The organism is Sporosarcina trichiuri (assembly GCF_030406775.1).
Lineage (GTDB): Bacteria > Bacillota > Bacilli > Bacillales_A > Planococcaceae > Sporosarcina > Sporosarcina trichiuri.
The window spans coordinates 2,618,187-2,673,449 of sequence record NZ_CP129119.1 but is presented as its reverse complement, the minus strand read 5'-3'; the positions used below and the strand labels follow the sequence as shown (position 1 = coordinate 2,673,449).

Here is a 55,263-nt window from a genome sequence, read left to right as displayed (position 1 = left end):
GTAAGGCGTTCGGCTCTTCAGTTCACTTCCATCGACTGATGCCGGACAATCCCGTCGACAATCGCATCCGCCACCTTTTTACGGTACGCCGGATCCGCGAGAAGCTTGTGCTCTTCCGGATTGGAGATGAAGCCCGTTTCCACGATGACCGAAGGGGTCTGGATATTCTTCAGTAAATAGATACCTTTGATTTTCATGGCTTCACGATCCGTGTTCTTCAGGCCATCCCGGAATGCGCCCTGGATCGACTTGGCAAGCGCCTCTCCGCCTTCATGGCCTTCCGGATGGTAGAACACCTGCGCGCCCCGCCACTGGGTCTGCGGGATGGCATTGACGTGGATGCTGACGAACACATCCGGCTCTTCCGTCTCCGCCAGTTTGACACGCATCTTCAAATCTTCGAACTTCCGGTCACGCAGAGAACTGAATTTCCGGTCCGGCGCATGCTCACCGATCGCGTCGCCCGCTTTCGTACGCGTCATGACGACTGTTGCGCCTTTCTGCTTCAGCCGTTTCTCGACCTCTTTCGAAATGGTCAGGGTAATATCGCTTTCGATCAGTTCGTCTGTCGAGGCGCCGCCATCCTCCCCGCCATGACCCGCATCCAGCAGCACCTTCACCCCTGCAAGTTCCGCAGGCATGAAGAACGCCCGGTCTGATGCTCTGACGCCCATCCATACCACACCCAGTGAACAGAACAACAATAAGCCGATAATGAGAATACGTTTCATAGGACACCGCCTTTTTCATCCACTATACGCAGGGGACGTCCGCGGTATGACCAAGCAAAAAGACGTCTCCCTGTTACGGGAAACGTCTTCTCCTGACTTATTCGATCGGCCCCTGCCAGCTCAGCATGCCGCCTGTCATGTTGGTGACATCGTAGCCCTGTTCTTCCAGAAACTCAGCTGCCCGGCCGCTGCGTCCGCCTGACCGGCAGATGATCGTATACGGCTTCGACTTATCGAGCTCCTCCATCCGGGCAGGGATCTCCCCGAGCGGGATATGGACAGCACCGGTGATTTTGCCGGTTGCGATTTCGTCAGCTTCCCGCACGTCGATCATGTTGACCTGCTGTCCTTCTTCCAATTTCGTTTCAAGCTCGCCAGCTGTGATTTCCTTCATGTACATACGCCTCCTGTACGTCAATATCCGTATTCTATCCGGAAACGGCGGATCCGTCCATGCATCAGCCCAGTTCCTCTGATTTGTGGATGACCTGATAGTTGAGCGGCAGTTCGATGCCGGCTTCGTCGAATGCGATCTTCATGGCTTTCAGCAGGTCGCGCTCACACTCCCACTGCAGACCGTTTTCGACCTGCCCGATGACACGCAGGACGACGTCGGTCCCCTGTATCGTCTGGACACCGATTGCGTTCGGGCCGTCTTTGAAGCGTTCGTCCTTCTGGAATTCATCACAGAGCTGTTCCAGGACGCCAATCGCCCGATCCACATCGTTGTAGTAACTGATCCCGATATCGACGAGCGCCCGCATGTGACCGCGCGAATGATTGGCGACGTTCTCGATGATCCGGTTCGGCAGGTAGTTCAGTGTCCCGTCGAAGGAACGGACTTTCGTCGTGCGAAGTCCGATCTCCTCGACAACGCCGTCGATCCCCGCCACTGTGACGTATTCATCCACCTCCATCTGCTGTTCCAGCAGGATGAAGAACCCGGTGACAACGTCGCTGACAAGCCCCTGCGCCCCGAACCCGATAGCCAGGCCGACGACACCGGCGCCGGCGATCAGCGGTCCGATATTAACACCGAGTATGGACAGCAGCGTGCCGATGAAGATGAAGATCGCCACGTAGGAGAAGATGTTGACGAGCAGCTTATCGAGTGTTTTCACGCGACCCGGTTTCGTTTTCCGGGACAGCGACATTTTCTGTATGGTCGCGCTGAGGATTTTCTTGCCGAGCGGCACGGCGATGGCGAAGACGACGATCAGGATGCCGACCTTGCCTGCTGTTTGCAGCAGCTTTTCCATATTAATGGGGATTTCATATCCGAATAGTTCCATTTGTTTCAGGTACCTCCCATGCTGGTGAGTGCATTTTATCAGCATAACGCACGGAGGCATGCCGTTTCAAGTGATAGGCCGCAGCGGTGCTTCCCGTCAAGCCGCCTTTATTCCATGTCCGTCGCAGACGGGCTAATCTGTTTCAGATCGCGGCCGGTTGGGCTCTGGAACAGCTCCAGGCCGAAATCGCCGATGACTGCAAAGAGATGATCGAAAATATCTGCCTGGATCGTCTCATAGACGGCAAACTCCGTCGTCTTGGCGAATGCATAAATTTCGATCGGCAGCCCGTCTTTGCCCGATGCGAGCTGACGCGCGATGAGGGGTGCCTCCTGGTCAATGTCCGGATGGTTGCGCAAGTACTGGATGATGTAGACACGGAACACGCCGATATTGGTCAGGGCACGTCCGTTGATGCTCGTGCCGTCCTGGATGCCGTGTGCGTCGTTGTACGCGGTGATTTCCTTCTCCCGGCTCTCGATATAGTCGGTCAGGATATCAATCTTCCGGAACCGATCGATCATAGCAGGCGTACAGAACCGGATGCTCGTCATGTCGATCGACAACGAACGCATCAAACGGCGGCCGCCGGACTCCAGCATTCCGCGCCAGTTCTTGAAGGAGCTGGAGATCAGCGCGTAACTTGGGATCATCGTCACCGTGCGGTCGAAATTCTGCACCATGACGGTGTTCAGCGAAATATCGATCACTTCCCCGTTCGCCTCGTAATTCGGCATCTCGATCCAGTCTCCTACACGCACCATGTCGTTTGCGGACAGCTGGATACCGGCAACAAGGCCGAGCAGCGAGTCCCGGAACACGAGCAGGAACACGGCGGACAGCCCGGCGATCCCGCTCAGCAGGATTGCCGGACTCTCCCCCATCCACCGGGCGATGACCGTGATGATGCCGACGATGATGACGACAAGTTTTGCGACTTGGATATAGCCTTTGATCGGCTTCGTCTTGGAGATGTCATACGTCTGGTATATATCATTCAGGACGCTGAGCAGGCGGCTGATCGCCACGAGTGTCACTGCGACGAGATACGTCAGCGCTGCCGTCTCGATCGCCTTCCGGTACGTCGGGAAGGCTGCGGCTGACCAATAGATGATCATCGCCGGCACCAGATGCGACAGCACGCGGAACACTTTGCGCCGAAGCAGGTATTCATCCCACCGGTAACGGTGCTTGCGCAAAATATGGGTCACCAGGCGGACCAGTATTTTCTGTGTGATGAAATTTGCAATCAGGCAGACGAGTGCAATGCTGCCGATCAGGATGACGAACGCCAGGAGCTCTGCCCAGGCTGCGTCGACCCCGTAGGCGAGCAGGCGGCTGCGGATAATGGTCATGGTGGTTCCTCCTGTTGCAGTAATTGTTCAGTCAGGGGTTGTCTTCCCTGTTTGGTGACGCCCTATGTCTGGAAAGCGGTCTCTCCTGTAAGGGACGTTCGGGAGGCGGTACGGTTTCCTGCCCGTGGTAGTGCGCAGGCAGGACTATTGCGCGTCGCTGTCGAACTCAGGGAGCAGGAACCTCTTCCCCTGGTTCCGTCCCCGGCGGCTCTGCCGCGGAAGTTCCCCCTCAACATTCTCTTCTCTCTCGTCCGTATTGCATCATAGGCTGTTCCGCCAGCTCTTTAGCGCGGATGATGCCAGCCGGCTATACTATCTGATGGAAAAGGAGTCTATCAAAGTTGATAAAACCAATTGAACGCAGCGGCGCCGCGACAGAATTGCGGTTGCTGGAACAGCTGCGGATCCGCGGGGTGCTCCCGGAGGACGGACTGCGGCGTGCAGCCCGCCTGTCGAAAGGGAACGCCGGCGAAGAGATGTTCGGGCGGCTGACCGCAAAGCTTCGCGGCGATGTCATCGTGCAGCATGATCTGTATCTGGAGCATGCCCAGTCCGCATTCCAGATCGATTCATTATTGATTTTAGAAAAAGGGATCCTGCTGTTCGAAGTGAAGAACTATGAAGGCGACTACGTGTATGAGGACGGAGCATTCCGGCTGCTCACCACCGGTCAGGAAATCCTCAATCCGCTGCACCAGCTGAGCCGCAGCAGGACTTTGCTGCAAGGCCTGATGAAAACCTGGAAGGCCGGGTTGCCCGTGACAGGATATATTGTCTTCGTTCATCCGCATTTCGCACTGTACCACGCGCCCACGGACTCTCCGATCGTACTGCCCGGCCAGCTGGAACGGTTCCTCGCCCGGCTTGACCTGGCGCCTTCCGTCCTCGGCCGAGCGCACCAGGAGCTGGCCGGACGGCTGCGGGCGCTCAGCCGGACCGACCGGCCGATGCCCCGGCTGCCCGCCTATACGCGGGACAAATGCCGGAAAGGAATTGCGTGTCCGCGCTGCTCCGCTTTCATGATCAGGGTCGGCCAGCGCACGCTGAGCTGCCCGGGTTGTACCTGGGGAGAGCCCGCCGAACACGGCATCCTGCGGAGTGTCCGCGAGCTGGCCCTGCTGTTCCCGGAAGACCGGATCACCACGGCGCGCGTGCATGAATGGTGTGCGGTGTTTGAATCGCCAAGCATCATCCGGCAAACATTGAAACGAAATTTCACTCCTTGCGGCGGCCGCAAGCACCGGTATTACGAAGTCAGAGACGACTCATAAGGACGTTCCTATTAGGCATGCGACCAGTTTTATTAACTGGTCGCATGCTATTTATATGTCATGATATCTCATGTGAAAGTAAACATACAACTACCTGTCTTCTTTTTGTATGAAGCTACCAGTAATCTACCCCTTCGTGCAATTAAGCGCACTCTTTCTGCATGAAGCCTTCGATGACCAGTGCCTTCGTGCAATTAAGCACTCTCTTTCTGCATGAAGCCTCCGGCGACCAGCGCCTTCGTGCAATTAAGCACTCTCTTTCTGCACGAAGCCTCCGGCAACCAGCGCCTTCGTGCAATTAAGCACCCTCTTTCTGCACGAATCAACCAGCGACCAACGCCTTCATGCAATTAAGCGCCCTCTCCCTGCACACTTTATCGATACAAAAAAACCCCCTCCCCGGCTCTGCCGGGGAGGGGGCTGCATATGCATATGATTAACGCTTCGAGAATTGTGGTGCGCGACGTGCGCCTTTGAGACCGTATTTCTTACGTTCCTTCATACGTGGGTCACGTGTGAGGAGACCGGCTGATTTCAAGGCCGGACGGAAGTCAGGGTCTACTGTGAGCAATGCACGGGCAACGCCGTGACGGATTGCGCCGGCTTGTCCTGTGTATCCGCCGCCACTTACGTTAACGTGGATGTCGTAGCTTCCCAATGTGTTTGTCGCAACAAGCGGCTGCTTGATGACATTGCGAAGTGTTTCGAATGGTACGTAGTCTTCTGCGTCACGCTTGTTGATGATGATCTTGCCTTCACCAGGTACCAAACGTACACGTGCTGTTGAACTTTTACGTCGGCCAGTGCCGATATATTGTACTTGTGCCAAAAGTGTTTCCTCCTCTTTAATTACCCGCGAAGCTCGTATGCTTCAGGTTTTTGTGCTGCATGAGTATGCTCCGCGCCTGCGAATACATGAAGTTTCTTCGCTGTCTGACGGCCAAGCGGTCCTTTTGGAAGCATGCCTTTGATAGCCAGTTCGAGCATCTTAGTCGGATAGTTCGTGCGCATTTCAAGTGCTGTACGCGACTTGATGCTGCCTGTGTATCCTGAGTGACGGTAGTATTTCTTGTCTTTCAGTTTGTTTCCTGTCAGCTGGATCTTTTCAGCGTTGATGATGATCACGTGATCACCAGTGTCCACGTGTGGTGTGAAAGTCGGTTTATGTTTACCGCGAAGCAGTGAAGCGACTTCTGAAGCAAGACGGCCAAGCGTCTGTCCTTCAGCATCGACAACGAGCCATTTACGCTCTACTTCGTGGCCTTTAGCCATGAATGTTGTACGCATAGTTTCAGTTCCTCCTAAATTAGGTTTCAGTCTGTTCCGTTTTCTCTATCCCTTGAACACAAATAAAGTTTCGGGGCTTTTTTGTGGGGTTATTGAAATACCATTGATTATCTTACCGGTTATCCCCAGCGAAGTCAAGAGAATTTGCATAAAACACCTGGAAAAGTTGCTTATTCCCCGTACGTTACGTTCATCAGATACAAACCGTGTGCCGGTGCAGTTTTGCCCGCCTGTTTCCGGTCGCGCGCCTCGAGGATCTCAGTGACGTGATGGGGCTCGTCCCAGCCGATCCCGACTGCATATAGCACGCCCGCAATCGTCCGGACCATGTTGTACAGGAACCCGTCTCCCTCAACCGTCATGAGCAGTTGGTCGCCCTGCTCCTCGATCTCAAGTTTCCGGATGGTCCTCACTTTCGAAGACGTCGCGGTCTTGGATGAACAGAAGCTCGTGAAATCATGCGTGCCAAGAAGACGGGCAGCCCCTTCGCGCATCCGCGCCGCGTCGGGATTCCACTTGCCGAGATGGACGGCATAGTTCCGCTCGAACGGACTCTGGATCGCCGTCCGCGTCCAGCGGTACTGATACGTCTTGCCTGTTGCGGAATAGCGCGCGTGGAACTCTTCTGGCACCACGGCGGCATCAATGACACGGATGTCTTTCGGCAGCAGTACGTTCAATGCCATCACCCACCGGTCATCCTCGAGGGACAGCGGTGTATCGAAGTGGATCACCTGCCCCCATGCATGGACGCCGGCATCCGTCCGGCCGCTTGCGACACTGTACACCGAATCGTCCTTATGCAGTTTGCGCAGGGCCTTATCGATATCCGACTGGACGGTCCGCTTGCCCGGCTGCGACTGATACCCCGAGAACAGGGTGCCGTCGTACGCGACAGTCGCCTTGATACGATTCATATGTTCCTCCTCCTCATGCTCTGAAATACACCAATACGGCGCATAGCAGGGCAAAAACGATCATGACGGCCGTATCGCCTGCCTGCCAGTGCAGTTTGCGGAACCGGGTGCGTCCTTCGCCACCACGGTACCCTCTTACTTCCATCGCCACCGCCAGGTCCTCCGCCCGCTTGAATGCACTGACGAACAGGGGCACGAGGAGCGGGATGACAGCTTTGATGCGCTGCTGGATGGTTCCCGAACTGATATCCGAGCCCCGGGCGAGCTGCGCTTTCAGGATCTTGTCTGTTTCGTCCATCAAGGTCGGGATGAACCGGAGGGCGATCGACATCATCATGGCGAGCTCATGGACAGGCAGTTTTACGGCTTTCAGCGGATTCAGCAGTGTCTCCACCCCATCCGTGATGGAGATCGGTGACGTCGTCAGTGTCAGCACGGTCGTCATCAGGACGAGAATCAGGAACCTCAGCGATATGTAGATCCCCTGCCGCAGCCCCTCTTCGTAGATCTTGATGAATTTCCACTCGACCAGGACAGCCCCTTCCCTTGTCAGAAACAGGTGCATGAACAGAGTGAACACCACAAGGAACAGAATCGGCTTCAGCCCGCCGAGCAGGAAGGGCAGGCGGATCTTTGAGACTGCAATCACCAGCATCGTGAAGACCAGCAGGATGGCATACGTCACTGTGTTGTTCGCCAGGAACACCGCTACGATGAACAGGAAGACGAAGACCAGCTTGGAACGGGGATCCAGCCGATGGGTGAAGGAGTTGCCCGGCAGATATCGGCCGAAGATCATTTTCTGCATCATCGGGAATCACCTGATTTCCGCGCCCGCTGTGCGATCAGTTCGGCCAGTCTCTCTTCCGTCAGCGCCTTCGCGGGCAGCGGTTCGCCGATCAGCCGTTCGAAATCCTGCTGGAATCGGACGGTCCGGGGCAATTCCAGCCGGAAGGTCTCCAGCCGCTGCCTATTTGTCAGGACATCCGCGGGCGTCCCGGTCAGCACAGCATGTCCTTCATGCATGACAATGACATGCTCTGCATAGCGTGCGGCATCTTCCATGCTGTGGGTGACGAGGATGGTCGTCAGCCCCTCCTCCCGGTGGAATCTCTCGAACAGCGCCATGATTTCGCGGCGCCCTTGCGGATCGAGACCCGCTGTCGGCTCGTCCAGGATGAGCACGGACGGCTTGAACGCCAGCACGCCCGCAATCGCCACCCGTCTCATCTGGCCGCCCGACAATTCGAACGGGGATTTGTCAGCCACATCTGCAGGCAGACCGAGCAGTTCGATCAGCTCCAAAGCCCGCGTCCGTGCTTCTTCCTCCGGCATGCCGAAGTTGAGCGGACCGAACATGATATCTTTCAGGACCGTTTCCTCGAACAGCTGATGTTCGGGAAATTGGAACACGATGCCGACGTTCCGGCGCACGTCACGCAGCGTCTTCCCTTTCGTCTCGGCTGTGATGAGCGTATCCCCGACACGGACAGTCCCTTCCGTCGGTTTCAGCAGCCCGTTCAAGTGCAGCAGCAGTGTCGACTTGCCCGATCCTGTATGGCCGATCACCGCAGTATAGGAACCGGATGGAATCGACAGATCGATTCCGTGCAATGCCTTCTTCTCGAATGGCGTGCCGGGGGAATAGGCGAAATTCACTTGCTGAAATGAGATGTCCATAACTCGTTCACCAACTCTTCTTCTGACATATAGTCGCCGGCAAGCGGGAGTCCGGCCTTCCGAAGCAGCACGGACATGCGCAGTGCAAACGGCAGATCGAGCCCGTGGGCCTGCAGCTTGGCTCCTTCTTCAAAAACTTCTTCAGGCGTACCCGTGTCGACGAGACGGCCGCCGTTCATGACGAGCACACGGTCCGCGAGCAGCACTTCCTCCAGGTCATGTGTGATGGAGATGACCGTGAGTCCCGACGTTTTACGGAGTTCCGTGATAAGATCGATCACTTCCTGACGTCCCTGCGGATCCAGCATGGACGTCGCCTCATCGAGGATCAGGATATCGGGCTCCATGGCGAGGGCACCGGCAATCGCCACCCGCTGTTTCTGGCCGCCCGACAGATGATGCGGTTCGTGCAGATGATACTCGGACATGCCGACTTGCGCGAGCGCCTCTTTGACCCGCGTTTGCATAGCCTCATACGGCACACCGTTGTTCTCCAGGGCGAATGCCACATCATCCTGGACCGTTGCGCCGACGAATTGGTTATCGGGGTTCTGGAAGACGACGCCGAGGCGCGAGCGGACGTCCCAGAGATTCTGTTCATTCAGCGGCTCCAGAAACACATTGACGGTTCCGGATGCTGGGAACAGCAGGCCGATCATCAGTTTCGCCAGCGTCGATTTGCCCGAGCCGTTATGTCCGACAATCGAGACCCACTCACCCTCCCGGATCGAGAACGACACGTCCCGGACCGCTTGTACAAAGACATCCTCTTCGGTTTCGTAGGCATATGAAACAGCATCCAGGGACAGCACTTCCCGCATGGCGGCCCGCCTCGCTTTCTGTTATGTATGGTAAGTAGCTTGAAAATTCAATAATGGATTTCCGATAAATAAAAAAAGCGCGCATCTCATCCGAAGAATGCGCAGCAAAATGGGTCGATGCCGGGTGCTCACGCCGACATCGCGGATGAGATGCGTAGAGCTAGACCGATCAGGAAACCTGTCGATCGTAACACTCAGCTTTTCATATTGTCGTATAAATCAGTATGTGGAAAGAGGGTGTGGCTGTCGCGAGTCACACCCCCAAGTTTGTTACACGAGTTCGATGATAACGACAGGTGCTCCGTCGCCGCGGCGCGGTCCCATCTTCATGATGCGTGTATAGCCGCCCTGACGCTCTGCATAGCGCGGTGCCACATCATCAAATAGCTTCTGGATCGCAAACGTCTTCGTTTCCTTGCCTTCTTCATCTTCCCCAAGAATAACTTCCCGGCGGATGAATTCAGCAACCTGACGACGTGCGTGCAGGTCTCCCCGCTTACCAAGAGTGATCATTTTTTCAACAACTGAACGAAGCTCTTTCGCACGTGCTTCTGTTGTCTGGATGCGTTCGTGGATGATCAGGTCTGTTGCAAGATCCCGGAGCATCGCTTTACGCTGTGAACTTGTGCGTCCAAGTTTTCTGTAACCCATAGAAGATTCCCTCCTTCATCTGATTCTGCGTCAATCTTCAGAGCGTAACCCAAGATTCAGCTCGTCTAACTTCAGCTTTACTTCTTCAAGTGATTTGCGGCCAAGATTGCGCACTTTCATCATCTCGTCTTCGGACTTGTTTGCAAGCTCCATGACGGTGTTGATGCCTGCACGTTTCAGGCAGTTGTAAGAACGAACCGAAAGATCGAGTTCTTCAATCGTCATTTCCAGAACTTTTTCCTTTTGGTCTTCTTCTTTTTCCACCATGATCTCTGCAGTTTGTGCTTCGTCTGTCATGCCGACAAAGATATTTAAATGTTCCGTCAGGATTTTCGCTCCGAGCGAAACAGATTCTTTAGGACCGATACTGCCATCTGTCCAAACATCCAATGTCAGTTTGTCAAAGTTCGTACTTTGACCGACACGTGTATTCTCCACTTGGAAGTTCACACGGGACACTGGTGTGTAGATCGAGTCAATCGGAATCACGCCGATCGCCAGGTCATCACGTTTGTTATGATCAGAAGGTGCATAGCCTCTTCCGCGCGACGCATACATCCGCATACGCAGGTGGCCATTCTTGCCAAGTGTTGCAATATGAAGATCCGGATTCAGCACTTCCACATCACTGTCGTGTGTGATGTCGGCAGCGGTGACCGTTCCTTCGCCTTTCACGTCAATCTCGATGACTTTCTCGTCATCCGAATAGATTTTCAGTGCCAACTGCTTCACGTTGAGAATAATAGTGGCTACATCCTCGACAATGCCTTCTACAGTTGAAAACTCATGAAGGACACCATCGATCTGAATCGATGTTACGGCTGCTCCAGGCAGAGAAGACAGCAGGACGCGGCGCAAGGAATTCCCTAATGTATTCCCGTATCCCCGTTCCAGCGGTTCAATAACAAACTTACCGAACCTTGAATCTTCTGCGACCATAACGGTTTCAATCTTCGGTTTCTCAATCTCGATCATTCATGTACCCTCCTTCAAAACGTCTGTGTGGCCGTTCCGCATTGAAATCGATTAGTAGACGGCAAAATGCAATCGCACAATTCATTCTTACCAAAAATTGTGATTCTCAATCAATTGGAATAGAAACCATTATACACGACGACGTTTTGGAGGACGGCATCCGTTGTGCGGAACAGGCGTTACGTCACGGATCGCTGTTACTTCAAGACCAGCTGCCTGCAATGAACGGATTGCTGCTTCACGTCCTGCACCAGGTCCTTTTACAGTAACTTCCAACGTTTTCAAACCGTGTTCCATAGAAGCTTTTGCAGCAGTTTCTGCAGCCATCTGAGCCGCAAAAGGAGTCGATTTACGGGATCCGCGGAAACCGAGTGCACCGGCGCTTGACCAAGAAAGTGCGTTTCCGTGAGTATCCGTGATCGTTACGATTGTATTGTTGAATGTTGAACGGATATGTGCAATTCCGGATTCAATATTCTTTTTTACACGACGCTTACGTGTTTGTTGTTTACGTGCCATGTTCGAAAAACCCTCCTTTACCTATTATTTCTTTTTGTTAGCGACTGTCCGTTTAGGACCTTTGCGTGTACGTGCGTTGTTCTTCGTGTTCTGTCCGCGTACAGGCAGACCGCGACGGTGGCGGATTCCACGGAAGCTTCCGATTTCCATCAGGCGCTTGATGTTCAATGAAGTCTCACGGCGAAGGTCACCTTCGACTTTCATAGAATCCAGTTGTTCACGGATTTTGTCGAGTTCAGCATCAGTCAGATCGCGAACGCGTGTATCTTCAGATACGCCTGCAGCTGCGAGGACTTTCTGTGCTGTCGTCTTGCCAACTCCGAAGATGTAAGTCAATGAAATTACAACGCGCTTATCGCGCGGTACGTCTACACCAGCAATACGTGCCATATAAGTTGCGCACCTCCTTTAAATTATCCTTGACGTTGTTTGTGCTTAGGATTTTCACAGATTACCATTACTCGGCCGCGTCTGCGAATAACTTTGCATTTTTCGCAGATCGGTTTTACAGATGGCCTTACTTTCATCTTACCCAACCTCCTTCATTAGTCCGGAGTTGCAAAAGTTTTATTTGAAACGGTACGTGATTCGACCGCGTGTCAAGTCATACGGTGACAATTCGATTGTCACTCTGTCGCCTGGCAGAATACGGATGAAGTGCATACGGATTTTACCGGATACATGTGCAAGCACTGTATGTCCGTTTTCCAGTTCCACTTTGAACATCGCATTCGGCAGCGTGTCGACAACAGTACCTTCAATTTCAATTACGTCATCTTTCGCCATCAGCTCAGTCTCCCTTCTATATCCAATAAAGGCCCTCACCTTCAAGCGCCATCAGTCGCTCTACAAGCTCCTTCAACATATGTCCGGTATGCGCGAGTGATGTTCGAAAAGACGCAAATCACAATTCATGCCGATTAGCCGATCCCGAACTAGTGACTGGAACTTCAAATCGGTTCGCACATGACCACAGTCTGGCATCCGGCCTGCTGATGTAAATCAGCGAAGCGGCACACCACAACACATTATACTCGAAAAAGCAAGGAAATGCATGCATGGAGTATTGAGCCTTCAACTGTCGACTGATCCCGATTTCCAGCTGAGCATCAACTGCTTTTGCAGCCCACTCTGATCAAATGATCTTTCCGTACAGCAGGACGCTGCCGGACGAGATGCCCTGACGTCTGCCTGCTTCGGAATGCTTAGAGGACGTGTGCGGTCAGCACAGCATCCACGTCGCGGAATACGTCATCGATGTCCTGTTGACCATTGATGTTCGTCAGCACACCTTTTTCGTCATAGAACGACAGAAGCGGTGCCGACTGTTTCATATTTACTTCCAGACGGTTTGTAACAGTTTCCGGATTATCGTCAGCCCGCTGATAAAGTTCGCCGCCGTCTTTGTCACACACGCCTTCCACCTTAGGCGGGTTGAATTCGAGGTGATACGACGCACCGCAGACTTTGCAGATCCGACGTCCTGTCAAACGGGCAACCAGCAGGTCCTTGTCGACTTCGATATTCAATACGGGGTCGATTTTCCGGTTCATCCCAGCCATGATGCCGTCAAGCGCTTCCGCCTGGGCAACTGTGCGGGGAAAACCGTCCAACAGAAAACCGTTATCGCAGTCAGGCTTGCGAAGCCGCTCGCTGACAATACCAATCGTCACTTCATCAGGAACGAGAGCGCCCTGGTCCATATACGATTTGGCTTTGACTCCAAGTTCCGTGCCTTCTTGAATGGCAGCACGGAACATATCGCCTGTAGAAATATGAGGGATCCCGTACTTTTCGACAATTTTATCTGCCTGAGTTCCTTTACCGGCACCCGGCAGACCCATTAATACGATATTCATACGTCGTGCCCTCCGTTGGTATCCATCAGGAAAGGGACCTTTCCGTATGGAGTTATTTCATGAATCCTCGGTAATGCCGTTTCACGAGCTGGGATTCGAGCTGTTTCATCGTTTCGAGGGCAACCCCGACAACGATCAGAAGGCTCGTACCGCCGATCTGGGCAGATTGAGGAAGATTTGCGATTTTGATGATGATAATCGGCAGAACCGCGACAGCAGCAAGGAAGATCGAACCGACAAATGTCAGACGATACAGCGTGCTTGTCAAGTAGTCCTGAGTGTTCTGACCCGGGCGGATTCCTGGGATATACGCCCCTTGCTTCTTCAGGTTGTCTGCCACATTCTCAGGATTGACCTGGACAAATGCGTAGAAATACGTGAAGGCGATGATCAGACCGATATAGAGTGCCATACCGACAGGATGCGAGTAGTTCAATACTCTCGAAATCGCTGCCATGGTATTGTTATCGCTGAAAAACGTACCCAGCAGCTGCGGTGTTGTGAAGAACGCGACCGCGAAGATGACCGGGATGACCCCTGCAGCGTTCAGTTTCAGCGGAAGGTGCGTCTGCTGCCCGGCAGAAGTCTGCTGGCGGCCAGTGACACGCTTCGCGTACTGAATCGGAATCTTCCGGAGCGCTTCCTGGAAGTAGATGACGCCGACTGTGATTGCAATGACAGCGATCAGCAGCAGGACCATCGTCGCGATGCGGATGAACAATGCATCACCAGCGTCCTGGATCTGGGATACATACAACTGGTTGACGGCATTCGGGATTGCAGCAACGATACCGGCGAAGATGATGATGGAAATTCCATTCCCTACGCCTTTCGCTGTAATCTGCTCACCGAGCCAGAGAAGGAAAGCAGTTCCTGCTGTCAGTACAAGAGCGATGACGATATATGTCGAAATGCCGTTGTCTGCAACAAGCGTCCCTTGAAACATCTGGTTGAATCCGAACGACATTGCAATCGCCTGGATGAACGCAAGAACCATGGTGAAGTAGCGGGTGAACTGTGCAAGTTTACGACGTCCGACGTCTCCTTGTTTCGCCCACTCGGCAAACTTCGGCACAACATCCATCTGCAGGAGCTGCATGATGATCGATGCTGTGATATACGGCATGATTCCCATGGCAAAAATGGAGAACTTCGAAAGTGCTCCCCCGCCAAAGATGTTCAAGAATCCGATGAACTGGTTACTCGATTGCTGAAGCGCAGTCGCGTCCACGTTCGGAACAGTGATGAACGTCCCGATACGGAACACGATGAGCAATAGCAGTGTGAAAAGTATTTTAGACCGTATCTCTTTCACTTTCATGAAGTTGGAGATTGTCTGAAACATTAAACCACCTCGACTTGCCCGCCCGCTTTCTCAATCGCTTCTTTCGCAGAAGCAGAGAATTTGTGAGCTCTGACTGTAATCTTCTTCTCAAGAGTCCCATTGCCAAGAATCTTAATACCAGATTTTTCTTTGCTCACGATCCCTGTTTCAATCAACAGTTCAGGTGTTACTTCTGTGCCTTCGTCGAAACGATTCAATGTATCGATGTTGACGATTGCGTATTCTTTACGGTTGATGTTCGTGAATCCGCGTTTCGGCAGACGCTGGAAGAGTGGAAGCTGTCCACCTTCGAATCCAAGACGCACACCGCCGCCTGAACGTGAGTTCTGACCGTCATGACCTCTACCGGATGTTTTACCATTCCCTGATGCCATACCACGACCAACGCGGTTGCGTTTTTTACGAGAGCCTTCTGCAGGTTTCATTTCGTGTAATTTCATCTTCGGCACCTCCTTGTTCAAAAATACGAATTATTGTTCGCTGACAGTTACCAAATGGCTGACTTTGTTGATCATGCCGCGGATTGCAACATTATCCTGATGCTCAACTGTTTGGTTCATCTTGCGAAGTCCAAGAGCCTCTACTGTTTTACGTTGTGCTGGCTTAGCGCCAATCACGCTTTTTGTAAGGGTGATTTCAAGTTTGTTCGCCATTGTGTTTCCCCCCTTAACCTAACAGTTCTTCTACGGATTTACCACGCAGCTGCGCTACATCTTCAGCACGCTTCAAGTTCGTCAATCCTTCGATCGTTGCACGGACCATGTTGATCGGTGTGTTAGAACCAAGAGATTTTGAAAGGATATCCGTGATTCCTGCAAGTTCAAGTACCGCACGGACAGGTCCGCCGGCGATAACTCCTGTACCAGGTGCAGCCGGTTTGATGAGAATCTGGCCTGCTCCGAAGCGTCCGATGATCTCGTGAGGCGTTGTGCCTTTGACCATTGGTACTTCAACAAGGTTTTTCTTCGCATCTTCGATTGCTTTACGGATTGCATCAGGAACTTCCTGTGCTTTTCCTGTACCGAAACCGACGCGACCGTTCTTATCACCAACGACGACCAAAGCAGTAAAACGGAAACGACGTCCGCCTTTTACGACTTTCGCTACACGGTTGATGGTAACTACGCGCTCTTCGAATTCACTTTTGTTTTGTTCATTACGACGCATGGAATATGTCCCTCCTTCTTAATTAAAATTCAAGTCCATTTTCGCGTGCAGCGTCAGCAAGTGCTTTTACGCGGCCGTGGTATAGGTAACCGCCACGGTCAAATACGACAGCTTTCAGGTTCTTTTCCAAACCTTTTTTCGCAATCAGTTCGCCGACTTTGCTAGCAGCGTCTGCGTTGGAAGAAGAATCCGCTGAGAATTCTTTGTCCATTGTAGATGCACTCGCAAGAGTTACGCCGTTTGCATCATCGATCAGCTGTGCATAGATATGTTTGTTGGAACGGTATACATTCAAGCGCGGACGCTCAGCAGTACCGTTGATCTTTGTACGGACACGCGCGTGCCGTTTTTTACGGACAACGTTCTTGTCTTGTTTTGTGATCACTCAAGGTCACTCCTTCCGAATGCCTATGGGGCATTATTTACCTGTTTTACCTTCTTTGCGGCGTACAACTTCGCCTTCGTACTTAATACCTTTACCTTTGTAAGGCTCTGGCGGACGCACTTTGCGGATGTTGGAAGCAAGTGCACCGACGCGCTCTTTGTTAATGCCGCGCACGATGACTTTCGTGTTCGCAGGCACTTCCACTTCAAGGCCTTCTTCAGGTGTGAACTCGACTGGCTGTGAGTAGCCGACGTTCAAGATCAGTTTCTTACCTTGCATCTGGGCACGATACCCGACACCGACCAGTTCAAGCGAGCGCTCGAAACCAGCAGATACACCAGTGATCATGTTCGCAAGAAGCGAACGTGTCGTACCGTGCATCGAACGGTGTTCTTTCGATTCAGTCGGACGTGTCAATGTGATGACATTGCCTTCCTGCTCGATTTTCATATCTTTGTTCAAATGATTTGTAAGTTCGCCTTTCGGTCCTTTAACTGTAACGAAGTTATTCTCATCGATCGTAACTGTTACGTTTTCAGGCACCTCAATCGGACGTTTACCAATACGGGACATTTATGTGCACCTCCATTCTTATGTTACTGATTACCAAACGTAAGCGACGACTTCTCCGCCAACTTGTTTAGCACGCGCTTCTTTATCTGTCAAAACACCGTTGGAAGTTGAAACGAGGGCAATACCCAGTCCGTTCAACACTTTCGGCACCTCATTGGATTTAGCATAGACACGAAGACCAGGCTTTGAAATACGCTTGAGTCCAGTGATTACGCGTTCTTCATTCTTGCCATATTTCAAGAAGATGCGGATGATCCCTTGTTTGTTATCTTCCACGTATTCAACGTCGCGGATGAAACCTTCACGTTTGAGGATTTCTGCGATCTCTTTTTTAAGGTTTGAAGCAGGTACTTCAAGCTTCTCGTGGCGAACCATGTTCGCGTTACGGATGCGAGTAAGCATATCTGCGATCGGATCACTCATTGTCATTACATTAACCTCCTTCCCAGAATGGGGTTTACCAGCTTGCTTTTTTGACGCCAGGAATTTGTCCTTTGTATGCGAGTTCGCGGAAACAAATACGGCAAAGTTTGAACTTCCGATATACCGAGTGCGGACGACCACAGCGTTCACAGCGTGTATATTCTTGAACTTGGAACTTTGGCGTACGTTTCTGTTTTGCGATCATTGATTTTTTAGCCACGTTTTCGCCTCCCTTATGTTTACTTTTGGAACGGCATGCCGCACTGCTTGAGCAACTCGTGAGCTTCTTCATCCGAGTTGGCAGTCGTAACGATGACGATATCCATTCCGCGTACTTTAGACACTTTATCAAAGTCGATTTCCGGGAAGATGAGCTGTTCTTTTACGCCCAATGTGTAGTTGCCGCGTCCGTCGAACGATTTATTCGAGACACCGCGGAAGTCACGTACACGTGGCAATGATACAGCAATCAGCTTATCCAGGAATTCATACATGCGTTCTCCGCGCAATGTAACTTTCGTTCCGATCGGCATTCCTTCACGAAGACGGAAACCTGCGATTGACTTCTTCGCTTTGGTTACGACTGGTTTCTGACCAGAAATAGTTGCCAGGTCTTCTACAGCAGCGTCAAGCGCTTTTGTATTTTGAACCGCGTCACCAACACCCATGTTGATAACGATCTTTTCAACTTTAGGTACTTGCATAACAGATGTATAGTTAAACTTGCTCATCAGAGCAGGAGTAATTTCGCTTTTGTACTTCTCTTTTAATCGGCTCATTCAGAAGAACCTCCCTTCTTAGAGAGTTATTTTTTGAGTTCTTTTTTGCTTAGCTGGTCGATCACTTCTCCGGACTTCTTCGCAACACGGTACTTGTAGCGGAAAGTTTTGTCGCCTTCCGTTTTTTCCTCATACTTGTAACCGATACGAGTTGGCTCTCCGGATTTCGGGTCAACGAGCATGACGTTTGATACGTGGATTGCCGCTTCCTGGCTTACGATACCGCCCTGTGGGTTCACTTGGTTCGGTTTCGTATGCTTTTTAACGATGTTCACGCCCTCAACGAGGATTCGCTCTTTGTTCGGGAATACGGAAAGGATGACGCCTGTCTTCCCTTTGTCTTTCCCGGAAATCACTTTTACTTTATCGCCTTTTTTAATGTGCATTCTGTCGCACCTCCTTGATTGGCAATGCTCTATTATTAAAGTACTTCTGGAGCAAGGGAAACGATTTTCATGAAGTTGTTATCGCGGAGTTCACGAGCAACTGGTCCGAAAATACGAGTTCCGCGAGGGCTCTTATCATCACGGATGATGACACAAGCATTCTCGTCGAATGTGATGTATGATCCGTCTTTACGGCGCATACCGCTCTTAGTACGAACGATAACCGCTTTTACGACTTCACCCTTCTTAACAACGCCACCTGGTGTTGCTTTCTTAACGGTAACAACGACGATATCGCCGATGTTAGCAGTCTTACGGCCTGAACCGCCAAGAACTTTAATTGTCAGCACTTCACGTGCGCCAGAGTTATCTGCGACTTTCATGCGGGATTCCTGTTGAATCAATTTGGTTACCTCCCCTCGGATGCTAGGTTCCGAACGTTATTAGATGATGACCGCTTTCTCGATGATTTCAACGAGACGGAAACGTTTTGTTGCGGACAATGGACGAGTTTCCATGATACGGACCACATCGCCGATCTTCGCTTCGTTCAGCTCATCATGTGCTTTGTATTTCTTCGAGTATTTTACACGCTTGCCATACAAAGAATGCTTTTTGTGAGTCTCTACCATTACCGTTACTGTCTTATCCATTTTGTCGGAAACGACACGGCCTGTGTATACTTTGCGCTGGTTACGCTCAGTCATGGGTGCAACCTCCTTCATCAGTTATTTGCACTGATTTCTCTTTGACGTATTACAGTTTTCATGCGCGCAATCGATTTGCGTACTTCACGGATGCGTGCAGTGTTTTCTAATTGTCCTGTCGCTAACTGGAAGCGAAGGTTGAAAAGCTCTTCTTTCAGTGATTTCACTTTTTGCTCGATCTCTGCAGTTGTCAAGTCACGGATTTCATTAGCTTTCATTAGATTCACCACCAATTTCTTCACGTTTTACAAACTTACTTTTTACAGGAAGTTTGTGCGCTGCCAGGCGGAGTGCTTCACGTGCGACCTCTTCAGAGACGCCAGCGATTTCGAACATCACCCGGCCGGGTTTTACAACTGCTACCCATCCTTCTACAGCACCTTTACCAGAACCCATCCGGACTTCCAGAGGCTTCTTTGTATAAGATTTGTGAGGGAAGATGTTGATCCATACTTTACCGCCACGTTTCATGTAACGTGTCATTGCGATACGTGCTGATTCGATCTGACGGTTTGTGATCCATGCAGCATCAAGGGACTGAAGGCCATACTCACCGAAATTAACCGTTGCGCCGCCTTTAGTCTGTCCGCGCATTTTGCCGCGAAATACACGACGATGTTTTACTCGCTTTGGTACTAACATGATTATTTGCCTCCTTCCTCAGAGTTCTTCTTCACTGGAAGGACTTCTCCCCGATAGATCCATACTTTAACGCCGAGTTTGCCGTATGTTGTATCAGCTTCAGCATGTGCATAGTCGATATCTGCACGAAGTGTATGAAGCGGGACAGTTCCTTCGCTATAGTGTTCTGCACGCGCGATGTCAGCTCCGCCAAGACGTCCGGATACTTGAGTTTTGATACCCTTCGCTCCAGAACGGATTGTGCGTTGAATTGCCTGCTTTTGTGCGCGGCGGAATGATGCACGGCTTTCCAATTGACGGGCGATCGACTCTGCAACGAGTTTCGCGTCAAGGTCAGCGCGCTTGATTTCTACGATGTTGATGTGTACACGCTTGCCGGAGATTTCGTTAAGCTGTTTACGAAGTGCTTCGACTTCAGTACCACCTTTACCGATAACCATACCAGGCTTAGCTGTGTGGATTGTGATGTTGACACGTTTCGCTGCGCGTTCGATTTCCACTTTGGAAACTGATGCGTCAACCAGACGCTTTTCGATGTATTTGCGGATTTTCAGGTCTTCGTGCAAGAGAGTCGCATAGTCTTTTTCTGCGTACCATTTCGAATCCCAGTCACGAATAATACCGACCCGCAGACCATTAGGATGTACTTTTTGACCCACGAATTATCCCTCCTTCTTTTCAGATACCACTACTGTGATGTGGCTTGTGCGTTTGTTGATTGCGCTCGCACGGCCTTGTGCACGCGGACGGAAACGTTTCATTGTCGGACCTTCGTCAACGAATACTTCACTGACAATCAGGTTCTCAAGATCCATTTCAAAGTTGTGCTCAGCGTTAGCGATAGCTGAATTCAATACTTTTTCCACGACTGGAGATGCCGCTTTTGGCGTCAAACGCAGAATAGCGACCGCTTCACCGATTTTCTTGCCCCGGATAAGATCAACGACTAATCGTACTTTACGAGGAGCAATGCGGACTGTGCGGACAGATGCTTTAGCTTGTTGCATCAGAATTTCCTCCTCTCAATTAGCGTTTCGTTTTCTTGTCGTCAGCACCGTGACCTTTATAAGTGCGGGTAGGTGCGAATTCACCCAATTTGTGGCCGACCATGTCTTCAGTGATGTAGACAGGTACGTGTTTGCGTCCGTCGTAAACAGCGATTGTCAATCCGATGAAGGAAGGGAATACTGTTGAACGGCGTGACCAAGTCTTGATGACTTGTTTCTTCTGTGCATCTTTTTGAGCATCGACCTTCTTCAGCAGATGATCGTCTGCGAAAGGTCCTTTTTTCAAGCTGCGGCCCATTTTGTTACCTCCCTTTGTGTTTGTACTACGGTCCAGTCATTGAACCGCAGTGCAATCACATTATTTTTTGCGGCGACGAACGATGAGTTTGTCGGATTTGTTACGCTTCGAGCGTGTCTTGTAACCAAGAGCAGGCTTGCCCCAAGGTGTAACTGGGCTTGGACGGCCGATCGGCGTACGTCCTTCACCACCACCATGCGGGTGATCGTTCGGGTTCATGACAGATCCGCGGACAGTCGGGCGTTTGCCCATCCAGCGTGAACGTCCTGCTTTACCGATGTTGATGAGTTCGTGCTGCTCGTTGCCGACTTGGCCGATTGTTGCGCGGCAAGCTGCAAGGATCATACGGACTTCACCAGATTGCAGACGGATGATGACATATTTGCCTTCACGTCCGAGCAATTGTGCGGATGTACCAGCGGAACGGACAAGCTGTCCGCCTTTGCCAGGCTTCATCTCGATGTTGTGGATTGTTGAACCCATTGGGATGTTTTCCAATGGAAGAGTGTTACCTACGCGGATGTCCGCATCAGGTCCTGACATGACAGTCATGTCCACTTTCAATCCTTTTGGAGCTAGGATGTAACGTTTTTCCCCATCCGCATAGTTGATCAATGCGATGTTGGCAGAACGGTTCGGATCATATTCGATCGTAGCAACGCGTCCTGGTATGCCATCTTTCCGGCGCTGGAAGTCGATGACACGGTATTGGCGCTTGTGACCGCCACCTTGGTGACGAACTGTAATCCTACCTTGGTTGTTACGTCCGCCTTTACGCTTGATCGGCTCAAGCAATGATTTTTCCGGCTTGCTTGCTGTGATTTCAGCAAAATCCGAAGTCGTCATGTTACGGCGTCCGTTGGAGGTAGGTTTGTATTTCTTAATCGCCATTGGTATTCCCTCCTTCGTTTATTGTGATCAGATGTCGAAGAGTTCGATATCTTTAGAGTCAGCAGTCAATGTAACAATCGCTTTGCGGCGCTTGTTTGTGTAGCCTGCATGTTTACCCATACGCTTGAATTTACCTTTGTAATTCTGGACATTCACTTTTTCCACTGTTACTCCGAAGATTTCTTCGACTGCTTGTTTGATGTGCGTTTTGTTTGCACGAGTGTCGACTTCGAATGTGTACTTGTTGAACTCCATCGCTTCAGAAGATCGCTCGGTAATGACCGGACGCTTCAATACATCACGTGCTTCCATTAACCAAGCACCTCCTCGATTTTTTTAACAGCGTCTTTTGTGATGACGAGCTGATCATGTGCAGCCAAGTCAAGCACGCTGATGCCGTTTGCAGTCACAACGCTGATTCCGGGGATGTTACGAGCAGACAATGCTACGTTCTCATCAAGGTCAGCAGTGACGAACAATGCTTTTTTGCCGATTGAAAGATCAGCAAGCACTTTTGTGAATTCCTTTGTCTTCGGTGCATCGAAAGTCAAACCTTCCAATACGACCAGTTCCTCTTCACGCACTTTGCTGGACAAAGCGGAACGAAGGGCAAGACGACGGACTTTTTTAGGCAGTTTGTAGCTGTAGCTGCGTGGTGTCGGTCCGAAGACGATACCGCCTCCGCGCCATTGCGGGGATCGGATCGAGCCTTGACGGGCACGGCCAGTACCTTTCTGGCGCCACGGCTTGCGGCCGCCGCCTGCTACTTCTGCACGTGTTTTTACTTTGTGGTTCCCTTGGCGCATTGCTGCACGCTGCTGAACCAATGCTTCGAATAGGACTGCCTGGTTTGGCTCAATTCCGAATATGGAGTCGTTCAGTTCGATTTCGCCTGCTGCAGATCCAGTTTGATTCACTACGGATACTTTTGGCATTAGTGTTTCCTCCTTCCTTCGTTAATTAGTTCCCTTTGATTGCGCTTTTCACGATGACAAGTGATTTCTTAGCGCCTGGAACGTTACCTTTTACAAGCAGCAAGTTGCGTTCTGTATCAACCCGCACGACTTCAAGGTTTTGGATAGTAACGGTTTTGCCGCCTGTACGACCCGGCATTTTCTTCCCTTTGAATACGCGCTGTGCGTCAACAGATCCGATTGAACCTGGTGCGCGGTGATGGCGTGAACCGTGGCTCATAGGCCCGCGTGAGAATCCGTGACGTTTGATAACACCTTGGAACCCTTTACCTTTAGATACTCCTGTAATGTCGATGACATCGCCTTCTGCGAATGTATCAACTTTGACTTCCTGACCAACTTCGTACTCAGCTGCATCGATTCCGCGAATTTCGCGAATGAAGCGCTTAGGTGCCGTTTCAGCTTTTGCAACATGTCCCATAGCTGGTTTGTTGGAAAGCTTTTCACGTTTGTCCTCGAATCCGAGCTGGATTGCTTCGTAGCCGTCTGTTTCGTCTGTCTTCTTCTGAAGAACAACGTTTGGAGCAGCCGCAATTACAGTTACGGGGATCAAGTCGCCGTTTTCAGCAAATACTTGCGTCATACCGACTTTTCTTCCTAAGATTCCTTTGGTCATTTGTCACACCTCCTGAATGTTTTAGTTATAGTATTATTGTTTGCCATTAGAGTTTGATTTCAATGTCTACGCCAGACGGTAAGTCAAGCTTCATCAAAGCGTCGACAGTTTGTGGTGTCGGATTGACGATATCGATCAGACGTTTGTGCGTACGCATTTCGAACTGCTCACGTGAGTCCTTGTATTTGTGGACCGCACGAAGAACTGTGTAGACCGAACGCTCTGTCGGCAATGGAATCGGACCTGATACACTAGCTCCTGAACGCTTTGCAGTTTCAACGATCTTCTCAGCCGATTGATCAAGCACACGGTGGTCATACGCTTTCAAACGGATACGAATCTTTTGTTTTGCCATTATTTTCCCTCCCTCTCGCCTATTTTCTAGACATTCTCCACGGAAATTTTCCCACACACATGCCATGGCAAAGCGGCCGGGTGTGTCGGTAACCTCCCGCTTCATCGCAGTCAAAGACCAACACTAAACATTATACACATAAAAAAAGAATGTCGCAATAGGTTTAGCGATATTCTTTAACAACTTTTATAGTATAGAACGAAATGGCATGAGATGCAATTGTTATGTTGCTGTGCAGAGCGGTGTGAGTTGTATTTTATCAGATTTGAGGAGGGATGTTTGTGCTGTGGGGATTGCTTTCGGAGGTGGTCGTGTGATTTTTGACAGAGCGCTTGGCTGGCTACCAGATTGTTTGAGCGTTTGTCCTGGTTGCTTGAGCGTTTCTTGCAGATACCTGAGCGTTTCCCATACTCACTTGAGCGTTTCTCTGGTTGCTTGAGCGTTCCTTCTTCTGCTTGAGCGTTTGTCCTAGTTGCATGAGCGTTTCTCAGGCTGCTTGAGTGTATCCTCTAGTTGTTTGAGCGTATCCCCTGCCCGCTTGAGTGTTCCTCACGGCTGCTTGGGCGGCTTAGGGATGGTAGGTCTGGTTCTATGCGCGTAGCGCTGATCGGCAGCCGTTACATGCTTGCTGAGCAAGCAGGCATAGAAAAAAGCCCGTCGGCGCCGACGGGCTTTTCAAGGTGATTACTTTTCGATAGAAGCTACAACGCCAGCGCCGACAGTACGGCCGCCTTCACGGATTGAGAACTTAGTTCCTTCTTCAATCGCGATTGGAGAGATCAGTTCGATCGTCATTTCAACGTTGTCGCCAGGCATAACCATTTCTACGCCTTCTGGAAGTGTGATGATTCCAGTTACGTCAGTTGTACGGAAGTAGAACTGCGGGCGGTAGTTCGAGAAGAATGGAGTGTGACGTCCGCCTTCTTCTTTTGACAAAACGTATACTTCAGATTTGAAGTTAGTGTGCGGTGTGATTGAACCCGGCTTTGCAAGTACTTGTCCGCGTTCGATATCTTCACGAGCTACCCCGCGAAGAAGTGCCCCGATGTTGTCGCCAGCTTCTGCATAGTCAAGAAGCTTACGGAACATTTCAACACCTGTAACAGTTGTTGATTTTGGTTCGTCAGCCAATCCGATGATGTCAACAGTGTCGCCGACTTTAACTTGTCCACGCTCAACACGGCCAGTTGCTACTGTACCACGGCCAGTGATCGAGAATACGTCCTCGACAGGCATCATGAATGGCTTGTCAGTATCGCGCTCTGGAGTTGGGATATACTCGTCAACTGCGTCCATAAGTTCAACGATCTTCTCTTCCCACTCTTCTTCGCCTTCAAGTGCTTTAAGAGCAGAACCTTTGATAACTGGAAGGTCATCGCCAGGGAAGTCATATTCAGAAAGAAGATCACGGATCTCCATTTCTACGAGTTCAAGAAGTTCTTCGTCGTCCACCATGTCACATTTGTTCATGAACACTACCAAGTAAGGTACGCCTACTTGACGTGAAAGAAGGATGTGCTCACGTGTTTGCGGCATTGGGCCGTCAGCTGCAGATACAACCAAGATTCCGCCGTCCATTTGAGCAGCGCCTGTGATCATGTTCTTAACATAGTCGGCGTGTCCTGGGCAGTCTACGTGTGCGTAGTGGCGAGTTGCTGTTTCATACTCGATGTGTGAAGTATTGATTGTGATACCGCGCTCTTTTTCTTCAGGTGCGTTATCAACGTCAGCGTAAGAACGTGCTTCACCGCCGCCTTTTTTTGCAAGAACTGTTGCAATTGCAGCAGTCAAAGTTGTTTTACCATGGTCAACGTGGCCGATTGTACCGACGTTAGCATGCGTTTTGGACCGATCGAATTTTTCTTTAGCCATTTTGGAGTTCCTCCTCTAAATTGAGTGTGATTTTAGTTTTATAGATATGGACCGGAGCCGTATGACTCCGGAATCATAACTTACAAAGTAGTTATACTTGAATCGGAGACGAATTTCAATTATTCGCCTTTATTCTTTTTGATAACATCTTCTGCAATGGATTTCGGCACTTCTTCGTAGTGGTCGAATACCATCGAGAATACACCGCGTCCCTGGGTGTTCGAGCGGAGTGCTGTCGCATAACCGAACATTTCCGCAAGTGGAACCATTGCACGGACGACTTGTGCGTTACCGCGTGCTTCCATACCTTCTACGCGGCCGCGGCGTGAAGTGATGTCACCCATGATGTCTCCCATATATTCTTCAGGGATGATGACTTCGACTTTCATCGTCGGCTCGAGAAGTACTGGTTTACACTTGTTGACAGCGTTTTTCAAGGCCATGGATGCAGCGACTTTGAAGGCCATTTCGTTGGAGTCGACGTCATGGTACGAACCATCGAAGAGACGGGCCTTGATGTCGATCAGCGGGTAGCCTGCGAGTACACCGTTAGCCAGTGAGTCGCGTACGCCTGCCTCGATTGCCGGGATGTATTCACGAGGAACGACACCACCGACGATCGCGTTCTTGAATTCGAATCCTGCACCTTCTTCGTTCGGTTCGAACTCGATCCAAACGTGACCGTATTGTCCGCGTCCGCCTGACTGACGTACGAATTTACCTTCGACCTCAGCGCCTTGACGGAATGTTTCACGGTACGATACTTGAGGAGCACCAACATTCGCTTCCACTTTGAATTCGCGCTTCAAGCGGTCAACGATGATGTCGAGGTGGAGCTCACCCATTCCGGCGATGATGACTTCACCAGTTTCCTGGTCAGTGTGTGCACGGAATGTCGGGTCTTCTTCCTGCAGCTTGCCAAGCGCCTGACCCATTTTGTCTTGGTCGGCCTTTGTTTTCGGCTCGATCGCAACAGAGATAACCGGTTCAGGGAATTCCATGGACTCAAGGATGACTGGAGCTTTGTCGTCACAAAGCGTATCGCCTGTCCCTGTGTCTTTCAGTCCGACTGCAGCAGCGATTTCGCCGGCATGGACTTCTGAAATCTCTTCACGGTGGTTTGCGTGCATTTGCAGGATACGTCCTACACGCTCACGCTTGTCCTTCGTCGAGTTCTTGATGTACGAACCGGATTGCAGGACGCCTGAGTAGACACGGAAGAATGTCAGTTTACCGACGTAAGGGTCAGTCATGACTTTGAACGCAAGCGCAGAGAATGGAGCATCGTCGCTGGCTTTACGCTCTTCTTCTTCTTCTGTTTCAGGGTTGATCCCCATCATTGGAGGAAGATCGGTAGGAGCCGGCAGGTAGTCGATGACTGCATCCAATACGAGCTGGACCCCTTTGTTTTTGAATGCTGTACCGCAAACGACCGGGTAGAATTCTACAGCCAGTGTCGCTTTACGGATAGCCGCTTTCAGTTCTTCAACTGTCAGCTCTTCGCCGCCCAGATATTTTTCCATGAGGTTTTCGTCGAAGTCTACGATCGCTTCCACTAAACTTTCACGGGCTTTTTCAGCATCTGCACGGTATTCTTCCGGAATTTCACCGACTTCTACGTTCATGCCAGTGTCATCAGGATAGAAGTTCGCTTTCATTTCAACCAGGTCGATGATCGCTTCGAAAGCATCCTCTGCACCGATCGGCATTTGGATCGGGTGAGCATTTGCCTGAAGACGGTCATGGAGTGTTCCTACAGAGTACATGAAGTCTGCACCTGTTTTGTCCATCTTGTTGACGAATACGATACGAGGCACGCCGTAAGTCGTTGCCTGGCGCCATACTGTTTCAGTCTGCGGTTCAACACCGGACTGTGCGTCAAGGACCGTTACAGCACCATCGAGTACACGGAGTGAACGTTCAACTTCAACTGTGAAGTCTACGTGTCCCGGTGTATCAATGATGTTTACGCGGTGACCTTTCCAGCTTGCTGTTGTCGCAGCCGATGTGATCGTGATTCCGCGTTCCTGTTCCTGCTCCATCCAGTCCATCTGTGATGCACCTTCGTGCGTTTCACCGATTTTGTGGATTCGGCCTGTGTAATAAAGGATCCGCTCAGTCGTTGTTGTTTTACCAGCATCGATGTGAGCCATGATACCAATGTTACGAGTATTCTCTAAGGAGAACTCTCTACCCATTTTGTATTGCTCCTTCCATATCGGAATAACGATTTAGTGAACGAATGGATCTTACCAGCGGTAGTGAGCGAATGCTTTGTTCGCTTCTGCCATCTTGTGCATTTCTTCACGGCGTTTTACAGATGCGCCTGTGTTGTTCGATGCATCAAGAATTTCGTTCGCAAGACGTTCTTCCATCGTCTTTTCACCACGTGTGCGTGAATAGTTCACGAGGTAGCGGAGACCAAGAGTCGTACGGCGCTCCGGACGGACTTCCACCGGTACTTGGTAGTTCGCTCCGCCGACACGGCGTGCACGCACTTCAAGAACTGGCATTACGTTGTTAAGCGCTGCTTCGAACACTTCGATCGGATCGTTTCCTGAACGCTCCTTCACAAGTTCAAACGCACCGTATAAAATTTTCTGAGAAGTACCTTTTTTACCGTCTACCATCATTTTGTTGATAAGACGAGTAACTAGCTTCGAGTTATAAATCGGATCTGGCAAAACATCACGTTTTGCAACTGGACCTTTACGAGGCATGTTGTGTTCCTCCTTTCAAAATAGTTGCTGCTTTATTATTTTTTCTCTTTAGGCTTTTTCGCACCGTAGTGTGAACGGCTTTGCATACGGCCAGTTACACCGGCAGTATCAAGCGCACCACGAACGATATGGTAACGGACACCCGGTAAGTCTTTTACGCGTCCTCCGCGGATCAGAACAACACTGTGCTCTTGAAGGTTGTGGCCTTCACCAGGGATATATGCGTTGACTTCCAGAGTGTTTGTCAAACGTACACGAGCATATTTACGAAGGGCCGAGTTCGGCTTCTTCGGTGTCATTGTGCCCACACGTGTGCAGACACCTCGTTTTTGTGGCGAGTTGACGTTAGTCATCGACTTTTTGAAACTGTTATACGTTTTTCCAAGTGCCGGAGCTTTCGAGCCGCTAGTATTCGATTTACGTGGTTTGCGGACCAATTGGTTAATTGTAGGCATCGGTTTTTTTCCTCCTTCCAACTTCTTTTAAGACCACACATCCAGGTGGTTCATTTTTGGGTAAAAACAAAGGTTTTGCACTTTTATGCGTGCAAAAACCGTTAATCAGTGATGACGACCACTGATGCAGCCACTTGAATTCCGCATGCTTTCCCAAGCTCAGTCCGCGATTCGACATATGTCAGCGGAATGTCCTGTCTGGCAGCTTCTTCAATTACCGGACCAGTCACCCGATCCTCTGCATCCTGTGCAATGAAGACTTCATGCGCCTTATTCCGGCGAATCGTTTTCACTGCTTGCTTTGTACCGATGATCAGCTTCTCTGCCTGTGAGACTTTATCATAAGACATGATGATATCCTCCAAAGTACAGACATTCAACTATCAACCTTTTGTATAGTACCATCTGCGCGGAGCCGTGTCAACAATAAAAATGTAAAACGGAAGGAGGCTGGCTCCTCCCGTTTGCATTGATCATTACTCTGCAGATACTGCGTCTTCTTCAAGTTCTTCTTCGCGGTCAAGTTCAATGCCGCGGTAGCGCTGCATGCCTGTTCCCGCCGGTACGAGTTTACCGATGATGACGTTCTCTTTCAAGCCGAGCAGTTCATCAGTTTTGCCTTTGATGGCTGCGTCGGTGAGGACTCGTGTCGTTTCCTGGAAGGACGCGGCCGAAAGGAAGGATTCCGTTTCAAGCGACGCTTTCGTGATTCCGAGGATGACAGGACGTGCTGTTGCCGGCAGTTTGCCCGTTTTCAGGACTTCTGTGTTGGCATCCGAGAATTGGTGGATGTCCAGAAGTGATCCCGGCAGCAGTTCCGTATCGCCCGCTTCGATGACACGCACTTTCCGCATCATTTGACGGACCATGACTTCAACGTGTTTGTCGCCGATTTCAACACCCTGCATCCGGTATACTTTCTGTACTTCTTTCAGTAAGTATTCCTGTACAGTCGAAACGTCTTTGACGACAATCAGTTCTTTTGGATCGACGGAGCCTTCCGTCAGTGCCTGACCGCGTTCGACCGTATCTTCCACAGCCACTTTCAGACGGCCGTTATACGGCGCGAGGTACTTGCGCGTCTCGACGTCGCCTTTGATAGTGATTTCTTTCTGTCCTTCGCGGATTTCGTCGATATCCGTAACGATACCTTTGATTTCCGAGATGACAGCCTGACCTTTCGGGTTCCGCGATTCGAAGATCTCCTGGATACGCGGAAGACCTGATGTGATGTCATCTCCTGCAACACCGCCTGTGTGGAATGTACGCATCGTCAGCTGGGTTCCCGGCTCACCGATCGACTGGGCAGCGATAATACCGACCGCTTCTCCCACTTCAACCGTTTCGCCTGTCGCCAGGTTGATGCCGTAGCATTTCTTACACACACCGTGCTTCGTGTTACATGTGAATGCCGAACGGATCGACATCGATGTAATACCGGCATTGACGATAGTCTGTGCAACGTCGGCTGTGATGAGCTGATCTTTTTCCGCAAGCACTTCACCTGTTTCAGGATGGAGCACTCTCTTCTTCGCGTGCCGGCCTTCGATCCGTTCCTCAAGGGATTCGATCAGTTCCACACCTTCTGTCAGCGCGGTAATCTCAAGTCCCCGGTCGGTTCCGCAGTCGTCTTCGCGGACGATGACATCCTGTGCAACATCTACGAGGCGGCGTGTCAGGTAACCGGAGTCGGCTGTCTTCAGAGCTGTATCCGCAAGACCTTTACGTGCACCGTGTGTAGAGATGAAGTACTCGAGTACTGTCAGACCTTCACGGAACGATGACTTGATCGGCAGTTCGATAATACGTCCAGCCGGGTTGGCCATCAGTCCACGCATTCCTGCGAGCTGCGTGAAGTTCGACGCGTTACCACGTGCCCCCGAGTCACTCATCATGAAGATCGGGTTTGTGTTTTCAAGGGAGCCCATCAGTTTGTCCTGGATGACATCCTTCGCGTGGCTCCAATACGAGATGACGCGGTCATACCGCTCTTCTTCCGTCACGAGTCCGCGGCGGAACTGCTGTGTCACTTTGTCCACTTTCTCCTGTGCATCCTGCAGTATATCGTGTTTGTCCGGAAGAACGACGATATCGGAGATACCTACCGTGATGCCGGCACGTGTGGAATATTTGAATCCCAGGTTTTTCATGCGGTCGAGCATCTTCGACGTTTCGGTGATGTGGAAACGGCGGAAGATCTCCGCAATGATATTTCCAAGATATTTTTTCACGAACGGCGAAACGACTTCAGCATTTTTAATATGTTCCCGTACATCAGTTGTCCCCGGGACGAAATACATATCCGGCGTTTCCACCTGGAGGTTCTGCTGGGTCGGCTCGTTGATATACGGGAATGATTCCGGCAGAATTTCATTGAATACCAGCTTACCGACAGTTGTGATCAGCAGTTTGCGGTTCTGCTCTTCCGTGAATGTCGGGTTTTTCAGCGAGCCTGCCTGGATGGCGATACGGGAGTGGAGATGGACATGACCGTTCTGATAGGCGATCAGCGCCTCATTCACATTGCTGAATGTTTTCCCTTCTCCTACTGCACCTTCACGCTCCAGTGTCAGGTAATAGTTACCGAGAACCATATCCTGGGACGGTGTAACTACAGGTTTTCCGTCTTTCGGGTTCAAGATGTTCTGCGCGGCAAGCATCAGGAGCCGTGCTTCCGCCTGCGCTTCCGCGGAAAGCGGCACGTGGACAGCCATCTGGTCACCGTCGAAGTCGGCGTTGTATGCCGTACAGACGAGCGGGTGCAGCTGAATGGCGCGCCCTTCAACGAGCATCGGCTCGAATGCCTGGATGCCGAGACGGTGCAGCGTAGGGGCCCGGTTCAGAAGAACTGGGTGTTCCTTGATGACCTCTTCCAGCACATCCCATACTTCGGAATGGAGGCGTTCGATCTTACGCTTCGCACTCTTGATGTTATGTGCAAGTCCGCGTTCGACAAGCTCTTTCATGACGAACGGTTTGAACAGTTCGATCGCCATTTCTTTCGGCAGACCGCACTGATACATCTTCAGGTTCGGTCCGACGACGATAACGGAACGGCCGGAGTAGTCGACACGCTTACCGAGAAGGTTCTGACGGAAACGCCCCTGCTTCCCTTTCAGCATGTGCGAGAGGGATTTCAGCGGACGGTTGCCCGGACCGGTTACCGGACGGCCGCGGCGGCCATTGTCGACAAGAGCATCAACGGCCTCCTGCAGCATCCGCTTCTCATTCTGCACGATGATGCCAGGTGCCCCCAGGTCCAGAAGACGCTTCAGGCGGTTGTTCCGGTTGATGACGCGGCGGTACAAGTCGTTCAGGTCGGACGTTGCAAAACGGCCGCCATCCAGCTGTACCATCGGACGGAGTTCCGGCGGGATGACCGGCAGCACTTCGAGAACCATCCATTCCGGACGGTTTCCTGAGTTACGGAAGGACTCGACAACTTCCAGGCGGCGGATCGCACGTGTGCGGCGCTGTCCCTGGACTGTTTTCAGTTCTTCTTTCAGACTCTCCGTCTCTTTATCGAGATCGATTGCGGACAGAAGCTGTTCGATCGCTTCCGCTCCCATGAGCGCCGTGAATTTCGTGCCGTACTTCTCACGGTACAGACGATATTCCTTCTCGGACAGCAGCTGTTTCCGCTCAAGCGGCGTATCAGCCGGATCGACGACAACATACGAAGCGAAGTAGATGACTTCCTCCAACGCACGCGGTGTCATATCCAGGATCAGACCCATCCGGCTCGGGATCCCTTTGAAATACCAGATGTGTGTGACAGGCGCTGCAAGTTCGATGTGGCCCATCCGTTCCCGGCGCACTTTCTGGCGGGTGACTTCCACGCCGCACCGGTCACAGACAACGCCTTTGTAACGAACGCGCTTATACTTGCCGCAATGGCACTCCCAGTCCTTTGTCGGTCCGAAAATACGCTCGCAGAACAACCCATCTTTTTCAGGCTTCAATGTGCGGTAATTGATCGTTTCGGGTTTTTTGACTTCCCCGTAAGACCACGAACGGATCTTATCCGGTGAAGCGAGCCCGATTTTCATATACTCAAAATTATTAACATCTACCAAGGAGCCTACCTCCCTCTAGTCTAGTCGCTGCCTTGCTGGCCCTGTGTTCATCACAAAAAGGGGGACAGTGCCCCCGTTTTTTTATTGGTTACGCCTGACGGTTTCAGACAGGCTGGTCTTCTTTCATGAGGTTCAATGCGTCTGTCGGCTGCATATCGTCATCGTCTTCCAGATCTCGCAATTCGATTTCCTGGAAGTCTTCCGAAAGCATTTTGACATCCAATCCAAGGCTCTGCAGTTCTTTGATGAGAACTTTAAAGGATTCCGGTACGCCCGGCTGCGGCACGCTGTCACCCTTGACGATCGCTTCGTATGTTTTCACACGTCCGACGACGTCATCCGACTTCACTGTCAGGATTTCCTGGAGTGTATAAGCAGCACCATAGGCTTCAAGCGCCCACACTTCCATCTCCCCGAAACGCTGTCCGCCGAACTGCGCTTTCCCGCCGAGCGGCTGCTGTGTGACGAGTGAGTATGGCCCTGTGGAACGGGCATGGAGCTTATCATCGACCATGTGTGCGAGTTTGATCATATACATGATACCGACAGACACACGGTTGTCGAATGCTTCTCCGGAACGGCCGTCATAGAGAACGGTTTTCCCGTCACGGTCCATACCTGCCTCTTCCATCGTATCCCAGACATCTTCCTCGTTCGCACCGTCGAATACCGGCGAAGCCATATGCACACCAAGTGAACGGCTCGCCATACCAAGGTGCATTTCCAGAACCTGTCCGATGTTCATCCGTGATGGCACGCCGAGCGGGTTAAGCATGACATCCACCGGAGTACCATCCGGCATGAACGGCATATCCGATTCAGGGAGGATGCGGGAGATGACACCTTTGTTACCGTGACGTCCCGCCATCTTATCTCCGACCGAGATCTTCCGCTTCTGCACGATATAGACGCGCACCAGCTGGTTGACGCCCGGTGCAAGCTCGTCGCCGTCTTCGCGGTTGAACACCTTTACGTCAAGGACAATTCCGCCTGCGCCGTGCGGTACGCGTAACGACGTATCACGCACTTCACGGGCTTTTTCCCCGAAGATCGCATGCAGGAGCCGTTCTTCGGCTGTCAGTTCAGTAACCCCTTTCGGTGTCACTTTCCCGACAAGGATGTCGCCGTCGTGCACTTCTGCACCGATACGGATAATTCCGCGGTCATCCAGGTTGCGCAGTGCATCTTCACCGATATTCGGAATGTCGCGGGTGATCTCTTCCGGTCCGAGTTTCGTATCACGTGCATCCGATTCGTATTCCTCGATATGGACGGATGTGAATACATCGTCTTTCACAAGACGTTCGCTCATGATGATCGCATCCTCGTAGTTATAGCCGTCCCAAGTCATGAAGGCGATCAGGATATTCTGACCGAGTGCCATTTCACCATTCTCCATGGATGGTCCGTCTGCGAGGATATCCTTTTTGGATACACGGTCGCCGACACGGACGATCGGGCGCTGATTGTAGCATGTCCCCTGGTTCGAACGGATGAAGTTGGACAGACGGTAGACATCAAGGTCACCCTTGACTTCCTTGCCTTCCACGACACTGATGCGGCGGACGCGGATCTCTTTCGCTTCCACGTGCTCGACGACCCCTTCATAGCGGGATACGACGGCTGCACCTGAGTCACGTGCAGATACGTGCTCCATACCAGTTCCGACGAACGGTGCTTTCGGGTTAAGGAGAGGCACCGCCTGCCGCTGCATGTTCGCTCCCATGAGGGCACGGTTGGAGTCATCGTTTTCAAGGAACGGAATACATGCTGTCGCTGCGGAAACAACTTGTTTCGGCGATACGTCCATGTAGTCGATCTGTTCGCGTTTGAACACCGTGTTGTCCCCTTGGAAACGGCCGACAACTTCTTCGTTCACGAAGGTGCCGTCATCGTTGAGCGGCGCATTTGCCTGCGCAACTACGTAGTTGTCCTCGAGATCTGCAGTCAGATAGTCGATGCGTTCCGTGACACGTCCTGTATCCGGGTCGACTTTCCGGTAAGGTGTTTCGATGAAGCCGAACTTGTTGACCTTCGCAAAGGTGGACAAGGAGTTGATCAGCCCGATGTTCGGACCTTCCGGCGTTTCGATCGGACACATGCGGCCGTAGTGCGAGTAGTGGACGTCCCGGACTTCCATGCCCGCACGTTCACGTGTCAGTCCGCCCGGTCCGAGTGCTGACAGACGGCGCTTATGCGTAAGTTCCGCAAGCGGGTTCGTCTGGTCCATGAACTGGGACAGCTGGGAACTGCCGAAGAACTCTTTGATGGACGCGATGACCGGTCTGATATTGATGAGCTGCTGAGGGACGATCGACTGGGTGTCGTTGATCGACATCCGTTCTTTGACGACACGTTCCATCCGCGACAAACCGATGCGGAATTGGTTCTGCAGCAGTTCACCGACTGAACGGAGGCGGCGGTTCCCCAAATGGTCGATATCATCTGTTGTACCGACACCATGGAGCAAGTTGAAGAAGAAGCTGACAGAAGCGATAATATCCGCCGGTGTGACATGTTTGATGGAATCATCGATGGACCCGTTGGAAATTACGTTGATGATCTGGCCTTCTTCACCTTTTGGTGCATAGATCTTGACGGACTGGATCCGGATTGGCTCATCCAGTACACCGCCTGCCTGTGACAGTTCCACCATGCCCAAACCGTTTTCGAAATGAGGGAGCAGCTTATCAAGCGTACGGCGGTCGATCAGCTGGCCTTTTTCGATCAGGATCTCGCCGGTTTCAGGGTCGACCAGCGTTTCTGCGATCGTCTGATTGAACAGACGGTTCTGCAGGTGGAGTTTCTTGTTCATCTTGTAACGTCCGACATTCGCCAGGTCATATCGCTTCGCATCGAAGAAGCGTGAGAAGAGGAGATTCTTCGCGCTTTCCAATGTCGGCGGTTCTCCTGGACGGAGGCGTTCGTAAATTTCGAGCAATGCTTTTTCGGAGTTTTCCGTGTTATCTTTTTCAAGAGAGTTTCGGAGGTATTCGTTGTCACCGATCAGGTCGATGATTTCCTGGTCACTTGAGAAACCAAGCGCTCTCATCAAAACAGTGATCGGCAATTTCCGCGTACGGTCGATCCGCACGTGAACGATGTCTTTTGCGTCTGTTTCGTATTCAAGCCATGCACCGCGGTTCGGAATGACAGTCGCCCCGAATCCGCGCTTGCCGTTCTTATCTGTCTTGTCATTGAAATATACACTCGGTGAGCGGACGAGCTGGGAAACGATGACGCGCTCGGCACCATTGATGACGAACGTTCCGTTTTCGGTCATGAGCGGGAAGTCTCCCATGAAGACATCCTGTTCTTTCACATCTTCCGTCTCTTTATTGTGCAGCCGCACTTTTACACGAAGCGGCGCGGCGAATGTCACATCGCGCTCTTTCGATTCGTCCACAGGATATTTAGGCTCGCCTAGCTGATAATCGACGAATTCCAATGAAAGATTTCCGGTGAAGTCCTGGATCGGGGAGATGTCGTGGAACATTTCCCTGAGGCCCTCTTCCAAAAACCATTCATAAGATGCCGTCTGGATTTCAATCAAATTCGGCAGATCGAGTACTTCGCTGATTCTCGCGAAACTTCTGCGCTGACGGTGTTGACCGTACTGAACTAAGTGACCTGTCAACTCTTTCACCCCTCATAAGACAATAATAGAGCCCATTTCGGCATGCATGATCCTTCCGAGCCGGCACAAAAATCACGCCATGCTGCCCAAACAGCCCATAATAAGTCTTTCCGAAATCACAAAAATAGTGTATGATATCGAAAAAACAAAAAGAAAACGAGTTCCGGCTAGAGCTCATTTTCGATTTACCAATCTTTTATCCAACGTCAGTATACCTAAGATTTCCATTGCTTATGCAATGTGTATAAATAGGCATACGAATGCAGTATATTTATTGTTGCATTTTATAATGCTACCACAAGGTCCATCCACCGTCAATGTTTTTTCGACTTGAAAATGTAATACCCCTTGCTTTTTGCCGCAATCTCTGCATTGCCAAACAGTTTCTTGAGTTCCGCTTCCGTGGAAGGCGCCCCCTGTTTCTTCTGAATGACAACCCACAGTTCCCCTCCTGATGCCAAACGGTCATATGCCTGCCGATAAATTTTGAAGACCGTCTCTTTTCCAGCCCGTATCGGCGGATTGGTCAATACTGCCGCAAATCCTCCGGCAGTCACTTGGTCAAGCGCATCGCTCGAAAAGATTTCCACATTTCCGATCGCATTCTTTTCCGCATTAGTCTCGGCCAGTCTCAAAGCCCGCTCATTCACATCGACCATTTGCACCGTCCGCTCGGGAAGCAGTGACGCGACCGCCAGCCCTACAGGCCCGTACCCGCATCCGACATCGAGCACATCCCCATCTGTTCCGGGCACCTGAAACGTTTCGATCAGCAGCTTGGAACCGAAGTCGATATCTCCCTTACTGAATACCCCTGCATCTGTCGCGAACGCGAAGTTCCGCCCTCGCAGTACGGTGCTCCAGTGACGGGGCTGGCTTTTGACATCGGGATTTTTTGTATAGTAGTGATCCGCCATCTTCCGCCCAGACCTCCTCCGCCTGATTTATTGTATAAAAAAACGGAGAAAAGCCCGTCAAAAAGACGAGCCTTTCTCCGCAATCCGGCTATTACTTAACTTCTACAGAAGCACCGACTTCTTCAAGTTTAGCTTTGAGTTCGTCAGCTTCTGCCTGGTCAACGCCTTCTTTGATCGGCTTCGGAGCGTTATCAACAACTTCTTTCGCTTCTTTCAAGCCAAGGCCTGTAATTTCGCGAACGACTTTGATGACTTTGATTTTCTGGTCTCCAGCGCCAGCAAGAATTACGTCGAATTCAGTCTGCTCAGCAGCTGCTTCTCCAGCACCAGCGCCTGCGCCAGCAGCAACAGGAGCTGCAGCAGTTACGCCGAATTCTTCTTCGATTGCTTTTACAAGGTCGTTAAGTTCAAGAACAGACATTTCTTTGATAGCGTCTAAGATTTGCGCGTTAGTCATTATAGTTCCTCCTAATGGATGTGTTTTTACGGGCTATCCCGTGATTTTGTCAGGCCGCAGAATTATGCGCCTTGTTCTTCTTTCGATTCGGCAACCGCTTTGGTAACCAATGCGAAGTTGCGCATCGGTGCCTGCAGTACGCTGAGGAGCATGGAGAGAAGTCCTTCGCGTGAAGGAAGAGTCGCCAATGCTTTCACTTCTTCAACAGAAGCGATCGAGCCTTCGATGACACCTGCTTTGATCTCCAGAGCTTCGTTATCTTTTGCGAAGTTGTTGAGTACGCGTGCTGGCGCGATGACATCTTCAGTCGAGAACGCGATTGCGTTCGGGCCTGTAAGATGTTCGTTCAGACCTTCAAGGCCTGACTCTTCAGCAGCGCGGCGGGCCATTGAGTTTTTGTAGACTTTGAACTCCACGCCTGCTTCACGAAGTTGCTTACGCAGTTCAGTTGCCTGCGCAACGTTAAGACCGCGGTAGTCAACGACGACCATGGAAGCAGAAGCTTTCATTTTGTCCGCGATTTCACTTACAACCGCTTTTTTTGCTTCTAATACTGTGCTCATCTTGACACCTCCTGTTTAGTATAGGGGCATTCATACCATATGCATAAAAAGCCCTCCGATCTGTTAAACAGACGGAGGGCTGGAAAGTCGTCATCTTTTCATTTCGAAAAAGAGCGTCTTGTCCCTCGGCAGGATGATTAAGCGCTGGCGCCCCTGCTGTCTGCGGTACAAATCGTATATTGTAACAAACGTTATCCTACCAAACGGCAGGGCATCTGTCAACTGATTATTTTACAGTTACTGAAGAAGTATCGATCTTTACAGCAGGTCCCATAGTCGTTGTCACAACAACAGACTTCATGTACGTACCTTTTGCTGCAGCCGGCTTCGCCTTCTGGATCACTTCGAAGACAGCGTTGAAGTTCTCTGTAAGCTTCTCGTTATCGAACGAAACTTTACCGATCGGCGCGTGGATGATCCCAGCTTTGTCCGCACGGTATTCAACTTTACCTGCTTTGATCTCTTCGACAGCTTTCGTTACATCGAATGTAACTGTGCCGGTTTTCGGGTTCGGCATGAGACCTTTTGGTCCGAGCACGCGTCCGATTTTACCGACTTCACCCATCATGTCAGGTGTCGCAACGATCACGTCGAAGTCGAACCATCCTTGCTGGATTTTCGCGATATATTCAGCATCGCCGACATAGTCAGCACCTGCTGCTTCCGCTTCCTTCAGTTTTTCGCCTTTTGCGAAAACGAGTACGCGCTGTGTTTTACCAGTGCCGTTCGGCAGTACGACTGCTCCGCGGATCTGCTGGTCGTTTTTACGTGTGTCGATTCCGAGACGGAAAGCCACTTCAACTGTAGCATCGAAGTTTGTCGTGCTTGTTTTCTTAGCGAGTTCAATCGCTTCAGTCAGGTCGTATGCCGCTGTGCGGTCTACAAGCTTCGCAGCTTCTACGAACTTTTTACCTCTTTTAGCCATCTGATAGTTCCTCCTCGATTGTGGTTTTAGCGGAATGGTCCTCCCACGAGTAAGGGTTGCGTGTTCTTACGAACGACCGCAACCCCCGTAACAATGTTCAATGGATGCGCAAAAACGATCAGTCTTCGATCGTGATTCCCATACTGCGAGCAGTACCTTCAACCATTGCCATCGCCGCTTCAACAGACGCAGCGTTCAAATCCTGCATTTTCTGTTCAGCAATTTCTTTAACCTGATCACGCTTCACGCTTGCAACTTTCGATTTGTTCGGTTCGCCTGATCCTTTTTGGATGTTAGCTGCAACCTTCAGCAAAACTGCTGCCGGCGGAGTTTTTGTGATGAATGTAAATGAACGATCTTCGAATACAGTGATTTCAACAGGAATGATCAAACCTGCCTGGTCAGATGTACGCGCATTGAATTCTTTACAGAATCCCATGATGTTCACACCCGCTTGACCGAGCGCCGGTCCAACTGGCGGTGCTGGGTTTGCTTTCCCTGCAGGAATCTGCAGTTTCACAAGTTTAATTACTTTTTTAGCCACGAGACACACCTCCTTAAGTCCGTGATGTGGTATTTGGGTTGCCCCTCCCACTCAATATGTGCCTGCCGGCGGCTGCCGGTAGAATTTTGTTAATACGTCCAGACAAAACGACGTCTGACCTTTGAAATAATACCATCATTTTCTCAGGTTTGCAAGAGGGAACGCACGATTTTTTTCAATCGGTGCGTTCAACCTGCCCGAAGTCCAGCTCCATGTTCGTCTCACGTCCGAACATGTCGACGGATACTTTGACCTTCCCTTTGTCCAGTTCGATTTCCTCGACTTTGCCCTGGAAGCCCGCGAACGGTCCTTCCAGCACTTCCACCATCTCGCCGATCTCGAAATCGACGTCCATCTTCTTGTCTTTCACCCCCATCTGCTTGAGGATGAATTCCACTTCCTCCGGCAGCAGCGGCGTCGGCTTCGCGCCGCCGCCTGATGAACCGATGAACCCCGTGACGCCCGGTGTATTCCGGACGACATACCAGGAATCATCCGTCATGATGACTTCAACCAGTACGTAACCCGGGAAGGTTTTGCGCATGACCGTCCGCTTCTTGCCTTCTTTGAAATCCGTTTCTTCTTCTTCAGGAACGATGACCCGGAAGATCTTATCCTGCATGCCCATCGTCTCGACACGCTTCTCCAAATTCTCTTTCACTTTGTTTTCGTAACCTGAGTACGTATGGACGACGTACCAATTTTTCTCCATTTCCATAGCGCTGAGGACTGTGCGTCCGTCCCTCCTTTTTGGTCAAAATGAAAAAACCCGTGCTTTCAGTCAGACGGGATATTTTCAAGATGCTATTTAACATGCCCTATTATAACGCAACATACCATTCCATGACCCGTGATAAGATAAGATCCACAAGACCGAAATAGACAGCCATGAAGACGACTGTGCTGAGTACGACGATCGTATAGCGTGTCAGGTCTTTCCGTTTCGGCCAGCTGACTTTCCGCATTTCCGTGACAACATTTTTGAAGAAACTTGTTATCTTGCCCATTCTTTTGCAAACCTCCGAATAGTAGATATGACGGCCTTCAGTCAAGCCAGACCCTCACGCTGTTTGTCTGTGTAATGTGTGCGTATTGCAATGGCTGCAGTATTTTTTCAGCTCCAGGCGTTCTGCGGATCGGCCGCTTGCTGCCGGGAGCGAATAGTTTCTGGAACCGCATTTCTCACAGCTAACTACAATTTTATTTGACATTTCTAGTGAACACCTAGTCTTTCCATAGTCTTGATAAAGAGTACCACCTAACCTATTCTCTGTCAACGCGATGTTAGTCAGAAAATTGGCGATGTTTCACGTCGGCGCGCCGGCTGTCATGAAGCGCTCAAGTTTCCGCTTGATGCGCTGGAGCGCGTTATCGACAGATTTCACCTGGCGATTCAGCTCCTGCGAGATTTCCTGGTAGGACTGTCCGTCCAGATAGAGGCCGAGCACCTCTTTTTCAAGGCCGCTGAGCACTTTGTTCATCTCGAGTTCCATCTGGACGAACTCCTCTTTGTAGATCATCAGGTTTTCCGGATCGTCGTTTTCTGCATTCGTCAGCACATCCAGCAAGGTCCGGTCGGATTCTTCATCGAACACCGGCTTGTCCAGCGAGACGGATGAATTCAGCGGGATATGCTTCTGACGGGTAGCGGTCTTGATGGCTGTGATGATCTGCCGTTTGATGCACAGTTCGGCAAACCCTTTGAACGAACTGAGGCGGTCCGGCCGGAAGTCGCGGATCGCTTTGTACAGACCGATCATGCCTTCCTGGATGATATCCTCCCTGTCGCCGCCCATCATGAAATAGGATCTCGCTTTCATGCGGACGAAGGATTGGTATTTTGTAATCAGGAAATCGAGGGCATCCGTGTTCCCCTGCTGGATGATTCCGATCATCTGTTCATCGGAAAAAGTGCTGAAGTCTGCTGGTCTCGGTGCAGGTACTGTCTTCTCCGCCATTCCCATCACTCCGGTCTGTCATACTAGTATGTCAATTATAGCGCAGTAGATTTTTTTGCGTCAACCGGTCATCTGTTCCCCCGTCGCCACTTTTCGAAGATTTCCGCCACTTCCTGCGACAGCTGGATCTTGGAGAAGGACCGGTCCTCCTGGATCTTTTTCACTTTCTCCGTGATGATCCGGTCGATGTCCTGCAGTTCGATTTCCAGCTCACGAGCCGAGATCCGCAGGGCTCCCTGCCCGAAGATCATCCACTGCTCCGTACGATCGGATGTTGCAACGTGCAGCTGGACACGCCGGCCGGAGAGTTCCGCCACGAATTTCTCGATCCTCTCGTCGGCGGTCTCATTTTCCCTTGTGAACACCACTTCCACATTCGATTGTTTCTGTTTGTTCTCGATACCGGGGACCAGGTAGGCATCGAACACGATAATGACACGCCACCCTTTGAACGCCTGATACTCGGCCAGCCGATCGATCAGCCGGTCTCTTGCTTCCGCGAGCTTCACCCGTTTCAGTTCCTGCAGTTCCGGCCAGGCACCGATGATGTTATAGCCATCGACCAGCAGAATATCTTTCTTCACGGCGCCGGTGTGAGCGGCAGCCGTTTGCGCATGACTTCATACATGAGGAGTGATGCAGCCACAGAGGCATTGAGGGATGTGACATGCCCGCGCATCGGCAGATGATACAGGAAATCACACTTCTCTTTCAGCAGGCGGGACATCCCTTTCCCCTCGCTGCCGATGATGATGGCAAGAGGCAGCGTCGCATCCATCGTCCGGTAGTCGGCCGAACCGCGTGCATCCGTCCCTGCTATCCAGACACCCCGTTTCTTCAGTTCATCGGCGGTCTGGCCGAGATTCACAACACGGACAACCGGGATGTGCTCGATGGCCCCCGTGGAGGCTTTCGCCACAACGCCCGTCAGTCCGACAGAACGCCGTTTCGGGATCACGATGCCGTGGACGCCCGCAGCATCCGCCGTCCTGAGAATGGACCCCAGGTTATGGGGATCCTCCAGCTCGTCAAGCATCAGGATGAACGGGTCTTCACCCCGCTGCTCGGCGATTGCAAAGACGTCATCCAGTTCCGCATAGCTGTAGGCCGCGACTGAGGCAATGACTCCCTGGTGATTCACATCGAGCAGCTGATCCAGCTTCTTTTTCGGAACAGCCTGCACGACGACCCCCGCCTTTTTGGCGAGTGTCGTGATTTCACCGATACTCTGCTTGTTCAGCCCTTCCGCAACCCAGATTTTATTGAGTTCCCGTCCTGATCGCAGGGCCTCTGCAACAGGATTCTTGCCGCCGATCAGTTCGGCACCATCAATTTCCGGCATTCCGCTCTCCTCCTTCTGCAATTTCGATCGCTTTTCGGATGAACTCCCCAGTCCTTTCGCTGTCCCCGAGCAAATACAGGAAACCGACGACCGCTTCGAACGCGGAACTGTGGTTGTACGTCACAACATCCGTGTTTTTCGGGACGGATCCCGACTTGGCATTGCGGCCCCTCTTCATGACAGCGAACTCTTCCTCTGTCAGGAAGTCTTCCTCCACCATGGTCCGCAAGATGGCGGCCTGCGCTTTGGCCGAGACATAGGTCGTCGCTTCTTTGTGCAGCACATTGGGTTTAACGCGTCCCGAGCGGAGAAGGTGCTCACGCACGGCCTGCTCGAAGACGGCATCCCCCATGTAGGCCAGCGAGAGGGCTTTCAGCTGGCGCACATCCTGCGTGCGCAATGTATAGTCCTTCATGCGCGTTTCCACCGGACTCCCTGGGCCGTGTCTTCCAAAAGGATCCCTTGCGCCTTCAGTGTGTCGCGGATTTCATCCGCACGGGCGAAGTCCTTGTTTTTGCGGGCCGTCTGACGGTCTTCGATCAGCTGTTCCACCGCATCATCATGCAGCTCTTCCTTGTCGCGGAATGGGAGGCCGAGGACGGACATCAGCCTGCGGAACGTCTCCTGGAACGCTTCCAGCACTGCCGTTTCCGTATTCTTCTCACGCAGATACACATTGGCGAGACTGGCGAGTTCGAAAATCGCGGCAATGGCGTTTGCTGTGTTGAAGTCATCGTCCATCGCTTCTTCGAACAGTATCTGCTGCTGCCGGATCTTATGCAGCCAGATATCATGCTGGTCGCCATTATCCGCCGAGACCGCAAGACGGTGACCGATGTTTTCGTAGGCTGTCCGGATCCGGCCGAGTCCGTTCGCTGCGCTCTCCACAAGATCCTGAGCAAAGTTCACCGGAGACCGGTAATGGACGGACAGGATGAAGAACCGCAGCACTTGCGGATCGATCTGCTGGATGATGTCATGCACCAGAACAAAGTTCCCGAGGGATTTCGACATTTTTTCATTATCAATATTGATATATCCGTTGTGCATCCAGTAGCGCGCAAACGGCTCGCCTGTCAGCGCTTCGGACTGGGCGATTTCATTCTCGTGATGCGGGAAGGTCAAGTCCTGGCCGCCGGCGTGGATGTCGATTGTGTCGCCGAGCAGCTGCCGGGCCATGACAGAGCATTCGATATGCCAGCCGGGACGGCCTTCCCCCCACGGACTCGTCCAGGAGATCTCGCCTTCTTTCGCTGCTTTCCAAAGGACGAAGTCGAGCGCACCGTCTTTCCGTTCGCTCGCTTCGATGCGTGCTCCGACTTTCAGTTCATCGATGGACTGGTGAGACAATTTACCGTATCCATCAAATTTCCGTGTCCGGAAATAGACGTCTCCTTCCGCTTCGTATGCATAGCCCTTTTCAATGAGCAGGGCAATGAAGTCGATGACATCCTGGATATGATCGGTGACACGGGGATGCATATCCGCCTTTCCGCATCCGAGCGCGCCGACATCTTCAAAGTATGCCTGGATGAAACGCTCCGTCAGCTCCGGCACTTCTTCGCCGAGCTCATTTGCAGTTTTGATGATCTTGTCGTCGACATCCGTGAAATTCGAGACATAGGTGACATCGAATCCCCGGTATTCCAAGTAGCGGCGGACCGTATCGAATGCGATGACCGGACGCGCATTCCCGATATGGATGTAGTTGTAGACGGTCGGTCCGCATACGTACATTTTCACTTTACCTTCTTCGAGCGGAACGAATGGTTCTTTCTTCCGCGTCAGCGTGTTATAAATCTGGATTGTCATCACACATCATCCTTTTCTGAAGTAGTGGGCAGTTCCTTCCGTACAGCAGCAAGCTCGGCTTCCAAGCGGGCGATCCGGTCCTCGAGGATCTGGCACCGGTCGGATACAGGATCGGGAAATGAATGGCTCAGGCGGTCTTTGACCCGGACACCGTTCGCGATGACCACTTTGCCGGGGATGCCGACAACTGTGGAATCGGCAGGCACGTCTTTCAGGACGACCGATCCTGCACCGACTTTGCTGTTCTCTCCAATGATGATATTGCCAAGTACTTTCGCCCCCGTTGCGACGAGGACACCGTCGTGCAGTGTCGGGTGGCGCTTGCCTTTCTCTTTTCCGGTGCCGCCGAGGGTCACCCCCTGGTAGATGGTTACGTCATCACCGATTTCACACGTCTCTCCGATGACCACGCCCATCCCATGGTCGATGAACAGCCTGCGTCCGATGACTGCGCCGGGATGGATTTCGATCCCTGTGAAAAAACGTCCCACCTGGGAGAGGACACGGGCTGCAAAACGCAAGTCTCTCTTGTAGAATGCATGCGCCAGCCGGTGTGTCCAGATCGCATGCAGGCCTGAGTAAGTGAGGACGACTTCCCAAGTGCTCCGGGCAGCAGGATCCTGGTCGAAAATGCAGTGGATGTCTTCTTTCATTCGAGAAAACATGTCGTTCCCCTTTCTGAGTTTGGTGAACAGCATCCGGCCGGACCGAAGCCGTTTGGCGGTCTTGGCTGCGCCAACAAAAAACACGCCCCTGTCTGACGACAGAGACGCGTTTGCGTGGTTCCACTCTTGTTTCGGCAAGGACAGGGATATCCTGTCTTGCCGCTCAATGTCTATAACGCAGACAAGACGTCCGGCCTACTTCACTGTTCAGCCCGGCGCTCCGAGGTGCATTTCCGCAAAACGGCCGGTCCGGCTCCCTTTCAGCCAAGGGGGAGCCTCTCTGTCGGACCCGTTTTTTGCGTACTTCTCCTCTTCAATGCTTACCTATTCAATTCGTGCTGTTGTATCTCTCATTGTACACAGCGTCCGCGCCTTGTCAACAGACGCTCACTGTGCATACTTTTCGACACGGGAAATGGTTTTGTCACGTCCGAGCAGCGCAATCGACTCGGGCAGTTCAGGGCCGTGCGCCTGGCCTGTCGCCACGACACGGATCGGCATGAACAGGTTCTTCCCTTTGTGGCCGGTTTCCTTCTGCACGGCTTTGATGGCCGCTTTGATGGACGGTGCGTCGAACGTTTCCAGACTTTCGAGCTGCTTCTTGAACGAAGCCATCACTTCCGGGACCTGCTCGCCTGCCAGAATCTCTTTCGATTGCTCATCATATTCAATCGTATTGCTGAAGAACTGGGCGGACAGCTCGACAATTTCAGCACCAAAGCTCAATTGGCCATGATAGAGGGCGATCAGATCACGAACCCAGCTGCGTTCCTCCGCAGACATGTCTTCGTTTACCAGCCCTGCCTTGACGAGATGCGGAAGTGTGAGATCCATTACTTTATCCAGCGTGAGTTTCTTGATGTATTGGTTGTTCATCCATGTCAGCTTCTGCTTATCGAACATGGAAGGGGATTTCGACAGACGGCTTTCATCGAACTGTTCGATCAGTTCCTCTTTCGTGAACAGTTCCTCTTCACCGACCGGCGACCAGCCGAGCAGGGCGAAGAAATTGAACATCGCTTCCGGCAAATAGCCGAGCTCCTTATACTGGGAGATGAACTGGATGATCGACTCATCCCGCTTGGACAGTTTTTTGCGGTCTTCGTTGACGATCAGTGTCATGTGTCCGTAACGCGGCGCTTCCCAGCCCAGCGTGTCGAAGACCATGAGTTGTTTCGGTGTGTTCGTCAAATGCTCTTCTCCGCGGAATATGTGCGTCATCTCCATCAGGTGATCATCGATGACGACCGCGAAGTTATATGTCGGAATCCCGTTCGCTTTGACCAGCACCCAGTCACCGATATCATGCGATTCGAACTGGACGGCGCCCCGGACGAGATCGTCGATTGTATACGTGACATCTTCCGGCACCCGCATACGGATCGTATACGGCATGCCCGCCGCTTCTTTTTCCGCAACCTGTTCTTCCGTCAGGTGGCGGCAGGTCCCTTTGTACATCGGCGCCGCGATACCGGCCTGTTTCTGTTTTTCACGCTCTTCTTCCAGTTCTTCCGAGGTACAGAAACACTTGTAGGCTGCCCCTTTTTCAAGCATCTCCTGTGAGTATTTCTCATACGTATCGAGCCGTTCCATCTGGCGGTATGGGCTGTACGGACCGCCGATATCGACAGACTCATCATAGTCGATACCGAGCCATTTCAGGTTGTCCAGCTGTGAAAGTTCCCCGGCTTCGATATTACGGGCCGTATCGGTATCTTCGATGCGGACAATGAATTTCCCGCCGTGATGGCGGGCGAATAAGTAATTGAACAGCGCTGTCCGGGCTCCGCCGATATGCAGGTGGCCTGTCGGACTGGGTGCGTAGCGCACGCGTACTTCTGCTGACATGGTGAAACATCTCCGTTCTGTAGTTCGATTCGTATTCAAGTCTGATTTTCAGTGTACCAAAATTTTAAGCTTTCACCAATAGGATCGCAGCAAGAGCGGCGATGCCTTCTTCCCTGCCGACGAATCCGAGCCGCTCTGTGGTCGTCGCCTTCACATTCACCTGTGAGGGATCGGCATGCAGCAGCCCGGCGATCCGTTTCTGGATCGTCCCGATGTGCGGCGCCATCTTCGGCTGCTGCGCCATGATCGTACAATCCACGTTCCCGAGCGCATACCCTTCCGCTTCGACGATTTTCCAAACTTCTTCGAGCAGGACCGCCGAGTCAGCATCTTTGAATGCCGCATCCGTATCCGGAAAATGGTGTCCGATATCTCCTTTGCCGATCGCTCCGAGAGCCGCATCCGTGATTGTATGCAGCAGTACATCCGCATCCGAATGGCCGATCAGACCTTTTGTATGCGGGATTGTCACGCCGCCGATGATGAGCGGCCGTCCTTCCGCGAATTCATGTACATCAAAACCTTGTCCGATCCGTATCATTCCATCGTCTCCCCGTGCCGTTTTTTCAGTAAATACCCACCGTATTCCAAGTCTTCCGGTGTTGTCATCTTAATATTATCATAGGTGCTTTCCACAACATGCACCGGATAGCCCGCATACTCCGCGAGCATGGATTCGTCTGTGCCGAGGAACCCTTCTCCGGCCGCTTTGCGGGAGGCTTCGAGCAGAAGATCATACCGGAACGCCTGAGGGGTCTGGATGGCCCACAGCCGTTCCCGGTCCGCTGTCTCTTCGACCTGCCCGTCTGTTACGTATTTCATCGTATCCTTCGCTCTCACACCGGCGACCGCGGCTCCGCCGGCTGCTGCGCGCTCCGCCAGCTCATGGATGACGTTCTGCCTGATGAACGGCCGGGCCGCATCGTGGACGAGCACGATACCGCCGCCGCTGTGCGCTTCCAGGCAAGCCGCTACACTATTCTGCCGTTCTGCACCTCCCGCCGGCATCGCCTTCACTTTCGTAATGCCGGATTCCGCCAGGATGGCGTCGATCTGCGGCCGCTCCGATTCTTTTACCGCAAGGATGATTCCCTTACACCATGGGTCCGCCTGGAAAACTTCCAAAGTCCGACCCAATATCGTTTTTCCTGCGAGTTCGAGGAAAAGTTTGTTCTGTCCGGCACCCATCCGAGTGCCGCTGCCGGCTGCCGGCATCATCACTGTATACTCCATGCTGTCTCCCTTCCGCGCAACCCGGCCTGTTCAGGATTTCGATTGTTTGCTATGTTTCGGTTTTGCGAAGATCATCCGGCCGGCAGACGTCTGCAGAACACTCGTGACAACGACGTCGATCGATGTGCCGATGAAGCTGCGGCCCTCTTCGATGACAATCATCGTCCCGTCATCCAGGTATGCAACCCCCTGGTTATGCTCTTTTCCATCTTTGATGACCATGACGTGCATATCCTCACCCGGGATGACAACCGGCTTGACGGCATTCGCCAGGTCGTTGATGTTAAGCACTTCGACACCGTGCAGATCCGCCACTTTGTTCAAGTTGAAGTCATTTGTCACGACGAGACCTTTCATGCGTTTCGCAAGATGGACAAGCTTCAGATCCACTTCCGCCACATTCGGGAAGTCCTCGTCGGTGATAAGGATCTTTTTGCCGTCGCCTTCCTGAAGACGGCGCAGCACATCCAGCCCGCGCCGCCCTTTCGTCCGTTTCAGCGTATCCGCGGAATCCGCGATATGCTGCAGTTCTGTCAGAACGAACTGGGACACGACGAGCACTCCTTCCAAAAATCCGGTATCCACGATATCCGCAATTCGACCGTCAATGATGACACTCGTGTCGAGAATTTTATGGACCGGCTGGGAATCGGTGTTCTCCTGAGTTTCCCCGTCCTTTTTCCTTCCGACATTGCGGATCGAAAAGAGGGCATTGAGGAATTCATCCCGCTTTTTGAAGCCCACTTGGAAACCAAGGTACCCGAACAGCACCGAAAGCAGCATCGGCAGCAGCGCTGTCACAGCGGGAATCCGGATGTTATTCAGCGCCGATCCGAGCAGGAATGCAACCACCAGGCCGACAATCAGGCCGATCGAACCGAAAAACAAATCGAGGATCGGCGCTTTCAAGAGCAGATCTTCGAGCCACTTTATGAAATTGACAATCGGATCAGTGAGGAAGGTGCTGAACACAAACAGGAACAGCGCTCCTAATATTGCAGCAACATACGGATTATCGATCAGTGGAGAGGCTGTAAAATGAGATAATTGGAATAAATACGGAAGAAATAAGACACCGAGCGTCCCGCCGACTAACAGAAACATAACTTGCACAACTCGTTTCATCATACGATCCACCTCCTTTTTAATAGTCCCAGTATACAGGTATTCCCCGCCGATTGCTTTCTTGAACCGGCGAGGACGGGGAATCCTGCTTTTTTCACAGGACCCTCCGCAGTCCGCGAAAGTTCCCTCATCCCGGCAGTTACTCGGGCAGGCAGAGTTCCAGCGCTTCCCGTACAGTTTCGACACCGACGACCTGGATGCCTTCCGGGTATTCCCAGCCGCCGACATTGGAAGCCGGTATGATTGCACGTTCAAATCCGAGTTTCGCAGCTTCGCCGACCCGCTGTTCAATCCGGGAGACCCTGCGGACTTCACCGGTCAGTCCCACTTCACCTATATAGCAGTCTGTCCCGCTCGGTGCCGTGTCCCGGTAGCTTGACACGATGCTCATCAGGACGGCGAGATCGATTGCGGGCTCATCCAGCTTGACGCCGCCCGCCACTTTAATATACGCATCCTGCGCCTGTAATAGCATGCCCATCCGCTTTTCCAGGACCGCCATCAGGAGCGAGACGCGGTTCTGATCCAGCCCCGTCGCCATCCGTTTCGGATAATTGAAACTGGACGGTGTGACGAGTGCCTGGATTTCGACGAGGATCGGACGTGTCCCTTCCATCGAGGCGACAATCGTCGAACCCGCTCCGCCCTGCGACCGTTCCTGGATGAACAGTTCGGAAGGGTTCAGCACTTCTTTCAGCCCGGCCTGCACCATTTCGAAAATGGCGATTTCGTTCGTCGAGCCGAACCGGTTTTTCACACTTCGCAGAATCCGGTACGTATGGTGCCGTTCCCCTTCAAAATACAGGACCGTATCCACCATGTGCTCCAGCAGCCGGGGACCGGCAATCTGCCCTTCTTTTGTGACATGTCCGACGATGAAGATCGCAATCCCCTGGGTCTTCGCGATTTTCATCAGCTCCGCGGTACACTCCCTCACCTGCGACACACTGCCCGGAGCGGAAGACACTTCAGGATGGTGGATCGTCTGGATGGAATCGACGATGACGAACTTCGGTTTCACGCTTTCGATCGTCTCGTGGATCATCGCAAGATCCGTCTCCGCGTAGATATATAGTTCATCCGACAGGACACCGAGCCGCTCCGCCCGGAGTTTCGTCTGTCGGATCGATTCTTCCCCTGAAATGTACAGGACACGCTGCTGTCGGTTTGACAGCAGGGCGGACACCTGGAGCAGCAAAGTCGACTTCCCGATACCGGGGTCTCCGCCGATCAATACAAGCGAGCCAGGCACGATTCCGCCGCCGAGAACACGGTTGAGCTCCCCCATGTCCGTCTGGATGCGCGGTTCGTCTTCCACGGCAACAGCATTGATGGGCATCGCTTTCTGTTTGACTGCACCCGTATGCTGGAATGCGCCGCGAGGACCTTTCTGTACGATTTCCGTCTCTTCCTCCATCGTGTTCCACTCACCGCAGCCCGGACAGCGGCCCATCCATTTCGGGGATTCGTAGCCGCAGGCGCTGCACATGAATTTTGTCTTCTTTTTTGCCATGTAAGTCCTCCAAACGACGAAGAGGACAGCCCTTCCCCTTTTTTCACACCAAGGGGCGGGCCATCCTGATCATCACTTCCGTATTAGTGTTCCACCATTTCGGCTGTATCGCGGTCGGCCGTGCTGACCGTGAATTCACCGTCTGCATAGTCGACTGTCACTTTTCGGCCGGCAAAGTCCGTGCCTTTCAGCAGCTCTTCCGACAGCCGGTCTTCAACGTGTTTCTGTAAAGCCCGACGGAGCGGCCGCGCTCCATATTCCGGATCGAATCCTTCGTCCGCGATTTTCAGCTTCGCTTCATGGGTCAGTTCGAGACTGATGTCCTGCTCAGCAAGCCGGTCGCTCAGCTCTTGCGCCATGAGTGTCACGATCTCTTCCAGCTGGTCTTTTTCGAGCGAGTGGAAGACGATCATTTCGTCGATCCGGTTCAGGAATTCAGGGCGGAACGCTTTCTTCAGCTCATCCAGCATCTTTTTCTTCATATCTTCGTAGTCCTGCTCCCCATCCTGGAGATTGAATCCGACATACCGGTTCTTCTTCAGTTCCTGGGCGCCAACGTTCGATGTCATGATGATGACGGTGTTCCGGAAATCGACTGTCCGGCCTTTCGAGTCCGTCAGACGGCCGTCTTCCAGTACTTGCAGCAGGATATTGAAGACATCCGGGTGTGCTTTCTCGATTTCATCCAGCAGGACGACGGAGTACGGCTTCCTGCGCACTTTCTCAGTGAGCTGTCCGCCTTCGTCATAGCCGACGTACCCTGGAGGTGATCCGACAAGACGCGACGTCGCATGCTTCTCCATGTACTCGGACATGTCGATCCGGATCATCGAATCTTCATCTCCGAACATCGTTTCTGCAAGCGCGCGGGCAAGTTCCGTTTTCCCGACACCCGTCGGTCCGAGGAAGATGAAGGAACCGATCGGGCGTTTCGGATCTTTCAAACCGGCACGCGCTCTGCGGATCGCTCTCGAGATCGCAGTGACGGCCTCCTTCTGACCGATGACGCGTTTATGCAGTTCCTCTTCCATATTCAGCAGTTTTGCGGATTCGGTTTCGGCGATACGGGCAACCGGGATTCCGGTCCACATCGCGACAACTTCCGCGATATCGTTGACGGTCACTTCGGATTCTTTCTTCCCCTGCTTTTCTTTCCATTCGGTCTTCGTCGTCTCGAGCTCTTCTTTCATCTTCTGCTCTTTGTCGCGATAGGAAGCGGCTTTTTCGAACTCCTGGCTCTGGACCGCTGCATTCTTCTCTGAGCGGATCGCTTCCAGTTTCTTTTCGAGTTCACGCAGGTTCGGCGGTGTCGTATAGGAACGCAGGCGGACTTTCGAACCTGCCTCGTCGATCAGGTCGATCGCTTTGTCAGGCAGGAAACGGTCCGAGATGTACCGATCGGACATTTTGGCAGCGGCTTCAATCGCCTCATTCGTGATCTTGACCCGGTGATGGGCCTCATAGCGGTCACGCAGACCGTTGATGATCAATACGGTTTCCTCGACCGTCGGCTCATCGACCTGGATCGGCTGGAACCGGCGTTCGAGTGCTGCGTCTTTTTCGATATACTTCCGGTACTCATCGAGCGTTGTTGCACCGATACACTGCAGTTCACCGCGGGCGAGTGAAGGCTTCAGGATGTTGGACGCATCGATCGCCCCTTCTGCCCCTCCGGCTCCGATGAGCGTATGCAATTCGTCGATGAACAGGATGATATTGCCCGCCTGGCGGATCTCTTCCATCACTTTCTTCATACGATCCTCGAATTCACCACGGTATTTCGTGCCCGCGACGACAGTTCCCATATCAAGCGTCATGACCCGCTTATCACGCAGGATCTCCGGCACTTCGTTGCTGACGATCTGGAGCGCCAGCCCCTCGGCGATCGCCGTTTTTCCGACACCCGGCTCCCCGATGAGGACAGGGTTGTTTTTCGTGCGGCGTGCCAGCACTTCGATGACCCGTGTGATCTCCTTGCCGCGGCCGATGACCGGATCGAGCGTGCCTTCCCGTGCAATTTCGGTCAGATCGCGTGCCAGGCCGTCCAGTGTCGGTGTTGCAGCCGACGCATTCGCGTTCTGGCTGTTCGCACTTGCTGCATCATCACTGCCGAGCAGCTGGAGCACCTGCTGCCGCGCTTTGTTCAGGCTGACACCGGCATTGTTCAGGACGCGTGCCGCGACACCTTCCCCTTCACGGATCAAAGCGAGCAGGATATGTTCCGTGCCGATGTACGAGTGACCGAGCTTGCGTGATTCGTCCACCGACAGTTCAATCACTTTCTTCGCCCGGGGTGTATAATGGACAATCGGCCCGACGTCCTTGCTGCCTGTGCCGATCAGATTTTCGACCCCGGATTCGATCGTTTCGAAGCTGACACCGATCGCTTCCAGTGCTTTTGCAGCGATGCCGCCGCCTTCACGGATCAGCCCGAGCAGGATATGTTCAGTGCCTATCGCTTCATGCTTCAGTCGGATCGCCTCTTCCTGAGCGAGCTGAAGGACCTTTTGCGCACGTTGTGTGAATCGGTTAAACATCATATTTCTTCCTCTCCTTCTGCACAGACTATTTTTCTTCATCATACCTATCTATATTCAATGGGACCGCTGAACAATCGGCAGTTCCGCGAATTGACTTTGACTATCTTTGATTAGGTTATCGGATTATCGTCTTCTGCGCAAAAAAGACGCTTACGGCGACTCCGGATTCCGGCTGCTGTCCTCCGTCCTGCGCTGCAGCCGTTCCCTGAACAGCTTCGCCCGGCTGCTGTCCAATTCTTCGGACGTCAGCTCTTCCCCCTCGTAGTTCTGGAGGAAGCCGGACTGCATGAAGACCATCAGTTCGTTCAGTATATTCATATCGACATCTTCAATCAGACCGAGGTCGATGCCGAGCCTGACATCGGACAGGCACCGTGCCGCTTCCGCTGAAGGGAGCAGCCGTGCGTACGACAGCGTGCCGAGCGCGCGGAACACACGATTCTCGAGTGCCAGTCTGGACTTGCCGAGCAGCATCTCCCTGGATTTCCGCTCATGGGCGATGATCCGGCTGACGATGTTGGCGAGTTCGGCGAGTATCTCCTTTTCCGACTTGCCGAGTGTCAGCTGATTGGAGACCTGGTAGACGTTCCCCGGCGCTTCACTGCCTTCTCCGTAACTCCCCCGGACGGTCATGCCGAGCCGCGAGACAGCCGGAATGATCCGGTTGATCTGCTTGGTCATGGTCAGCGCCGGTAAATGCAGCATGACCGAGGCGCGCATGCCGGTTCCCGTATTCGACGGGCAGCTCGTCAAATAGCCGAATTGCTCATCGAATGCATACGGCAGCCGGCTCTCCAGCAGATTGTCCGTCTCGTCCGCCTTCTGATAGGCATTTTCGATCTGGAGACCCGGATAGATGCATTGTATGCGCAGGTGGTCTTCCTCATTGACCATGATGCTGACGGTCTCATCTTCCGACAGCAGGACGGCCCCGTACATCACCGCATCCGCCAGCTGAGGACTGATGAGGTGCTTTTCCACAAGCGTCTGCCTGTCGAGTTTCTTCAAATCACTCATTCTGGTATAGGAATACCCTTTTTTCTCCGGGATAAGCAGCGCATCCGCAATGAGCTCCCCGATTTTTTCCGCTTCCTCGTGGGGGAAGGAAATCGGGAACCGGAACCCGCGGAGATTGCGGGCAAGACGGATGCGGGT

The 55,263-nt window shown here is 52.1% G+C and carries 68 protein-coding genes and 2 other annotated features (1 of these 70 cut by a window edge); of the genes, 1 reads left to right on the top strand and 67 read right to left on the bottom strand.

Annotated elements, in window-relative coordinates; translation table 11 throughout:
- Positions 1–17: 17 nt before the first annotated feature.
- From QWT68_RS13485 to QWT68_RS13470, 4 genes are all read right to left on the bottom strand, one after another.
- A complete protein-coding gene (locus QWT68_RS13485) occupies positions 18–731 on the bottom strand; it encodes an N-acetylmuramoyl-L-alanine amidase (protein ID WP_290148641.1) in 714 nt (237 codons plus the stop codon).
- Positions 732–828: 97 nt separating this feature from the next.
- Entirely contained in the window at positions 829–1,125 is a 297-nt protein-coding gene (locus tag QWT68_RS13480; RefSeq protein WP_040285515.1) for a rhodanese-like domain-containing protein, read from the bottom strand.
- A 64-nt stretch (positions 1,126–1,189) separates the two neighbouring features.
- On the bottom strand, positions 1,190–2,023 hold the full coding sequence (locus tag QWT68_RS13475) for a mechanosensitive ion channel family protein (protein WP_290148639.1): 834 nt from the start codon (positions 2,021–2,023) through the stop codon (positions 1,190–1,192).
- A gap of 107 nt (positions 2,024–2,130) precedes the next feature.
- Positions 2,131–3,378 carry a mechanosensitive ion channel family protein gene (locus tag QWT68_RS13470; protein WP_290148638.1) on the bottom strand — a complete coding sequence of 416 codons (1,248 nt, stop codon included), beginning with the start codon at positions 3,376–3,378 and terminating at the stop codon, positions 2,131–2,133.
- Positions 3,379–3,719: 341 nt separating this feature from the next.
- On the opposite strand from QWT68_RS13470, the gene QWT68_RS13465 reads away from it, so the two are divergent.
- On the top strand, positions 3,720–4,649 hold the full coding sequence (locus QWT68_RS13465) for a nuclease-related domain-containing protein (protein ID WP_052461659.1): 930 nt from the start codon (positions 3,720–3,722) through the stop codon (positions 4,647–4,649).
- Positions 4,650–5,085: 436 nt separating this feature from the next.
- On the opposite strand, the gene rpsI is transcribed toward QWT68_RS13465, so the two are convergent.
- The 63 genes from rpsI to mcsB form a co-directional block, all read right to left on the bottom strand.
- The gene (gene rpsI, locus QWT68_RS13460) at positions 5,086–5,478 is read right to left on the bottom strand and encodes a 30S ribosomal protein S9 (protein WP_040285512.1); all 393 of its coding nucleotides are present in this window, start codon (positions 5,476–5,478) and stop codon (positions 5,086–5,088) included.
- Between the two features lie 20 nt (positions 5,479–5,498).
- Positions 5,499–5,936 (bottom strand): 50S ribosomal protein L13, encoded by a 438-nt coding sequence (gene rplM, locus QWT68_RS13455; RefSeq protein ID WP_040285511.1) that lies wholly within the window; start codon positions 5,934–5,936, stop codon positions 5,499–5,501.
- Positions 5,937–6,106: 170 nt separating this feature from the next.
- Positions 6,107–6,853, bottom strand: coding sequence for a tRNA pseudouridine(38-40) synthase TruA (truA, locus tag QWT68_RS13450; protein WP_290148636.1), 747 nt, complete (start codon positions 6,851–6,853; stop codon positions 6,107–6,109).
- 13 nt (positions 6,854–6,866) lie between these two features.
- Positions 6,867–7,664, bottom strand: a complete 798-nt coding sequence (locus tag QWT68_RS13445) for an energy-coupling factor transporter transmembrane component T family protein (protein ID WP_290148635.1) — start codon at positions 7,662–7,664, stop codon at positions 6,867–6,869.
- The gene (locus QWT68_RS13440) at positions 7,661–8,533 is read right to left on the bottom strand and encodes an energy-coupling factor ABC transporter ATP-binding protein (RefSeq protein WP_040285508.1); all 873 of its coding nucleotides are present in this window, start codon (positions 8,531–8,533) and stop codon (positions 7,661–7,663) included. Before QWT68_RS13440 ends, QWT68_RS13445 begins: the two co-directional genes overlap by 4 nt.
- On the bottom strand, positions 8,509–9,354 hold the full coding sequence (locus QWT68_RS13435) for an energy-coupling factor ABC transporter ATP-binding protein (protein ID WP_040285507.1): 846 nt from the start codon (positions 9,352–9,354) through the stop codon (positions 8,509–8,511). Before QWT68_RS13435 ends, QWT68_RS13440 begins: the two co-directional genes overlap by 25 nt.
- Positions 9,355–9,624: 270 nt before the next feature.
- Complete coding sequence (gene rplQ, locus QWT68_RS13430; protein ID WP_040285506.1) at positions 9,625–10,005, bottom strand: 50S ribosomal protein L17; 381 nt, start codon at positions 10,003–10,005, stop codon at positions 9,625–9,627.
- Positions 10,006–10,035: 30 nt separating this feature from the next.
- The gene (locus QWT68_RS13425) at positions 10,036–10,980 is read right to left on the bottom strand and encodes a DNA-directed RNA polymerase subunit alpha (protein ID WP_040285505.1); all 945 of its coding nucleotides are present in this window, start codon (positions 10,978–10,980) and stop codon (positions 10,036–10,038) included.
- Positions 10,981–11,109: 129 nt separating this feature from the next.
- Entirely contained in the window at positions 11,110–11,499 is a 390-nt protein-coding gene (gene rpsK / locus QWT68_RS13420) for a 30S ribosomal protein S11 (protein WP_040285504.1), read from the bottom strand.
- 24 nt (positions 11,500–11,523) lie between these two features.
- Entirely contained in the window at positions 11,524–11,889 is a 366-nt protein-coding gene (gene rpsM / locus QWT68_RS13415) for a 30S ribosomal protein S13 (protein ID WP_040285503.1), read from the bottom strand.
- A 23-nt stretch (positions 11,890–11,912) separates the two neighbouring features.
- Positions 11,913–12,026 (bottom strand): 50S ribosomal protein L36, encoded by a 114-nt coding sequence (gene rpmJ / locus QWT68_RS13410; RefSeq protein WP_076758849.1) that lies wholly within the window; start codon positions 12,024–12,026, stop codon positions 11,913–11,915.
- A 40-nt stretch (positions 12,027–12,066) separates the two neighbouring features.
- On the bottom strand, positions 12,067–12,285 hold the full coding sequence (infA, locus tag QWT68_RS13405) for a translation initiation factor IF-1 (RefSeq protein WP_040285502.1): 219 nt from the start codon (positions 12,283–12,285) through the stop codon (positions 12,067–12,069).
- Between the two features lie 419 nt (positions 12,286–12,704).
- On the bottom strand, positions 12,705–13,358 hold the full coding sequence (locus QWT68_RS13400) for an adenylate kinase (RefSeq protein ID WP_040285501.1): 654 nt from the start codon (positions 13,356–13,358) through the stop codon (positions 12,705–12,707).
- A 52-nt stretch (positions 13,359–13,410) separates the two neighbouring features.
- Positions 13,411–14,703, bottom strand: coding sequence for a preprotein translocase subunit SecY (gene secY / locus QWT68_RS13395; RefSeq protein WP_040285500.1), 1,293 nt, complete (start codon positions 14,701–14,703; stop codon positions 13,411–13,413).
- Entirely contained in the window at positions 14,703–15,143 is a 441-nt protein-coding gene (gene rplO / locus QWT68_RS13390) for a 50S ribosomal protein L15 (protein WP_040285499.1), read from the bottom strand. Before rplO ends, secY begins: the two co-directional genes overlap by 1 nt.
- Positions 15,144–15,173: 30 nt before the next feature.
- Positions 15,174–15,356 (bottom strand): 50S ribosomal protein L30, encoded by a 183-nt coding sequence (rpmD, locus tag QWT68_RS13385; protein WP_040285498.1) that lies wholly within the window; start codon positions 15,354–15,356, stop codon positions 15,174–15,176.
- Between the two features lie 13 nt (positions 15,357–15,369).
- The gene (rpsE, locus tag QWT68_RS13380; RefSeq protein ID WP_040285497.1) at positions 15,370–15,870 is read right to left on the bottom strand and encodes a 30S ribosomal protein S5; all 501 of its coding nucleotides are present in this window, start codon (positions 15,868–15,870) and stop codon (positions 15,370–15,372) included.
- Between the two features lie 22 nt (positions 15,871–15,892).
- Complete coding sequence (gene rplR / locus QWT68_RS13375) at positions 15,893–16,255, bottom strand: 50S ribosomal protein L18 (RefSeq protein ID WP_040285496.1); 363 nt, start codon at positions 16,253–16,255, stop codon at positions 15,893–15,895.
- 33 nt (positions 16,256–16,288) lie between these two features.
- A complete protein-coding gene (rplF, locus tag QWT68_RS13370; RefSeq protein WP_040285495.1) occupies positions 16,289–16,828 on the bottom strand; it encodes a 50S ribosomal protein L6 in 540 nt (179 codons plus the stop codon).
- Between the two features lie 30 nt (positions 16,829–16,858).
- Positions 16,859–17,257, bottom strand: coding sequence for a 30S ribosomal protein S8 (rpsH, locus tag QWT68_RS13365; RefSeq protein WP_040285494.1), 399 nt, complete (start codon positions 17,255–17,257; stop codon positions 16,859–16,861).
- Positions 17,258–17,285: 28 nt separating this feature from the next.
- Positions 17,286–17,471, bottom strand: a complete 186-nt coding sequence (gene rpsN / locus QWT68_RS13360) for a 30S ribosomal protein S14 (protein ID WP_025783851.1) — start codon at positions 17,469–17,471, stop codon at positions 17,286–17,288.
- Between the two features lie 19 nt (positions 17,472–17,490).
- The gene (gene rplE, locus QWT68_RS13355) at positions 17,491–18,030 is read right to left on the bottom strand and encodes a 50S ribosomal protein L5 (RefSeq protein ID WP_040285493.1); all 540 of its coding nucleotides are present in this window, start codon (positions 18,028–18,030) and stop codon (positions 17,491–17,493) included.
- 26 nt (positions 18,031–18,056) lie between these two features.
- Positions 18,057–18,416, bottom strand: a complete 360-nt coding sequence (gene rplX, locus QWT68_RS13350; protein ID WP_040285492.1) for a 50S ribosomal protein L24 — start codon at positions 18,414–18,416, stop codon at positions 18,057–18,059.
- Positions 18,417–18,451: 35 nt separating this feature from the next.
- Positions 18,452–18,820: a 50S ribosomal protein L14 gene (gene rplN, locus QWT68_RS13345; protein ID WP_040285491.1), complete on the bottom strand. Its 369-nt coding sequence runs from the start codon at positions 18,818–18,820 to the stop codon at positions 18,452–18,454.
- Positions 18,821–18,859: 39 nt separating this feature from the next.
- Positions 18,860–19,123 (bottom strand): 30S ribosomal protein S17, encoded by a 264-nt coding sequence (gene rpsQ / locus QWT68_RS13340; RefSeq protein WP_040285490.1) that lies wholly within the window; start codon positions 19,121–19,123, stop codon positions 18,860–18,862.
- 17 nt (positions 19,124–19,140) lie between these two features.
- Positions 19,141–19,341 carry a 50S ribosomal protein L29 gene (gene rpmC / locus QWT68_RS13335; RefSeq protein WP_025783856.1) on the bottom strand — a complete coding sequence of 67 codons (201 nt, stop codon included), beginning with the start codon at positions 19,339–19,341 and terminating at the stop codon, positions 19,141–19,143.
- Positions 19,331–19,765 (bottom strand): 50S ribosomal protein L16, encoded by a 435-nt coding sequence (rplP, locus tag QWT68_RS13330; protein WP_040285489.1) that lies wholly within the window; start codon positions 19,763–19,765, stop codon positions 19,331–19,333. Before rplP ends, rpmC begins: the two co-directional genes overlap by 11 nt.
- Positions 19,766–19,767: 2 nt before the next feature.
- Positions 19,768–20,424, bottom strand: a complete 657-nt coding sequence (rpsC, locus tag QWT68_RS13325) for a 30S ribosomal protein S3 (RefSeq protein WP_040285488.1) — start codon at positions 20,422–20,424, stop codon at positions 19,768–19,770.
- Positions 20,425–20,427: 3 nt separating this feature from the next.
- On the bottom strand, positions 20,428–20,772 hold the full coding sequence (rplV, locus tag QWT68_RS13320) for a 50S ribosomal protein L22 (protein ID WP_040285487.1): 345 nt from the start codon (positions 20,770–20,772) through the stop codon (positions 20,428–20,430).
- A 19-nt stretch (positions 20,773–20,791) separates the two neighbouring features.
- On the bottom strand, positions 20,792–21,070 hold the full coding sequence (gene rpsS / locus QWT68_RS13315; RefSeq protein ID WP_040285486.1) for a 30S ribosomal protein S19: 279 nt from the start codon (positions 21,068–21,070) through the stop codon (positions 20,792–20,794).
- A 60-nt stretch (positions 21,071–21,130) separates the two neighbouring features.
- A complete protein-coding gene (gene rplB, locus QWT68_RS13310) occupies positions 21,131–21,961 on the bottom strand; it encodes a 50S ribosomal protein L2 (RefSeq protein WP_040285485.1) in 831 nt (276 codons plus the stop codon).
- 27 nt (positions 21,962–21,988) lie between these two features.
- Entirely contained in the window at positions 21,989–22,273 is a 285-nt protein-coding gene (rplW, locus tag QWT68_RS13305) for a 50S ribosomal protein L23 (RefSeq protein ID WP_040285484.1), read from the bottom strand.
- Positions 22,273–22,896, bottom strand: a complete 624-nt coding sequence (gene rplD, locus QWT68_RS13300) for a 50S ribosomal protein L4 (RefSeq protein WP_040285483.1) — start codon at positions 22,894–22,896, stop codon at positions 22,273–22,275. Before rplD ends, rplW begins: the two co-directional genes overlap by 1 nt.
- Positions 22,897–22,921: 25 nt before the next feature.
- The gene (gene rplC, locus QWT68_RS13295; RefSeq protein WP_040285482.1) at positions 22,922–23,551 is read right to left on the bottom strand and encodes a 50S ribosomal protein L3; all 630 of its coding nucleotides are present in this window, start codon (positions 23,549–23,551) and stop codon (positions 22,922–22,924) included.
- 46 nt (positions 23,552–23,597) lie between these two features.
- On the bottom strand, positions 23,598–23,906 hold the full coding sequence (rpsJ, locus tag QWT68_RS13290; RefSeq protein ID WP_040285481.1) for a 30S ribosomal protein S10: 309 nt from the start codon (positions 23,904–23,906) through the stop codon (positions 23,598–23,600).
- A gap of 684 nt (positions 23,907–24,590) precedes the next feature.
- On the bottom strand, positions 24,591–25,778 hold the full coding sequence (gene tuf, locus QWT68_RS13285; RefSeq protein WP_040285480.1) for an elongation factor Tu: 1,188 nt from the start codon (positions 25,776–25,778) through the stop codon (positions 24,591–24,593).
- A gap of 119 nt (positions 25,779–25,897) precedes the next feature.
- Entirely contained in the window at positions 25,898–27,976 is a 2,079-nt protein-coding gene (gene fusA / locus QWT68_RS13280) for an elongation factor G (protein WP_040285479.1), read from the bottom strand.
- Between the two features lie 51 nt (positions 27,977–28,027).
- Complete coding sequence (gene rpsG / locus QWT68_RS13275; RefSeq protein WP_040285478.1) at positions 28,028–28,498, bottom strand: 30S ribosomal protein S7; 471 nt, start codon at positions 28,496–28,498, stop codon at positions 28,028–28,030.
- Between the two features lie 35 nt (positions 28,499–28,533).
- Positions 28,534–28,953, bottom strand: coding sequence for a 30S ribosomal protein S12 (rpsL, locus tag QWT68_RS13270; protein ID WP_040285477.1), 420 nt, complete (start codon positions 28,951–28,953; stop codon positions 28,534–28,536).
- A gap of 101 nt (positions 28,954–29,054) precedes the next feature.
- Positions 29,055–29,303 (bottom strand): ribosomal L7Ae/L30e/S12e/Gadd45 family protein, encoded by a 249-nt coding sequence (locus QWT68_RS13265; protein ID WP_040285476.1) that lies wholly within the window; start codon positions 29,301–29,303, stop codon positions 29,055–29,057.
- Between the two features lie 126 nt (positions 29,304–29,429).
- Positions 29,430–33,029, bottom strand: coding sequence for a DNA-directed RNA polymerase subunit beta' (gene rpoC, locus QWT68_RS13260; protein ID WP_040285475.1), 3,600 nt, complete (start codon positions 33,027–33,029; stop codon positions 29,430–29,432).
- A 103-nt stretch (positions 33,030–33,132) separates the two neighbouring features.
- Positions 33,133–36,675 (bottom strand): DNA-directed RNA polymerase subunit beta, encoded by a 3,543-nt coding sequence (gene rpoB / locus QWT68_RS13255; protein WP_179860733.1) that lies wholly within the window; start codon positions 36,673–36,675, stop codon positions 33,133–33,135.
- Between the two features lie 305 nt (positions 36,676–36,980).
- A complete protein-coding gene (locus QWT68_RS13250) occupies positions 36,981–37,583 on the bottom strand; it encodes a class I SAM-dependent methyltransferase (protein ID WP_040285473.1) in 603 nt (200 codons plus the stop codon).
- A gap of 91 nt (positions 37,584–37,674) precedes the next feature.
- Positions 37,675–38,040 carry a 50S ribosomal protein L7/L12 gene (gene rplL / locus QWT68_RS13245; RefSeq protein WP_040285472.1) on the bottom strand — a complete coding sequence of 122 codons (366 nt, stop codon included), beginning with the start codon at positions 38,038–38,040 and terminating at the stop codon, positions 37,675–37,677.
- Positions 38,041–38,102: 62 nt separating this feature from the next.
- A complete protein-coding gene (gene rplJ, locus QWT68_RS13240) occupies positions 38,103–38,603 on the bottom strand; it encodes a 50S ribosomal protein L10 (RefSeq protein ID WP_040285471.1) in 501 nt (166 codons plus the stop codon).
- A 35-nt stretch (positions 38,604–38,638) separates the two neighbouring features.
- Positions 38,639–38,787 (bottom strand) — a sequence feature (ribosomal protein L10 leader region).
- 42 nt (positions 38,788–38,829) lie between these two features.
- Positions 38,830–39,528, bottom strand: coding sequence for a 50S ribosomal protein L1 (rplA, locus tag QWT68_RS13235; RefSeq protein ID WP_040285470.1), 699 nt, complete (start codon positions 39,526–39,528; stop codon positions 38,830–38,832).
- Between the two features lie 118 nt (positions 39,529–39,646).
- Positions 39,647–40,072 (bottom strand): 50S ribosomal protein L11, encoded by a 426-nt coding sequence (rplK, locus tag QWT68_RS13230; RefSeq protein WP_040285469.1) that lies wholly within the window; start codon positions 40,070–40,072, stop codon positions 39,647–39,649.
- Between the two features lie 175 nt (positions 40,073–40,247).
- A complete protein-coding gene (gene nusG, locus QWT68_RS13225) occupies positions 40,248–40,784 on the bottom strand; it encodes a transcription termination/antitermination protein NusG (protein WP_040285666.1) in 537 nt (178 codons plus the stop codon).
- Between the two features lie 109 nt (positions 40,785–40,893).
- The gene (gene secE / locus QWT68_RS13220) at positions 40,894–41,079 is read right to left on the bottom strand and encodes a preprotein translocase subunit SecE (protein ID WP_040285468.1); all 186 of its coding nucleotides are present in this window, start codon (positions 41,077–41,079) and stop codon (positions 40,894–40,896) included.
- Between the two features lie 54 nt (positions 41,080–41,133).
- Complete coding sequence (gene rpmG / locus QWT68_RS13215; protein WP_082023240.1) at positions 41,134–41,283, bottom strand: 50S ribosomal protein L33; 150 nt, start codon at positions 41,281–41,283, stop codon at positions 41,134–41,136.
- A 96-nt stretch (positions 41,284–41,379) separates the two neighbouring features.
- Positions 41,380–42,030: an RNA polymerase sporulation sigma factor SigH gene (sigH, locus tag QWT68_RS13210; protein WP_040285467.1), complete on the bottom strand. Its 651-nt coding sequence runs from the start codon at positions 42,028–42,030 to the stop codon at positions 41,380–41,382.
- Positions 42,031–42,098: 68 nt separating this feature from the next.
- A complete protein-coding gene (locus QWT68_RS13205) occupies positions 42,099–42,614 on the bottom strand; it encodes an NYN domain-containing protein (protein WP_040285466.1) in 516 nt (171 codons plus the stop codon).
- Positions 42,611–43,372: a 23S rRNA (guanosine(2251)-2'-O)-methyltransferase RlmB gene (gene rlmB / locus QWT68_RS13200; protein ID WP_040285465.1), complete on the bottom strand. Its 762-nt coding sequence runs from the start codon at positions 43,370–43,372 to the stop codon at positions 42,611–42,613. Before rlmB ends, QWT68_RS13205 begins: the two co-directional genes overlap by 4 nt.
- Positions 43,359–43,787 (bottom strand): Mini-ribonuclease 3, encoded by a 429-nt coding sequence (locus tag QWT68_RS13195; RefSeq protein ID WP_040285464.1) that lies wholly within the window; start codon positions 43,785–43,787, stop codon positions 43,359–43,361. Before QWT68_RS13195 ends, rlmB begins: the two co-directional genes overlap by 14 nt.
- Complete coding sequence (gene cysS / locus QWT68_RS13190) at positions 43,784–45,184, bottom strand: cysteine--tRNA ligase (RefSeq protein ID WP_290148621.1); 1,401 nt, start codon at positions 45,182–45,184, stop codon at positions 43,784–43,786. Before cysS ends, QWT68_RS13195 begins: the two co-directional genes overlap by 4 nt.
- On the bottom strand, positions 45,184–45,849 hold the full coding sequence (cysE, locus tag QWT68_RS13185; protein ID WP_040285665.1) for a serine O-acetyltransferase: 666 nt from the start codon (positions 45,847–45,849) through the stop codon (positions 45,184–45,186). The genes cysS and cysE overlap by 1 nt, the downstream gene beginning before the upstream one ends.
- A 97-nt stretch (positions 45,850–45,946) precedes the next feature.
- Positions 45,947–46,175: a binding site (T-box leader), on the bottom strand.
- A 61-nt stretch (positions 46,176–46,236) separates the two neighbouring features.
- Positions 46,237–47,697, bottom strand: coding sequence for a glutamate--tRNA ligase (gltX, locus tag QWT68_RS13180; RefSeq protein WP_290148620.1), 1,461 nt, complete (start codon positions 47,695–47,697; stop codon positions 46,237–46,239).
- Positions 47,698–47,761: 64 nt separating this feature from the next.
- Complete coding sequence (gene ispF, locus QWT68_RS13175; protein WP_040285461.1) at positions 47,762–48,238, bottom strand: 2-C-methyl-D-erythritol 2,4-cyclodiphosphate synthase; 477 nt, start codon at positions 48,236–48,238, stop codon at positions 47,762–47,764.
- Entirely contained in the window at positions 48,235–48,930 is a 696-nt protein-coding gene (gene ispD / locus QWT68_RS13170; protein ID WP_290148619.1) for a 2-C-methyl-D-erythritol 4-phosphate cytidylyltransferase, read from the bottom strand. The genes ispF and ispD overlap by 4 nt, the downstream gene beginning before the upstream one ends.
- Before the next feature lie 30 nt (positions 48,931–48,960).
- Entirely contained in the window at positions 48,961–50,058 is a 1,098-nt protein-coding gene (locus QWT68_RS13165) for a PIN/TRAM domain-containing protein (protein ID WP_040285459.1), read from the bottom strand.
- Positions 50,059–50,194: 136 nt separating this feature from the next.
- Positions 50,195–51,568, bottom strand: coding sequence for a DNA repair protein RadA (radA, locus tag QWT68_RS13160; protein ID WP_040285458.1), 1,374 nt, complete (start codon positions 51,566–51,568; stop codon positions 50,195–50,197).
- 83 nt (positions 51,569–51,651) lie between these two features.
- Positions 51,652–54,108 carry an ATP-dependent Clp protease ATP-binding subunit gene (locus QWT68_RS13155; protein WP_040285457.1) on the bottom strand — a complete coding sequence of 819 codons (2,457 nt, stop codon included), beginning with the start codon at positions 54,106–54,108 and terminating at the stop codon, positions 51,652–51,654.
- A gap of 150 nt (positions 54,109–54,258) precedes the next feature.
- A protein-coding gene (gene mcsB, locus QWT68_RS13150; protein WP_040285456.1) for a protein-arginine kinase McsB crosses the window boundary here: on the bottom strand, positions 54,259–55,263 show its 3' portion. Its footprint extends 81 nt past the window's final position; only the last 1,005 of its 1,086 coding nucleotides appear in the window; the start codon falls outside the window, past its right edge; the stop codon is at positions 54,259–54,261.

Excerpts from the sequence above, each read along its gene's own strand:
- rpsE (WP_040285497.1), bottom strand. The coding sequence starts at position 15,870 with ATGCGTCGTAATGAACAAAACAAAAGTGAATTCGAAGAGCGCGTAGTT.
- rpsM (WP_040285503.1), bottom strand. The coding sequence starts at position 11,889 with ATGGCACGTATTGCTGGTGTAGACGTACCGCGCGATAAGCGCGTTGTA.
- gltX (WP_290148620.1), bottom strand. The coding sequence starts at position 47,697 with ATGTCAGCAGAAGTACGCGTGCGCTACGCACCCAGTCCGACAGGCCAC.
- tuf (WP_040285480.1), bottom strand. The coding sequence starts at position 25,778 with ATGGCTAAAGAAAAATTCGATCGGTCCAAAACGCATGCTAACGTCGGT.
- rpsJ (WP_040285481.1), bottom strand. The coding sequence starts at position 23,906 with ATGGCAAAACAAAAGATTCGTATCCGTTTGAAAGCGTATGACCACCGT.
- QWT68_RS13265 (WP_040285476.1), bottom strand. The coding sequence starts at position 29,303 with ATGTCTTATGATAAAGTCTCACAGGCAGAGAAGCTGATCATCGGTACA.
- rpsQ (WP_040285490.1), bottom strand. The coding sequence starts at position 19,123 with ATGACTGAGCGTAACCAGCGCAAAGTATACACAGGCCGTGTCGTTTCC.
- nusG (WP_040285666.1), bottom strand. The coding sequence starts at position 40,784 with ATGGAGAAAAATTGGTACGTCGTCCATACGTACTCAGGTTACGAAAAC.
- QWT68_RS13400 (WP_040285501.1), bottom strand. The coding sequence starts at position 13,358 with ATGAATATCGTATTAATGGGTCTGCCGGGTGCCGGTAAAGGAACTCAG.
- cysE (WP_040285665.1), bottom strand. The coding sequence starts at position 45,849 with ATGTTTTCTCGAATGAAAGAAGACATCCACTGCATTTTCGACCAGGAT.
- ispF (WP_040285461.1), bottom strand. The coding sequence starts at position 48,238 with ATGATACGGATCGGACAAGGTTTTGATGTACATGAATTCGCGGAAGGA.
- radA (WP_040285458.1), bottom strand. The coding sequence starts at position 51,568 with ATGGCAAAAAAGAAGACAAAATTCATGTGCAGCGCCTGCGGCTACGAA.
- QWT68_RS13470 (WP_290148638.1), bottom strand. The coding sequence starts at position 3,378 with ATGACCATTATCCGCAGCCGCCTGCTCGCCTACGGGGTCGACGCAGCC.
- rplX (WP_040285492.1), bottom strand. The coding sequence starts at position 18,416 with ATGCACATTAAAAAAGGCGATAAAGTAAAAGTGATTTCCGGGAAAGAC.
- sigH (WP_040285467.1), bottom strand. The coding sequence starts at position 42,030 with ATGGCGGAGAAGACAGTACCTGCACCGAGACCAGCAGACTTCAGCACT.
- QWT68_RS13195 (WP_040285464.1), bottom strand. The coding sequence starts at position 43,787 with ATGAAGGACTATACATTGCGCACGCAGGATGTGCGCCAGCTGAAAGCC.
- secY (WP_040285500.1), bottom strand. The coding sequence starts at position 14,703 with ATGTTTCAGACAATCTCCAACTTCATGAAAGTGAAAGAGATACGGTCT.
- QWT68_RS13435 (WP_040285507.1), bottom strand. The coding sequence starts at position 9,354 with ATGCGGGAAGTGCTGTCCCTGGATGCTGTTTCATATGCCTACGAAACC.
- rpmJ (WP_076758849.1), bottom strand. The coding sequence starts at position 12,026 with ATGAAAGTAAGGCCATCTGTAAAACCGATCTGCGAAAAATGCAAAGTT.
- rpsS (WP_040285486.1), bottom strand. The coding sequence starts at position 21,070 with ATGGGCCGCAGCTTGAAAAAAGGACCTTTCGCAGACGATCATCTGCTG.
- rplL (WP_040285472.1), bottom strand. The coding sequence starts at position 38,040 with ATGACTAACGCGCAAATCTTAGACGCTATCAAAGAAATGTCTGTTCTT.
- QWT68_RS13425 (WP_040285505.1), bottom strand. The coding sequence starts at position 10,980 with ATGATCGAGATTGAGAAACCGAAGATTGAAACCGTTATGGTCGCAGAA.
- rplC (WP_040285482.1), bottom strand. The coding sequence starts at position 23,551 with ATGACCAAAGGAATCTTAGGAAGAAAAGTCGGTATGACGCAAGTATTT.
- rplV (WP_040285487.1), bottom strand. The coding sequence starts at position 20,772 with ATGCAACAAGCTAAAGCATCTGTCCGCACAGTCCGCATTGCTCCTCGT.
- rplD (WP_040285483.1), bottom strand. The coding sequence starts at position 22,896 with ATGCCAAAAGTATCCGTAGTGAATCAAACTGGATCTGCAGCAGGCGAA.
- rpsG (WP_040285478.1), bottom strand. The coding sequence starts at position 28,498 with ATGCCTCGTAAAGGTCCAGTTGCAAAACGTGATGTTTTGCCAGATCCG.
- rpmD (WP_040285498.1), bottom strand. The coding sequence starts at position 15,356 with ATGGCGAACAAACTTGAAATCACCCTTACAAAAAGCGTGATTGGCGCT.
- rplQ (WP_040285506.1), bottom strand. The coding sequence starts at position 10,005 with ATGGGTTACAGAAAACTTGGACGCACAAGTTCACAGCGTAAAGCGATG.
- QWT68_RS13475 (WP_290148639.1), bottom strand. The coding sequence starts at position 2,023 with ATGGAACTATTCGGATATGAAATCCCCATTAATATGGAAAAGCTGCTG.
- QWT68_RS13440 (WP_040285508.1), bottom strand. The coding sequence starts at position 8,533 with ATGGACATCTCATTTCAGCAAGTGAATTTCGCCTATTCCCCCGGCACG.
- QWT68_RS13155 (WP_040285457.1), bottom strand. The coding sequence starts at position 54,108 with ATGATGTTTAACCGATTCACACAACGTGCGCAAAAGGTCCTTCAGCTC.
- QWT68_RS13485 (WP_290148641.1), bottom strand. The coding sequence starts at position 731 with ATGAAACGTATTCTCATTATCGGCTTATTGTTGTTCTGTTCACTGGGT.
- rplF (WP_040285495.1), bottom strand. The coding sequence starts at position 16,828 with ATGTCCCGTATTGGTAAACGTCCGATTGAGGTGCCTGAAAACGTAACA.
- rplJ (WP_040285471.1), bottom strand. The coding sequence starts at position 38,603 with ATGAGCACAGTATTAGAAGCAAAAAAAGCGGTTGTAAGTGAAATCGCG.
- rpmG (WP_082023240.1), bottom strand. The coding sequence starts at position 41,283 with ATGTCAAATAAAATTGTAGTTAGCTGTGAGAAATGCGGTTCCAGAAAC.
- cysS (WP_290148621.1), bottom strand. The coding sequence starts at position 45,184 with ATGACAATCCAGATTTATAACACGCTGACGCGGAAGAAAGAACCATTC.
- rpsH (WP_040285494.1), bottom strand. The coding sequence starts at position 17,257 with ATGACAATGAGTGATCCGATCGCAGATATGCTTACTCGCATCCGTAAC.
- rplW (WP_040285484.1), bottom strand. The coding sequence starts at position 22,273 with ATGGAAGCACGTGATGTATTGAAGCGTCCGGTCATTACCGAGCGATCT.
- fusA (WP_040285479.1), bottom strand. The coding sequence starts at position 27,976 with ATGGGTAGAGAGTTCTCCTTAGAGAATACTCGTAACATTGGTATCATG.
- secE (WP_040285468.1), bottom strand. The coding sequence starts at position 41,079 with ATGGGCAAGATAACAAGTTTCTTCAAAAATGTTGTCACGGAAATGCGG.
- truA (WP_290148636.1), bottom strand. The coding sequence starts at position 6,853 with ATGAATCGTATCAAGGCGACTGTCGCGTACGACGGCACCCTGTTCTCG.
- QWT68_RS13250 (WP_040285473.1), bottom strand. The coding sequence starts at position 37,583 with ATGGCGGATCACTACTATACAAAAAATCCCGATGTCAAAAGCCAGCCC.
- rplA (WP_040285470.1), bottom strand. The coding sequence starts at position 39,528 with ATGGCTAAAAGAGGTAAAAAGTTCGTAGAAGCTGCGAAGCTTGTAGAC.
- infA (WP_040285502.1), bottom strand. The coding sequence starts at position 12,285 with ATGGCGAAAGATGACGTAATTGAAATTGAAGGTACTGTTGTCGACACG.
- QWT68_RS13165 (WP_040285459.1), bottom strand. The coding sequence starts at position 50,058 with ATGATGAAACGAGTTGTGCAAGTTATGTTTCTGTTAGTCGGCGGGACG.
- rpsK (WP_040285504.1), bottom strand. The coding sequence starts at position 11,499 with ATGGCACGTAAACAACAAACACGTAAGCGTCGTGTAAAAAAGAATATT.
- rlmB (WP_040285465.1), bottom strand. The coding sequence starts at position 43,372 with ATGCCGGAAATTGATGGTGCCGAACTGATCGGCGGCAAGAATCCTGTT.
- rplB (WP_040285485.1), bottom strand. The coding sequence starts at position 21,961 with ATGGCGATTAAGAAATACAAACCTACCTCCAACGGACGCCGTAACATG.
- QWT68_RS13480 (WP_040285515.1), bottom strand. The coding sequence starts at position 1,125 with ATGAAGGAAATCACAGCTGGCGAGCTTGAAACGAAATTGGAAGAAGGA.
- rplM (WP_040285511.1), bottom strand. The coding sequence starts at position 5,936 with ATGCGTACAACATTCATGGCTAAAGGCCACGAAGTAGAGCGTAAATGG.
- rplP (WP_040285489.1), bottom strand. The coding sequence starts at position 19,765 with ATGTTAGTACCAAAGCGAGTAAAACATCGTCGTGTATTTCGCGGCAAA.
- rplO (WP_040285499.1), bottom strand. The coding sequence starts at position 15,143 with ATGAAATTACACGAAATGAAACCTGCAGAAGGCTCTCGTAAAAAACGC.
- rplE (WP_040285493.1), bottom strand. The coding sequence starts at position 18,030 with ATGAGCCGATTAAAAGAGAAGTACAAAAGCGAAATTACTCCTGCTCTG.
- rpmC (WP_025783856.1), bottom strand. The coding sequence starts at position 19,341 with ATGAAAGCTAATGAAATCCGTGACTTGACAACTGCAGAGATCGAGCAA.
- ispD (WP_290148619.1), bottom strand. The coding sequence starts at position 48,930 with ATGGAGTATACAGTGATGATGCCGGCAGCCGGCAGCGGCACTCGGATG.
- rpsL (WP_040285477.1), bottom strand. The coding sequence starts at position 28,953 with ATGCCTACAATTAACCAATTGGTCCGCAAACCACGTAAATCGAATACT.
- QWT68_RS13445 (WP_290148635.1), bottom strand. The coding sequence starts at position 7,664 with ATGATGCAGAAAATGATCTTCGGCCGATATCTGCCGGGCAACTCCTTC.